Consider the following 57,671-nt stretch of genomic DNA (forward strand, 5'->3'; position numbering starts at 1 on the left):
GACCCGTCTCGTCGTCTATTGCGCCACCCTGATTGCCGCCGGAGCCTCGATCGCCGATGCCGTGCTGGCCGGCATGATCGAGCCGCTAACCGATGACGCCGACGTCAAGGCAGCCCTGCTCGACGTCGCGCGCGCCGTGATCTCCTGAGGGTGATGCGATGCTCGATTTCCTCGAGCTTGAAGAGACGGTCGGCCGCGCCTGGCATCGTCTGGTCGGCGGCACGGCGAGCTATCCGGTTCATGCCGAGCATGCGGTGACGCTGTCGGAAGTTCGCAGCCGGATCGCGATCATGTTCCGCGCGCTTGGCGGCGAGACGGGCGTGCAGATCGCGAGCGCGGGGGCCCGCCGGGCGGGGCACCGGCTTGGATGGCGGCAGCGCATCGGGCTCGGCGATGAGCGCCTGGAGCAACCGGGGCGCGATGCCGCGACGATCTTCCTGCCGGACAGCATCGCGATCTTTGCCGATCGCGGGCTGAATGCTGCGCTGTACCGCTGGCTGGCCGCGTGGTTTGCTTTTGCACCGGTCGACGCAATCGCGGAGGCCGATCCGTTGCGGCGCGATCTGTTGATGCTGCGGCGGGCCAGCGAGATCGCGGTGCTTGTGCTGACGGAATGTCCCGGCCTTGCCGAAGATTACGCACGGCTGGCGGCGGAAACGGCCATGGCGCGGCCGCGCCGCCCGTTGCCGCACATCGAGCAGGACATGGAGCAGATCGTGCTCGCTCTGCTCGGCGCCGATACGCCGCCGGTGGGAAAGCTGTGGCCGGCGATGATGGGGACAGGGCCGCTGCCGGACAAGGCGCCGCCGGGCTATCATTCGATCCTGCCATGCCCGCTCTGGGGTGACTGCTGGACGCGCGAGCTCTCGCCCGCGCATGCGGCTGAGGACGAATGCGCACCGGGCGCAGAGGCCGCCGCGAAGGATGATCGCAAGCGCTTCGCCGCGCGCGAGCCCGAAGACGGCGCCAACCGCCGCGATCCCTTCGTGCTCAATCGGTTCGAGAAGATCCTCGCGATGGCCGAGATGGTCAATGTCGACCGCCCGGATGACGACAGCGAGGACGAGGATGCGCAGAAGGCCGCCGATGATCTCGAGGAGATCACGCTCAGCCGCCGCAGCGGCAAGCCGGCGAGCCGGCTCAAATTCGATCTCGACCTGCCGCCGGAAGCCCTCGATGCCTCGCGATTGAACGCGGACCTGACTTATCCCGAATGGGATTACCGCGGCAGCTGCTATCTGCCTGATCATTGCCGCGTGCTCGCGGGCGCCGCGTCCGAGCTGGGCGAGACCTGGGCGCCCGACGAGACGATGCGTCGCCACATCCGCCAGGTACGCCGCCGCTTCGAGATATTGCGGCCGCGCCACGAATTGATGCCCGCGCAAGCCGATGGTCATGATCTCGACCTCGACGCGCTTGTGCGTGCGCGCTGCGATCTCCGCGCCGGAAGTGGCGGAGGCGGTCTCGATCGCGTCCATGTGGCAATGCGACCGCGAGGGGACGATCTTGCCGTCACGTTGCTCGTCGACGTCTCGCTCTCGACGGACGCCTGGGTCGACGGCTATCGGGTGCTCGACGTCGAGAAGGAAGCGCTGCTCGTGCTTGCCCATGGGCTGGCGGCCTGCGGCGATCACCACAGCATCCTCACCTTCACCTCGCGCCGGCGTTCCTGGGTGCGGCTCGAAACCGTCAAGGCTTTCGGCGAGCCGATGAGCGGTGCGGTGGAACGCCGCATCGGCGCACTGAAGCCTGGCTATTACACGCGGATCGGCGCGGCGGTGCGCCACGCCTCGGCCGAGCTCGCGCGCCAGCCGCAGCGCAAGAAGCTGCTGCTCGTCCTCACCGACGGCAAGCCGAACGATGTCGATCATTATGAGGGACGGTTTGCGGTCGAAGACACGCGGAAAGCCGTGCAGGAGGCGCGCCGGCTCGGCATCGCGGTCTTCGGCGTGACGGTCGATGCTGCCGCGCAATCCTATTTCCCGACGCTGTTCGGCCGCAGCGGCTACGCCATCGTCGGCAATATCCGTCGATTGCCCGCAGCGCTGCCGGCGATCTATCGGCAAGTCGCCCATTGAACTAGAGAGGACCCGCCGCGCGTCTTCGCCGGTGAACTATTGCTCAAACATTGGGTATATGATCGAATAGCCGGATGGACCAAAGCCGGCAAAGGCCCGATCTTGTTATCTTCGACTGCGACGGCGTGCTCGTCGACAGCGAGCTGCTGAGCTGCCAGTGCCTGTCGGACGAGCTGTCCGGATTTGGGATATCGCTGACACTTGTAGAGGCGCTGGAACTCTTTCTCGGACGCAGCACCAGCGCGATCACGCAGCATTATCGTGAGCTCGGCCAGGCAGTGCCGGTCGACTTTCCCGTCCGGCTGAAGTCGCGGGTGCTGGCCGCCTTCGAGAAGGCGCTCCACCCGATTCCAGATATCGATACCGTGTTGTCCGGCCTGCGTGTGCCCAATTGCGTGGCCTCGTCGAGTGATCTCGACCGCGTCGCGCTGTCGCTGAGGGTGACCGGTCTCATGCCGCATTTCGGCGACCGGATCTACACGGCGCAGATGGTCACGCACGGCAAGCCCGCGCCGGATCTCTTTCTCCACGCGGCGGAGAAAATGGGCGCGCAGCCCGCGCGCACGCTGGTGATCGAGGACAGCGTCAGTGGCGTGCTGGCCGCGAAGGCGGCCGGCATGACCGTCTGGGGATTTGTCGGTGGCAGCCATTATCGCGGGCGCAACGGGCGGGCTATATTGTCCGAAGCCGGGGCCGATCGGGTCTTTGCGCAGATGAGCGATTTCTGGAAGGAGGCGTGACGCCTGCCATGGCCGCCGAGAACGACAAATCGAGACTCGACGATGCCGCGCGGGCCGGCTGGCTCTATTTCATAGCCGGTCACACCCAGGACGAGATCGCAAAGATGCTCCAGGTCTCGCGTGCCTCTGCGCAGCGGCTGGTCTCGCTGTGCCTCGCCGAGCGTCTCATCACCTTCCGGCTCGAGCATCCCATCGCCGCCTGCATGGAACTTGCTGCGCGGTTGAAGGAGCGGTTCAATCTGGTCCATTGCGAGGTTGTGCCGGCCGATCCGGCGGCGCCGCAGGCCACAGCGGGCATCGCCGAACGCTGCGCCAACCTGCTGGATTCGACGCTGCGCTCGGAAACGCCGGTCATCGTCGCGCTCGGCACGGGACGGGCGGTGCGCGCCGCCGTCGAGCGCGTCACGCCGATCGACCGGCCCAACCACCAGATCGTTTCGCTGGTCGGCAACATCTCCGCCGACGGCTCGGCGAGCTTCTACGATACCGTCGGCCGGCTCGCCGACCGCACCGGCGCGCGGCACTACCCGATGCCGCTGCCGTTCCTGATGTCGTCGGAGGACGAGCGCAACAAGATGGTGCGCATCGAGCCGATCGCAAAGGTGAAGGCGGTCGCGGTGAAGGCGGACTTGCGCCTCGTCGGCATCGGCCAGATGGACCAGAAGGCGCAGATCCATGTCGACGGATTCGTCACCCGCGACGAATTGTTCGAGATGATGCGGCAGGGGGCGATCGGCGAGATCACCGGCTGGGCCTATGATTCCAAGGGCCGCCTGCTCAAGGCCGGCACCAACAAGCGCCTCACCAGCATCCCGCCGGAAGTACCGGCCAAGACCACGACGATCGGCGCCGCGGTCGGTGCGGCCAAGGTGTCGGCGATCGCGGCCGCACTGAACGGGCACCTGATCAATGGCCTGATCACGGACGAGGCGACGGCAAGGGCGATTCTGGAACGGTAGGGGCGAGCTCGCCACTTGCTCCGCTGTCATCGTCCGCCTTGTGCGCAATTGCGCACTGGGGCGGACGATCCAGTACGCCGCGGCTTCACTTGGGGCAAACCAATAGACGACACGGAGTACTGGATGCCCCGCCGGAGCCTGTCATCGGGCTCGCCGAAGGCGAAGACCCGGTGGCGGGGCATGACAGCTTGGGCGGGGCTGCGACCTCTCATCCACTCCCGCACCGCAGCACTCATAAGTTGCGGGAACGCGCTCGCGACTGCTTGACAATCCCAGGCCTTGAGTTGAACATACGCTCAACGCGTGGGCATATGCTCAAAAGCGCGAGCCTTAGGGAGGTCACCGTGAAACACGTCCTCGGCGCCGTCTGCGGCGCGTCTTGCCTGCTGCTGGCCGTCCCCGCGATGGCCGAAACGACCCTGACGATCGCCACCGTCAACAACGGTGACATGATCCGCATGCAGGGGCTCACCAGCGAATTCACCAAGAAGAATCCAGACATCACCGTGAAATGGGTGACTCTGGAGGAGAACGTGCTGCGCCAGCGCGTCACCACCGACATCGCCACCAAGGGTGGTCAGTTCGACGTTTTGACCATCGGCACCTATGAGGTGCCGATCTGGGCCAAGAAGGGCTGGCTGGTGCCGCTTGCCAATCTCGGCGCCGATTACGACGTCGCCGACCTGCTGCCGAAGATCAAGGACGCCGTCTCGGTCGACGGCAAGCTCTATGCCGCGCCTTTCTATGGCGAGAGCTCGATGGTGATGTACCGCACCGATCTGTTCGAGAAGGCCGGCCTGAAAATGCCGGAGAAGCCGACCTGGGAATTCATCATCGACGCGGCCAAGAAGCTCACCGACAAGAGCGCGGGCGTGTACGGCATCTGCCTGCGCGGCAAGGCCGGCTGGGGCGAGAACATGGCCTTCCTTTCGGCCATGGCCAATTCCTACGGCGCGCGCTGGTTCGACGAGAAGTGGGAGCCGCAGTTCAACACGCCGGAATGGAAGACGACGCTCACGACCTACGTCAATCTGATGAAGGATGCCGGCCCTCCCGGCGCGAGCTCCAACGGCTTCAACGAGAACCTCGCGCTATTCAACGCCGGCAAGTGCGGCATGTGGATCGATGCCACAGTCGCGGCGTCCTTCGTCACCAATCCCAAGGACTCCAAGGTCGCCGACAAGGTCGGTTTTGCGCTCGCGCCCAACACGGGGCTCGGCAAGAACGCCAACTGGCTGTGGGCCTGGAATTTGGCGATCCCCGCCGGCTCCAAGAAGACGGAAGCGGCGGAGAAGTTCATCGCCTGGGCGACGAGCAAGGACTACACAAAACTCGTGGCGTCGAAGGAAGGCTGGGCCAACGTGCCGCCGGGCACGCGCACCTCGCTCTACCAGAACGAGGACTATCTGAAGGTCGCGCCGTTCGCGAAGCTGACGCTGGCTTCGATCGATGCTGCCGATCCGAACAAGCCCACCGTGAAACCGGTGCCTTACGTCGGCGTGCAATACGCGGCGATCCCCGAATTCCAGGGCATCGGCACGCAGGTGGGCCAGCAATTCTCCGCGGCGCTCGCGGGATCGATGACGGTCGATGCCGCGCTCACTGCGGCGCAGTCCGCCACCGAGCGCGAGATGAAGCGCGCCGGCTACATCAAGTGAATCCGAGCTCTCCCTGAGCTCAAACTTGCGGCCATCCACCACCCCAGCCCCGGATGGATGGCCGCCTTCTTCCCGCAAGCGGAGAAGTTAGGGATGGCAACCCGGCAGACGCAGCTTCTTGCGCGCTCGCTCCTGACGCCTGCGGTCGGGCTGCTCTTCATCTGGATGATCGTCCCGCTGGCGCTGACGATCTATTTCTCGACCCTGCATTACAGCCTGCTCGATCCCGGCTCGGAATCGTTCGTGGGCCTTGAGAACTTCCGCTACTTCCTCACCGATCCCGCCTTCCTCGCCTCGCTCCAGAACACGCTGGTGCTGGTCGGCTCGGTGCTCGCGCTGACCATCCTGCTCGGCATTCCGCTGGCGCTGCTGATGGACCAGCCCGTGATCGGGCGCAATTTCGTCCGGCTGATGGTGATCGCGCCGTTCTTCGTGATGCCGACGGTGAGCGCGCTGGTCTGGAAGAACCTGCTGATGCACCCGGTCTCCGGCCTGTTCGCCTGGCTCGCCTCGTTGTTCCACCTGACGCCGATCGACTGGTTCAACGACGTGCCGCTGTTTGCGGTGATCCTGATCGTCGCCTGGCAATGGCTGCCGTTCGCGACGCTGATCCTGCTCACCGCGCTGCAATCGCTCGACGAGGAGCAGAAGGAAGCCGCCGAGATGGACGGCGCCAGTGCCGTCTCGACCTTCATCTACATCACGCTGCCGCACCTGGCGCGTCCGATCACGGTGGTGATCCTGATCGAGACCATCTTCCTGCTCACCGTGTTCGCCGAGATCTTCGTCACCACCGGCGGAGGGCCGGGCCTGCAGACCACCAACATCGCCTTCCTGATCTATTCGCAGGCGCTGATCCAGTTCGACGTCGGCAGCGCCTCGGCGGGCGGGCTCGTGGCGGTGGTGATCGCCAACATCGTTGCCTTCTTTCTCGTCCGCATCGTCGGCCGCAATCTGGAGGCTTGAAGCATGGCGCGGATGGCGACGACAAGGCGGGTGGTGGTCTCGACGATCGGGGCGTGGTTCTTCGGCTTCCTGATTTTCTTCCCGATCCTCTGGATGGTGCTGGCGAGCTTCAAGACCGAGCTTGAGGCCTTCGCCGTGCCGCCGTCCTTCCTGTTCTTCCACTGGACCACGGAAAACTACGCGACCGTGCAGGAGCGCAGCGATTACTTCCATCACGCGATGAACTCGATCATCATCGCCGGCGGCTCGACTCTCATTGCGCTGCTGATCGCCATTCCCGCGGCGTGGTCGATGGCGTTCTCGCCGACCAAGCGCACCAAGGACATCCTGCTCTGGATGCTCTCGACCAAGATGATGCCGCCGGTTGGCGTGCTGGTGCCGATCTACCTGATCTTCAAGACCTTCGGCCTGCTCGATTCCCGCGTCGGCCTCGTCTTCATCCTGTGCCTCGGCAATCTGCCGATCGTGATCTGGATGCTGTTCACCTATTTCAAGGAGATCCCGCGCGACATCCTCGAAGCCGCGCGCATGGACGGCGCCACCATCGGCCGCGAGCTCGTCTATGTGCTGACGCCGATGGCGATCCCGGGGCTGGCCTCGACCTTGCTGCTGAATCTCATCCTCGCCTGGAACGAGGCGTTCTGGACGCTCAATCTGTCGACCTCGAACGCCGCGCCGCTCACGACCTTCATCGCCTCCTATTCGAGCCCGGAAGGGCTGTTCTGGGCCAAGCTGTCGGCGGCCTCGACGCTGGCGATCGCGCCCATTCTCGTCCTCGGTTGGTTCAGCCAGAAGCAGCTCGTGCGCGGGCTCACCTTTGGCGCGGTGAAGTAGAGGGGCTGCCATGGGTCAGATCACACTTCAGGGCGTGCAGAAATCCTTCGGCCCCGTGCACATCATCAAGGGCGCCGACCTCGAGATCGCCGATGGCTCCTTCGTGGTGTTCGTCGGGCCCTCGGGCTGCGGCAAGACCACGCTGCTGCGGCTGATCGCCGGGCTCGAAGACGTCTCCGGCGGCAAGATCCTGATCGATGGCAAGAACGTCGTCGACACGCCGCCCGCCAAGCGCGGGCTCTCCATGGTGTTCCAGTCCTACGCGCTCTATCCGCACATGAGCGTGCGCGGCAATATCGGTTTTGGCCTGAAGATGGCGGGCCTTTCCAGGGACGAAACCAACCGGAAGGTCGAGGCTGCTGCCGCGACGCTCAATCTCACGCCCTATCTCGACCGCAAGCCGCGCGAGCTGTCCGGCGGCCAGCGCCAGCGCGTCGCGATCGGCCGCGCCATCGTCCGCGAGCCCAAGGCGTTCCTGTTCGACGAGCCGCTGTCCAACCTCGACGCGGCGCTGCGCGTGCAGATGCGCATCGAGGTGACGCGGCTCCAGAAGCAGCTCGGCACCACCGCGATCTACGTCACCCACGACCAGGTCGAGGCCATGACCATGGCCGACAAGATCGTCGTGCTCAATGGCGGCAAGATCGAGCAATATGGCTCGCCGCTGGAGCTCTATGAGCGGCCCGCCAATCTCTTCGTCGCCGGCTTCATCGGCTCGCCCAAGATGAACTTCGTCACCGGCGAGCCGGCATTGCAGAAGGGCGCGGCGACGATCGGCGTGCGGCCGGAGCATCTCAAGATCGAGCGCGACGGTGCCGGCGGCTGGCAGGGAACGATTTCGGTGGCCGAGCACCTCGGTAGCGACACCTTCCTTTATGTCGATGCCGGACCACTCGGCATGCTGACGGCGCGCTACATCGGCGAGTTGAGCCTGCATGCCGGCGATCGCGTATCGCTGGTGCCGGACCCCGCACGCATTCACCGCTTCGACCAGAGCGGCAACGCGCTTCGAGGCTGACAAGAAACGGCAAGAAAACGGAAAGACCACCATGTACCTGGAAAAATTCAAGCTGAACGGCAAGACCGCGTTCATCACCGGCGGCGGGCAGGGCATCGGCCTCGGCTGCGCCGAGGCGCTGGCCGAAGCCGGCGCAAAGGTCATCATCGGCGACCGCGACAGCAAGGTCGCCAATGACGCGAAAGCCGACTTGAAGGCGAAGGGTTATGACATCGAGACCGCAATCATGGACGTCACCGACACCAAGCGCGTGGCGGAGGTCGCCAACGACCTCGTCGCCCGCCACGGCAAGGTCGACATCCTCGTCAACAATGCCGGCATTGCCCGCAGCGAGACGCCGGCCGAGACCGTCACCGACGAGCACTGGCTCAACGTCATCGACGTCAACCTCAACGGTACCTTCTGGTGCTGCCGCGAGTTCGGCAAGCACATGTTGAAGGCGAAGAGCGGCGCCATCGTCAATGTCGGCTCGATGTCCGGCTTCATCGTCAACAAGCCGCAGGAACAGTGCTTCTACAACGCCTCGAAGGCCGGTGTGCACCATCTCACAAAATCGCTTGCCGCTGAATGGGGCGCGCGCGGCATCCGCGTCAATGCGGTGGCGCCGACCTATATCGAGACGCCGCTCAATGCGTTCGTGAAGAGCAACGCCAAGATGTACGACGCCTGGATCGGTGGAACCCCGATGGCGCGGATGGGGCAGGTGGAGGAGATCGCCTCGGTCGTGCTGTTCCTCTCTTCCGAGGCCGCGAGCCTGATGACCGGCAGCATCGTGCTGGTGGATGGCGGCTACACTTGCTGGTAGGCTTGCGTCAAAACTGACGGAAAGCGACCGGGAGCGACAATGCCGCGAGCGTATATCGGCGTCGATGTGGGGACCACGAGCACGCGGGCAGGGGTGTTTGACGAGGCCGGCACCCTCCTTGCCACCGCCAAGCATCCAATCCGGATCTGGCACGAGGCGGGCGACATCGTCGAACAGTCGTCCTCGGACATCTGGGAGGCCTGCGCCAAATCGGTGCGCGCGGCGATGGCGGAAGCTGCCATCGCGCCTGACGGTGTCGGCGGCATCGGTTTCGACGCCACCTGTTCGCTGGTCGTCCTCGACCGGCAAGGTGAACCGGTCACCGTCAGCGCCTCCGGCGACAAGCAGCGCAACGTCATCGTCTGGATGGACCACCGTGCCACGGCCGAGGCGCGGCTGATCAACGAGACCGGTGATGCTGTGCTGCGCTATGTCGGCGGCTCGATCTCGCCCGAGATGGAGATGCCGAAACTGCTGTGGCTGAAGCGGCACATGCGTGCGAGCTTCGATGACGCCGGTCATTTCTTCGATCTGGCAGATTATCTGACCTGGCGTGCGACCGGCTCGCTCCAGCGCTCCACCTGCACGGTCACCTGCAAATGGAACTACCTCGCGCATGACGGCGGCGGTTGGAGCGCGCCGTTCTTCCAGCGCATTGGCCTATCGGATTTCGTCGCCGAGAATTACGCCCGCATCGGAACCGAGATCGTCGCGCCGGGCACGCGGCTCAGTGCCGGCCTCACCCGCGCAGCGGCGGCCGAGCTCGGCCTGTCGCCGGGCACACCGGTGGGCGCGTCCCTGATCGATGCGCATGCCGGCGGCATCGGCGCGATCGGCGGTCGCGACGGATCGGACGGCGCAACCGATGTTTCCGATCGTCTCGCCTACATCATGGGAACGTCGGCCTGCATCATGGCCACGACGAAGGAGCCGTGCTTCGTGCCGGGCGTGTGGGGCCCATATTATTCCGGCATGGTGCCGGATGTCTGGCTCAACGAGGGTGGCCAGTCGGCCGCGGGGGCAGCGATCGATCATCTGCTCAAGTCACATGCGGGCCATGCCGAAGCGAACGCGGCGGCGCGCAGCGAGGGCGTCGACCTCATCGAGTACCTCGAGCGGCGCATTATCGCGCGCGCCGGTGACGCCAGCCGTGCCGCGCTGCTCGCCCGCGACGTCCATGTGCTTCCCGAATTCATCGGCAACCGCTCGCCTTACGCCGACCCCGACACCCGCGCGGTGATCGCGGGCCTCGATCTCGACACCGACGTCAGTTCGATGGAGCGGCTGTTCGTCGCCGGCCTCTGCGGTCTCGCCTATGGGCTCGCCGAGGTGATCGAGGCCTTTGCCGCGCATGGCGTCCATTCCAGCATCATGATCATGGGCGGCGGCGCCAGCCGAAGCCCGCTGGTGCGGCAGATCATGGCGGACACCACGGGTCTCACCGTCGCGCTGCCGCAAACGAAAGAACCCGTGTTGCTGGGCGCCGCGATGCTTGGCGCGGTGGCCGGCGGCGCCTATGCCTCGATCGGCGAGACCATGGCAAAGATGTCCGCGCTGGGACGGAAGAGCGAGCCGACCGCGCCGGACATGGCCGCGTTTCATGTTCGCAAGCGCGATGTGTACAGGCTGCTGCGCGAGGTCGATCGCGGCAGCCGGGCGGCGATGCGCGACGTCGCCGGAGGTTGAAACGAATGCTGATATCTTGCGGCGATGCGCTGATCGATTTCGTGCCGACGCGGAACGCCGACGGGCGCGAAGCGGTGATGCCGGCGGTCGGCGGCTCCTGCCTCAACGTCGCGATCGGCATGGCGCGGCTGGGCGCGCCGACCGGCTTTGTCGGCGGCATCTCGACCGACCTGTTCGGGCGCATGATCGCAGATCACGCTGCCGCATCGCATGTCGAGCTCGGCCTCGCCACCCGCAGCGATCACCAGACCACGCTTGCCTTCGTCCGCATCGTCGCGGGCGAGTCGCATTACGCGTTCTACGATGCGGAGACCGCGACACGAAACTGGACCTATCGGCGCGGCACCATTCCGTTCGCGAATGTCGAGGCCGTCCATGTCGGCTCGACCACCCTGGTCAACGACCAGGGCGCGGCCGAGACGAAGGCGTTGATCACGGACGCGCGGGCCGCATCGACGATCTCCTTCGATCCGAACTGCCGGCCTAATCTGGTCAAGGACAAGCCGGCTTATCTGGCGCGGATCGCCGGGTTCGCTGCCTGCGCCGATCTCGTCAAGATGTCGGATGTGGACTTCGCGTATCTCTTCGGCGATGAGCCTTATCAGCAACGCGCGAAAGCGCTGCTGGGGCAGGGCGCGAGTCTCGTCGTCATCACCCGCGGCAACCATGGCGCCGTCGCCTGGCATGCGGGTGCAGGGCAGATCGAAGTCACCGCGCCGAAGGTGGAAGTTGCCGATACCATCGGCGCCGGTGACAGCTTTCAGGCGGCGCTGCTGTTCGCCCTGCACAAGCAGGGCCGCCTCGCCCGGCAAGCACTGAAGGGTATCACGGCCGACGAGCTCCGCCGCGCGCTGTCCTTTGCCGCCAACTGCGCCGGCCTGACCTGCACCCGTCCGGGCGCCGATCCGCCCTGGAGCCACGAGATCAGTTCGAGCCTGTAGCGCCGCCTCACATCCGTGCAACGGCCTTCTCGGCGCATTTGATGAAGGTTCCGATCAGTGGGCTTTGGGAATCCCGCCGCCAGCAGACCGCGATGTCGAGCGAGTCGGTGGCGTCGCGCAGCGGCCTGAACACGATGCCGCGCGGCGCGCCGAGCTGTGCGCAGGCCGGCAGGATGGCGAGGCCTTCGCCGGCCAGAACCAGGCTCATCGCCGAATGCACCGTCTCCACCCGGCTCGCGATCGGCATCACCACCTGGTGCCGGCGCAGCAGGGGGACCACGGCGGACGATGCGGGGCCATGGTCCGGATGAGGGAGCGCGATCAGCGGACGGCCGTGCAACCGGGCCATCGGCACGGAGCTCAGGCGGGCGAGTGGCGAGCGGGTCGGCATGGCGAGCATGAAGCGCTGCGCACCGATCCGCGCCACCTGGATCTCGGGATGGTTGATGGCCGGCATGCACAGCGCGACCGTGACGCTGCGATCGAGCACCCGGGCCTCGCGTGTCGAGGCGCTGAGCTCGGCGAATTCGAGGTCGACGCCGGGAACCGAGCGGCGCAGCTCGGGGATCAGGCGCGGCAGCACCGCGTTCGCCAGCACGAACATGTAGCCGACCGAGATCCGCCCGCGGCTCCCGGCCGCAACCGCACGCGCGGCTTCGATGCCGTCGGCCGCCAGCGCCAGCGCCTCGCCCGCGCGCGCCAGCAGGGCCTGGCCCGCCTCGGTCAGGTCCATGCCGCGCGTGCCGCGGCGGAACAGCGGGGCGCCGACCTCGGCTTCGAGCTTGCGGATCTGCACCGAAAGCGGCGGTTGCGCCATGCGCAGGCGCTCGGCGGCCTTGCCGACGCTGCGCGCCTCGGCGACGGCGACGAAGTAGCGGAGCCGGTGAAGATCCATTGGCATACCGAAAACGTATGGGTTGCTCACGAAAATCGTATTGGACGGCGAGTTAACAAAACTGTCATTCTCGCTGTCAATGTCTTTGGGCCAACGGCGGCCCGCTTCGGAGCGTGATGTGACGATGAACGGCGACCCCTGCCTGCTGTCCGCAACCGAGCTGCGCGGCCTCGTCGCGCAGAAGCGGATTTCTCCCGTCGAGGTCGTCAGCGCCGTGCTCGCGCGCGCCGAGGCGCTCCAGGGCGAATTGAACTGCTTCATCACGCTGTGCGGCGACGAGGCGATGGCGCAGGCGCGCGAGGCCGAGCGCAAGGTGATGGCCGGCGAGCCGCTCGGTCTGCTGCACGGGCTTCCCGTCACGGTCAAGGATATCGTCAACACCAGGGGCGTGAAGACCACCTTCGGCGCCGTTCCCTACAAGGACAATGTCCCCACGGAAGATGCCGTCGCGGTCGCAAGGCTGCGCGCGGAAGGTGCGATCCTGATCGGAAAGACCACGACGCCCGAGTTCGGCAGCAAATGCCTGACCGACTCGCCGCTGTTCGGCCGTACCCGCAATGCGTGGAGCGCGGAGCGTTCCTCCGGCGGCTCCAGCGGCGGCGCTGCGGTGGCCGTTGCGAGCGGCATCGCGCCGCTCGCGATTGCAACCGATGGCGGCGGCTCGACGCGAATTCCCGCTGCCTGCAACGGCGTGGTCGGCTTGAAGCAGAGCAACGGCGTGATCGCGCACAGCCAGGCGCTCGATGCCTTCGGCAACCAGACCTATGTCACGCCGACGACGCGCACCGTCGCCGACACCGCGCTGATGATGCAGGCGATGGCCGGCGAGGATGCCTGCGATCCCTGGTCGATCGGCGTGCCCGTGCCTGATTTCATCGAGACGGCCACGCCGCGCGGCGATCTGCGCGGGCAGAAGATCCTGTATTGCCTGTCGCCGCCCGGACGCCCGGTGTCTTCAGATGTCGCAGCCAGCTTCAAGGCGAGCCTCGACCGGCTCGCGAGCCTCGGTGCCGAGCTCGAAGAGTTCTCCGGCGAGGGATTTGACATCGAGCCGATCTGGCGCGCCATCAACCACACTGTCTGGCGCACGCGCTTTGCAAAACTCGCGGCCGCGCACAAGGACGAGCTGAGCGAGGCCTTCCTCAAGCAGCTTGCGCTCGCCACCGAGGTCAGCGGCGTCGCCTATCAGGAGGCGATGTTCGCGCGCACCGCGCTGTTCCGCCGCGTGCAATCCCTGCTTGCGCGCGGGCACCTGTTGGCGATGCCGACCCTCACCCGCACCGCGCTGCCGATCGACCAGGACCTGTTCGGCACCATCGAGATCGACGGCAAGCACTTCGACAGCGTCCGGCCGCACTGGTTCCCCTGGACCATGCCGTTCAACATGACCGGACACCCCGCGATCAGTCTTCCCTGCGGCTTCGGCCGCGACGGCCTGCCGATCGGGCTTCAGCTCGTCGGCCGCTTCCGCACCGATGCGGACTTGCTGCGCGTCAGCGCGCTGTTCGAAGCCTCGCACGATCTCCTGTCCCGCCGGCCCGGCTGAGGTGAGGCACATGCCGCAAAGGACTTGCCTCCGGCGCCCGGACATGTTGATCGTGCCGCGGGTAGGCCGTGAATTCGAGCGCGCATGAGCGTATTTGTCCTCCGACGTCTGTTGACCTTGCTGGCGACGCTGGTCGGCGCATCCGTGATCATTTTCCTGGTGCTGGATGCCTTGCCCGGCAACGCCGCGCAGATGCTGATGGGCGCCGATGCGTCGGCGGATGCGGTGCGGGCGCTCACCGTCAAGCTCGGGCTCGACCAGCCGCTGGCGGTTCGCTATTTGCAATGGATCAAGGGCCTCCTCGTCGGCGACCTCGGCAACTCCTATGTCTACGGCACGCCGGTCGCCGGCCTGATCGCGGAGCGGCTGGTCCTGACCATTCCGCTCGCGATCATGTCGATGACGATCACGGTGACGCTGGCGCTCTCGGCCGGCATCTACACGGCCGCCAATCACAACAAGCTCGGCGATGTCGGCGTGATGTCGTTGACGCAAGTGGGTATCGCGCTGCCGAACTTCTGGTTCGCGATCCTCCTGGTACTGCTGTTCTCGGTGCGGCTGCAATGGCTCTCCGCCGGCGGGTTTCCCGGCTGGGAGGACGGCATCTGGCTCGGCATCAAGTCGCTGTTGCTGCCGGCGATCTCGCTCGCTGTGGTGCAGGCTGCGATCCTAGCGCGCGTCACGCGCTCGGCGGTTCTGGAAGTGCTGCGCGAGGACTTCGTCCGCACGGCGCGCGCGAAGGGGCTCGGCAAGCGCGAGGTGCTGTGGAGCCACGTGCTGCGCAACGCCATGATCCCCGTGATGACAGTGATGGGGCTGCAATTCGCCAATCTGCTCGCCGGCACCATCGTGATCGAGAACGTGTTCTACCTTCCCGGCCTCGGCCGGCTGATCTTCCAGTCGATAGCCAACCGCGACCTGATCGTAGTGCGCAACTGCGTGATGCTGCTGGCCACCATGGTCGTCATCGTCAATTTCGTGGTCGACGTGCTCTATGCCTTCATCGATCCCCGCATCAAGGTCCACGATTTGTGAGCGCGCCACTGACCACTTCGGTTGACGCCCCGGGTGCAGCGCGCCGCGTGCCGGCCCGCACCTTCTGGGGCCGCGCGCTGCGTCACCGCAGCTTTGTGCTCGGCGGGGCGTTGAGCCTGCTGGTGCTCGCCTCGGCGCTGCTCTCGCTGGTGTGGACGCCGTATTCGCCCTACGAGATCGACATCGCCTCGAAGCTCCGGCCGCCCTCGGCGGCGCACTGGCTCGGCACCGATTCCTTCGGACGCGACATCGTCTCGCTGCTGCTCGCGGGCGCGCGCTCGACCATTCTGGTCGGCATCATCGCCGTGAGCATCGGTCTCACCTTCGGTGTCTGCCTTGGCCTGGTCGCGTCGGCGAAACGCGGCTGGACCGAAGAGATCATCATGCGCTTCTCCGATTTCACCTTCGCCTTTCCGGCCGTGCTGTCCGCGATCATGCTCGCCGCGGTCGTGGGGCCGGGCATGGTGACCTCGATCGTCGCGATCGGCATCTTCCAGATCCCGACGCTGACACGGTTGACGCGCGGCTCGGCCAACGCGATCTGGGCGCGCGAATTCGTGCTGGCGGCGCGCGCCTCGGGGAAGGGCGCCTTCCGCATCACTATCGAGCATGTCCTGCCCAACATCCTGTCGATCCTGATCGTGCAGGTCACCATCCGGTTCGCGCTCGCCATTCTCGCCGAAGCCGCGCTGTCCTATCTCGGCCTCGGCACGCAGCCTCCGCAGCCGTCCTGGGGGCGCATGCTGAACGATGCGCAGACGCTGCTGTTCCAGTCGCCGATGCTCGCGGTCTATCCGGGCGCGGCGATCGCGATCGCGGTGCTCGGGCTCAATCTGCTTGGCGACGGATTGCGCGATCTGCTCGATCCGCGCCTGGCGCGGGAGCGGTGACGATGGGCAAGCACTCAACCATGCCGCTGATCGAGGTCGCCAATCTCGGCGTGCGTCTCAACACCAGCCGCGGGCCGGCGCAGGCGGTGCGCGGCGTCAGTTTTGCGCTGAAGCGCGGCGAGACGCTTGGGCTTGTCGGCGAATCCGGCTGCGGCAAGTCGGTGACGGCGCTGTCGCTGATGGGGCTGCTGCCGGACAGCGCGGTCGTCACCGGCAGCATCAAGCTGGACGGCAGCGAGCTCGCCGGGCTGTCCGATGCGGAATATTGCCGGCTGCGCGGCAACCGTATCAGCATGATCTTCCAGGAGCCGATGACCGCGCTCAACCCGATGCACACGATCGGCCACCAGGTCGCCGAGCCGCTGCGGCGTCACAAGAAATATTCCGCGGCGCAGGCGCGGCGCGAAGCGATCGCCTTGCTCGACCGCGTCGGACTGCCGGATCCGGCGAGGCGCATCGATGCCTATCCGCACCAGTTCTCCGGCGGTCAGCGCCAGCGCGTCACCATCGCCATGGCGCTCGCCTGCGAGCCCGACCTTCTGATCGCGGACGAGCCGACCACCGCGCTGGACGTCACCATCCAGGGCCAGATCCTCGACCTCATCGCCGATCTCGTCGAGGAGCGCGGCATGTCGATGATCCTGATCTCGCACGATCTCGGCGTCATCGCCGAGAACGTGCAGCGCATGATGGTGATGTATGGCGGCACGGTCGTCGAGAGCGGACCGACCGACGAGGTGTTCCGCCGCATGGGACATCCTTACACGCAGGGCCTGTTCCGCGCCCGGCCGAAGCTCGGCGCCCGCAAGGGGACCCGGTTGACGACGATCTCGGGCACAGTGCCCGAGCTCGCCGATTTGCCTTCCGGCTGCACCTTTGCCGATCGGTGTCCGCTCGTGATCGAGCCGTGTCGTGTCGCGCTTCCACCGATGGTTGACGTCGGCCCCGGCCATTTCGTTCGTTGCATCAGGACCGATGTCTCGATGGCCGAACGCGTCGGAGCGCTGCCCGCATGAGCACCGCGCCGCTTCTCGATGTGAGGGATCTCGAGCAGCGCTACACGCTGCCGCGCGAAAGCCTGTTCCGTCCGCCGGGGCAGGTGCGCGCGCTCAACGGCGTCAGCGTGCAGGTCCATGCCGGCAAGAGCCTCGGCGTCGTCGGCGAGTCCGGTTCGGGCAAGTCGACCTTCGCGCGGGTGGTGATGGCGCTGGAGCGGCCGACCTCGGGGCAGGTCGCGCTGCTCGGGCGCGACCTCAATCGCATCTCCGCCGACGAATTGCGCCGCGCTCGCCGCGATTTCCAGATGGTGTTCCAGGACCCTTACGGCTCGCTCGATCCGCGCCAGACCATCGCGCGCATCGTCGCCGAGCCGCTCACCGTGCTGGAAGACGCCGACCGCACCACGTTCCGCTCACGCGTCTCGGCGGTGCTGCGCCAGGTCGGCTTGCGCGAAGCGGACATGGACAAATATCCGCACGAGTTTTCCGGCGGCCAGCGCCAGCGTATCGCGATCGCGCGCGCGCTGATCACCCAGCCGAAGCTCATCGTCGCCGACGAGCCGGTCTCCGCGCTCGACGTCTCCGTGCAGGCGCAGGTGCTGAACCTGATGCAGGACCTCCAGGAGCAGTTCGGCCTCAGCTACATCCTGATCAGCCATGACCTCGCGGTGGTCGATTATCTCTGCGACGAGGTCGCCGTGATGTATCTCGGCCGGATCGTCGAGCAGGGGCGGCCGGAGGACCTGTTCGAGCACTGTGCCCATCCCTATACGCGGGCCCTGCTGGACGCGGTGCCGCGGGCGCGGGCCGGCGGCGGCCGGCGGCGGCGCGGGGCCCAGGCGATCGCCTCGCAATCGGCGGCGGCAAGCGGATGCCCCTATGTCGCACGCTGTCCGCTCGCCGACCAGCATTGCCGCGAGGTTCCGCCCTTGCTACGCAAGGTGGGTGAGAGCCATCTCGCCGCCTGCCACAAGGCGGAGGCCGTGATGGCGTTGCCGCAGGCGGCCATGGAAGGTTAGTGTCCGCAACAGAATTGGCGTAGGCTGGGACAAGAGAAGGCCGGGGAGTTACGCATGTTCAAAAAACTATCGATCGTCGCCTTTGCCGCAGCGCTTGCCGCGGCGCCTTTGCCGGTGCTGGCGCAGAGCAAGAAGGACAGCGTCGTCATGGCGATGGCGCTGGAGCCGCCGGGGCTCGATCCGACCAACGCCGCTGCCGCCGCGATCGCCGAGGTCACGCTCTACAACATCTATGAGACCCTGACCAAGATCAACGAGGACGGCTCCGTCTCGCCGCTGCTAGCCGAGAGCTGGACGGCCTCTCCGGACCTGAAGACCTATACGTTCAAGCTGCGCAAGGGCGTCAAATTCCAGAACGGCGAGCCGTTCGATTCCGCCGCGGTGAAGTTCTCGTTCGAGCGCAACGCGGCGCCCACCAGCACCAACAAGGACAAGAGCCTGTACCAGGCCTTCGAGAAGGTCGAGACGCCCGACGCCGACACCGTCGTGATCACGGTGAAATATTCCGAGCCGAACCTGCCGTTCCTCCTCGGACAGGCGGGCGGCTCGATCGTCGAGCCGAAGAGCGCAGCCACCAATGGCACGCAGCCGGTCGGCACCGGGCCCTATCAGTTGGGCGCCTGGGCCAAGGGCTCCTCGATCACGCTGAACAAGTGGGCCGACTATCGCAACGCTGCCGCGATCAAGCTGTCGAAGGTGACGATCCGCTTCATCTCCGATCCGGCGGCGCAGACCGCGGCGCTGCTCTCGGGTGACGTCGATGCGTTTCCGCGTGTTGCGGCAGCGCGGGCGATCGCACAGTTCAAGGCCGATCCGCGCTTCAACGTGATGATCGGGGGCTCCCGCGCCAAGACCATTGTCGCGATCAACGAGCGCAAGAAGCCGCTGGACGACGTCCGTGTCCGCCGTGCCATTCTCGCCGCGATCGACCGCAAGGCGATGATCGACGGCGCGGCTGACGGCTTCGGCACACCGATCGGCAGCTTCTACGTGCCGGGCGCGCTCGGCTATGTCGACACGACGGGGATCAACCCTTACGACCCCGAGAAGGCGAAGAAGCTGCTGGCGGAAGCCGGTGTCACCACGCCGCTCGAGCTGTCGCTCAAGCTGCCGCCGCCGTCCTATGCGCGGCAGGGCGGCGAGATCGTCGCGGCCCAGCTCGCCAAGGTCGGCATCGTCGCCAAGATCGAGAACGTCGAATGGGCGCAGTGGCTGTCGCAGGTGTTCGCCGGCAACGGTCCGCACAATTTTGACCTCACCATCGTGAGCCATGTCGAGCCGTTCGACCTCGTCAAGATCACCGAGCCGGACTACTATCTCGGCTACAACAACGAGGCCTTCAACGCGCTCTACAAGCAGATCGTCTCCACGCCGGACGAGGCCGCCCGCGCAAAACTGCTCGGCGATGCCCAGCGCATGCTGGCCACCGACGCCGTCTCCGCCTACCTCTACCAGCCGCAGCTGATCACCATCACAGCCAAGAAGCTGAAGGGCGTCTGGAAGGACGTGCCGCAATACGAGAACGATTTCTCGACGTGGTCCTGGGAGTAGGGATCGCGTCATCGCGGCGACCGTTGCTGTGCCCTCTCCCCTTGTGGGAGAGGGCAGCTCCGCTCATGGACACGACGCATGGGTGAGGGGTATGCCTCCGCGTATGACCTTCTCTGACGCTTGAGCAGCCTTATCCGCGGATAGAGACGCCTCATCCGGCGCTTCGCGCCACCTTCTCCCACAAGGGGAGAAGGAAGAGCGCTCCAGAACAAAAACCTGAAAAACAACCCCATGCACAGTAGATGGGGTTAGTCATTTCAATGGCTTGCGCGGGTCGTTCGATGGCCTGCAGCCAGCCGGCGGTGTCGTTGACCCGTCGGGCAAAACACTGGCAATATATCATCATCGCGGCCTCATGGTTCGGGACGCGCCGTCAGGCGAGGCACGCCATGAAGAAGCCATCCCGTCGCGATGCCGGCATCGCCGCGGCTGCCGCCAGCGCCGAGGCACCAACCAATCAGAAGCTCGACCATGCGCCGATGAGCGATATCGCTCATGCCCTGGCCAGTGGGCGGGTTACGGCCTCGGCGCTGACCAAAAATTATCTCGCGCGCATTGAGGCCTACGACCGTGACGGGCCCACGCTCAACTCCGTGCGCGCGCTCAATCCCGATGCGCTCGCGATCGCGGGCAAGCTTGACAGCACGAGGCCTTCAACCAGGCAGCCGCTGGCCGGCATACCGATCCTGGTGAAGGACAACATCGCGACGGGCGACAAGCAGCCGACAACGGCGGGCTCGCTGGCGCTGGAGGGCGCACGGGCCAGGGACGACTCCACCGTCGTCAAGCTGCTGCGCGAGGCGGGGGCGGTGATCCTGGGCAAGGCGAACCTGACGGAGTTCGCCAACATGCTCGCGATCGACATGCCCTCGGGCTACTCATCGCTCGGCGGTCAGGTGAAGAACCCTTACGCGCCGGCGTTGATGGACGATCATGGCCATCCGGCGGTGTCCCCGGGGGGCTCGAGCTCGGGGTCTGCGGTCGCTGTGGCCGCGGATCTGTGTGCGGCCTCGATCGGCACCGAGACCTCGGGCTCGCTGCTGTTCCCCGCCAGCCAGAACGGCCTCGTCACCGTCAAACCGACCGTCGGGCTGATCAGCCGCGCTGGCATTGTGCCGATCGCGCACAGCTTGGACACCGCAGGGCCGATGACGCGCACGGTACGTGATGCGGCGCTACTCCTCAACGTACTGGCGGCGAAGGACCCGCGCGATCCGGCGACAGAGCCGCTGCGGCGGCCAGCCGATTACACCGCCGACTTCACGTCCGATGCGATGAAGGGCGCGCGCATCGGTGTGCCGAGCGACGCCGCCGACCCGCTGAACGATCCCTACTTCGGCAAGCTGCCACCCAAATCGGCGAAGGTGATGGCGGAGGCGATCAAGGTGCTGGAGGATCTGGGCGCCGTGATCGTGCGCGCCAGCATGCCGACAGCCGGCTGGATGAGCGGACCAGGTACGATCATGGCGGTGCTCAACCGCAATCCGCTGAGCGGCAACAAAGGCAATCCGGTCGTGCAGCGGATCGTTTTCCTCTACGAGCTCAAGCGCGATCTCAACCTCTACCTGAAGGACTGGGCGACCAACACCGCCATCAAGACCATCGCCGACATCGTGGCCTTCAACGCGGCGAACGCGGAGAAGGCGCTGCGTTTCGGCCAGGACCTGTTCCTCGCCGCCGACCTCACCCGAGGCGACTTGCGCGAGCGCGAGTACAAGTCGGCGCTTGCCATGGACCTGCTCAGCGCCAGGACCCGCGGCATGGATGCGTACATGACCCAGCACAAGCTCGATGCCGTGCTATTCCCCGGCAGCGGAGGCGCCGCGATCGCCGCCAGGGCAGGCTATCCCAGCGTCATGGTGCCGGGCGGCTTCATCTCGGGAGCTGACGACAAGGACACGCCCGACTATCCGCTCGGCATCACCTTCGCGGGCCGTGCCTGGAGCGAGCACAACCTGCTGCGTCTGGCCTATGCCTACGAGCAGGCCTCCAATATGCGCAAGCCGCCGCCGGGTTTGCCTGGCCTGTAGCATTCACAGGTCTCCTCGCACGGTGAGTAACGCTTAGGGTCTCTACAATTGGTCCATTCAGGACTTGCATTGGGAGACCGCGTCTGGCTGGCTCCTGGTCACCCGCAGCCAAATCGGAACTTTCCATGATCCATTTCGACACCTTGCTGACCTACATTGCGGTGGTTCTCGGTCTCTTCCTCATTCCAGGTCCCGCCGTCCTCTTGGTGCTCGCGCGCTCGTCTGCAGGCGGACATCGCGTCGGAATAGCCACCGGTCTCGGCATCGCCACCGGTGACATGCTTCACACGGCGATGGCAACGCTCGGATTATCGGCGGTGCTGATGACGTCCGCTCTTGCCTTCAGCCTGGTGAAATATGCCGGTGCCGCCTACCTCATATATCTCGGCATCCGCACGTTGATGGAACGAGGCGAAGATCTCAAATTGGCGCGGTCGCGTCTGGTCGATGCGCCGCTCGCCTTCCGGCAGGCCGTTCTTGCCGAAGTGCTGAACCCGAAAACGGCGCTCTTCTTCCTGGCCTTCCTGCCCCAGTTCGTGCATCCCGAGCGAGGCTCCGTCGTCGCGCAGCTTGCGGTTCTCGGTCTCGTCTTCGTGATCATGAGCGCGATCTACACGGCGGTGATCGCTCTCGCCGCCGGACAGGTCGCGGGCTGGCTCGGCCGTCACCGCAGCATCGGTCGCTGGCAAGGCCGCGTCGTCGGAGCGATCTACCTGGGTCTCGGTGTTCGCATGGCCTTGCAGCAGAGGTAGTCCGATCGATGAATGGCCTCGCTGCATTCCACGCCCCGGCGTAACAGAGGACGCCATCAATCGAGCGGGCTTGGGCCGCACCGACATTGAACGTTTGGAACCCTCATGCGTTAGCTCGGCGCAGGATGGCCGCATGCCGTGCGATCCGGCGCGAAGCCATGCGGAGTTCGGTTCTTGCTCAAATTGTACAGGTGGCCGTCCGACGATTGGCAGGGCATCGGCGCGGAAATGCCCTCGGAGATCATCTGGGCTGACCTGCTGAACGCGACCGCTGAGGAAAAGCAGTTCGTCGAGCGATTGCTGAAGATACGCATCCCGTCCGAGGAGTCGCTCAGCGAGATCGAGGCATCGAGCCGACTGATCTTCGATCATGGCACGCTCTATCTCGGCTCGCCCGCGGTCCGGCTCAACGAGGACAACGAGGCCGAGATCACGCCGGTCGGCTTCGTCATCGGCCCGCATGTGCTGGTGACGGTGCGCTTTGCGGAGCTGCCGATCTTCGACCAGATCAGCAAGCGTGTCGGCTCCGATGACAGCCTCGAGAACGGCATGTGCGTGTTCACCAGCCTGCTCGAAGCGATGATCGACCGCGGCGCCGATACTCTGGAGCATCTCGCCGCGAGGGTCGACACGCTCTCGCGAGGTGTGTTCAAAGGCGGACTGGTTCGCTCGAGAAGGCCGGTCCGCTCCAGCCGCAGGATGCGCGAGGCGCTGGAGAATATCGGCGAACTGGCCGACCGGCTGGCCAAGGCGCGAGACGTCCTGCTCGGGGTCGGGCGAATTGCGTCATTTGCCGGCGATGTGGGCGGCGAGTGGATCACGGAGGCGTCGAAGAAGCGCCTCCATGCCGTGTCGAAGGATGTCGCCTCGCTCAGCGACTACGAGACGCGATTGACGGACAAGATCCAGCTTCTGCTCGACGCGGTGCTCGGCTTCATCAACATCCAGCAGAACGAGCTGTTCAAGATCCTGACCATCGTCTCCGTCGTCGGCGTGCCGCCGACGATCCTGGTCGGCGTCTGGGGCATGAACTTCAAGAACATGCCGGAGCTGAGCTGGACCTTCGGCTATCCATTGGCACTTCTCGCTATCATCGCCAGCGGCTTGCTGCCGCTGATCTGGTTCAGGCGGCGCGGCTGGTTCGAGTGATGGAAGCGGCGCACCGTTCGTGAACGATGCGCCGCCCGTCGGTTCATGCTGCCTTCGCGTCGACGTTGCCGATCCAGTTGCGGGCCAGCGTGACGTCGGCCTGCGACAATTGATGGCCTGCCGGCAGCACCTTGTGGTCGACACGCGCTCCCGATTCCGACAGCAGCGCCGCAAGCCGCGCCGAATTGCTCGCAGGCACGATCGGATCAGCCTGCCCGGACAGGAGCAGAACAGGCTTGCCGCCGAGTTCCGCCTTCGATGCGTCCGACAGCGGCACCATGGCGCGCAGCAGGATTGCGCCTGTAAGCGCCTCCGGCTTCAGCAGCAACAACGCGGCCGCGATGTTGGCGCCGTTGGAGAAGCCGACCGCGACCGGTGCGGCGATGCCGTATCGTTGCTGCGCCTCCGCGACGAAGTCGCCGAGCTCGAGCGCGCGCTTGCGTACGTCGTCCTCGTCGAACACGCCTTCCGCAAGACGGCGGAAGAAGCGCGGCATGCCGTGCTCGAGCACGCGGCCGCGCGGCGAGAGCAGGGCGGAGCCGGGCGAGATCATCTTGCCGAGCCCGAGCAGGTCGTTCTCGTCACCGCCGGTGCCGTGCAACAGCAGGAGCGGAGGGGAGCCCGCGTCGCGCGCGGGCTCGTAACGATGGATGAATGTGCTTTCGGTCATGACGCGCTCTCTTCGAGGCTCGGCAATACGCCCTCGATCTGCTTGCGCTGCGCTTCGAGGAAGCTCGGCAGCTTGAGGTCACGCCCCAGCGTCGCGACGGGCTCGTCGACGGCGAAGCCTGGAATGTCGGTCGCGATCTCGAACAGCACGCCGCCGGGCTCGCGGAAATAGATCGAGCGGAAGTAGTTGCGGTCCCTTTGCTCGGTCGGATGCAGGCCGTGATTGCTCACGAGCCTCTCGGCCATCTTGCCCTGCTCGGCATCGTCGGCCGCGCGGAAGGCGATGTGATGCACCGAGCCGCCGCCCTGATGCCCACGCAGAAAGCCCTTGGCCTCGTAGATATCGACGACGCTGCCTTCGACATCGCCCGGCGCTTTGAAGCGGATCACGGAGCCTTCGCGCCCGGTCTCCTTGAAGCCGAACACGTCGGTGAGGACGGCAGCCGTCTTCGCCGCGCTGTCGAGCAGCAAGGTCACGCCGTGGAAGCCGCGGATCGCGTGCTCGGCCGGGACGTCGCCATTGCTCCAGCCGGGCTCGTTCTCGGCGCCGGGGATGCCGACGAGGGCGAGCGCCATGCCATCAGGGTCGGTGAACGGCAGGACGGATTCGCCGAAGCGCTTCTCGAGCGCTTCATAGGCGATGCCCTTCTCGGTGAAGCGCTGCGTCCAGTAGCCGAGCGAGCGCTGCGGCACGCGGAAGGCGGTCTGATGGGTCTCGCCGACGCCGCGGCGCCCGGCCGGCACGCCGGCCCACGGGAAGAAGGTCAGGATGGTGCCGGGGCGGCCGGTCTCGTCGCCGTAATAGAAGTGATAGGTGCCGGGATCGTCGAAATTGACCGTCTTCTTGACGAAGCGCAGGCCGAGATCACGGGTGTAGAAGCCGAAATTGCGGATGGGGTCGCCGGCGATCGCGGTGACATGATGCAGTCCAGACATTGTCGTCCTCCAGAATTCGGGGAGCGGTCTTGCTCTGGCCGGAAATATCGTTCCGCTTTGGATTGGAGACAATCCATGCAAATATGACGTCTATGTCTACGATTTGGAAACAATCGCCGGGGCCGGCCCTTGGATAAGGTCGCCAGCCTCCGGGCCTTCGTGAAGGTGGTCGAAAGCGGCAGCTTTGCCGAAGCGGGCCGGCAGTTGCGGCTGTCGCGCTCGGCGATCAGCAAATACATCGCCGACCTCGAGGAGAGCCTCGGCGTCCAGCTGCTGAACCGGACCACCCGGCACGCCAGCCCGACCGAGAACGGCCAGCGCTATTTCGAGCGGGCGGTCGTGATCCTCTCGGAGATCGAGGCCGCCGACCAGGCGGTGACGCAGGCCCAGTCGGCGCCGCGCGGCCTGCTGCGCGTCAACGCGCCGATGTCGTTCGGCACGATGCGGTTGGGGCCGGTGCTCGCCGATTTCATGGCGCGCTATGGCGAGCTCCAGCTCCAGATCGTGCTCAGCGACGATCTGCTCGATCCCGTCCAGGACGGCTTCGACGTGACGCTGCGGATCGCGGAACTGGAATCCTCCAGCCTGATCGCGCGGAAAATCATGCCGGTGGCGCGCATGATCTGCGCCGCGCCGGATTATCTTTCGCGTCACGGCACGCCAAAACATCCGCAGGATCTGCGCGAGCATACCTCGCTGACCTACGGCTTCCTGCTCACCGGCAATCAGTGGAAGCTTACAGGCAGCGACGGCGATCACTGGATCCAGCCGGCCTGGTCGCTCTGCGTCAACAATGCCGAAGTGCTGCGCGACGCCGCGATCAAGGGCAGGGGGCTGGCGCTGCTGCCTGAGTTCATCGCTGCCGATGCTTTGCGGAAAGGTGAGCTGCAGACCGTGCTGGACGACTATTCCGCGCCGCCGCTCGCGCTCTATGCGGTCTATCCGCCGACGCGGCATCTGTCGGTGAAGGTGCGGCTGTTCATTGATTTTCTGGTGGAGCGGTTTGGCTAGGGTATGAAAGAGGCCCCAACTGAGGACGGCAGCAGGCTACATGGCAACGCTGATTCATGAGGTTTGGATGGGTGCAAACGGTTTGCCTTGTAGTTCCAGCGGGTTCGCGCGATCCGCCACGTCAAAGCTCGCGTCGCTAAGCGGATGTTATGCTCGGACGTTCCGCCGAGAAAGCCGAGCTGAGAACATCAGCCCGGCTCGTCGTCCTATTTCTTGCCATCGAGGAACTGGCGGACCGCCTTGATAGTTGGCACCGGTTGCTCTTCCATCAGCCAGTGACCCGCGTCCGGAATGACGACCTCGGTGACATCTGTCGCCGCATTCCGCATCACGACGGCCTCCATCTTGCCGAATGATTTCTCGCCACCAACGGCGAGCACGGGAATGCTCAACTTGGTTGCGATCGCCTTCTTGTTGTCCTCGGCGTCGGTGCGGATCGCCCTGAATTGCGCGAACGCTGCGTGCATGGCGCCTGGTCGCGCATAGAGCTCTGCGTAGTGGCGACGCATCCCTTCCGTGACCTTGGAGGGCGTGCCCGCGAATTCGTTCCAGAAGCGGTCGAGGTAGATGCGCTCGCGGCCCTTGACCAGCCGCTCCATGTCGGGGCCGCCGAAATCGAAGTGCCAGAGCTGCGGGCTGCGGACCACCTCGTCCCACGGCGGCACGCCGGGCACCGGGGCGTCCATGACGACCAGTTTTTCGGTGAGATCGCGATACCGCGCCGCATAGGCATAGGCCACCATGGTGCCGATGTCGTGTCCGACGACGGCTGCCTTCTCGATGTTGAGCGATTGCAGAACGGCGCGCATGTCGGCGGCCTGGGTCCATTTGTCGTAGCCATTATCGGGTTTGGCCGAGAGGCCCATGCCGCGCAGATCCGGCACGACTACCGTGTGATCGCGCACGAGGTCAGCGCCAAGCTTTGCCCACATGTCGCCGGTATCGCCAAAGCCGTGGATCAGGATGACGGCCGGCCCTTGACCGCCGACGCGCACGTGAATCTGCGTGCCGTTGGCCGCGATGGTTTTGGTTTTGAAGGTGGACGGGAATTGTTCGACCTCGGCGCGCGCGGCAGGAGCGAACAGCATGAGGAGAATTGCGAGGTATCTTGCGCGCACGGGCGACTCCATCTTGTATGTCAGTGGATGACCGTACGCTGCTCCTCCACCCGCAACAACTCGTCCAGCGCGCTCATCGACGCTTTTTGAAGCGCAGCGAGTTCGCGGGCAGCACTCTCGCTCTTGGCAGGGGACATCGAGGGCGCGGCCTCCTCGATCTCGCGGCAGCGCTCGAACAGGCGGACGAGGCCGAGCGCGCTTGCCGCACTGCCGAGCTGATGCGCGGATCGGGCGAGCTGCCTGTGATCGCCAATCTCCGCGGCCCTGGCGATGTCGTCGATCAGTCGTTCGCTCGTTTGCGCAAGAAGCTGGTGCAGCTTCGCGATTTGCGTCGCGCCCAGAAGCTCTTTCTGGTCGTCGAGGAAATGCAGGTCGATCAAGGCACCGGCCGCAAGCTGTGTCGTGGGCGTCTTCTGCGCTGGATCGTCCTCGATCGCCTCGCGTAGCGCATTGATCAGGATCGGCTTGCTGACGATCTTGGCGATGCCGGCGCCGGCGAGCCGCTCGCGGGCGCTGCTGGACACGTCGGCGGTCACGGCGATGATGCGCGGCATCCTGGGCAGTCCGAGCTTGCCGATCCGCGAGGCCGCTTCCACGCCGTCCATGTCGGGCATGTGCAGGTCCATCAGGATGACGTCGAAGGCCTGATCGCGGGCGTGCTCGATGGCTGAGGCGCCGTTTCTGGCGATCGTGGCGTGGTGGCCGAGCCTTGTCAGGATCGCTTCGCCGACCTCGCAATTGACAGGGTCGTCGTCGACCAGCAGCACGCGGAGCCGCCGCGATGGCGGCGGAAGCGCGCCTTGCGCGACACCGCTCGCGGCGCGGCCGAGCGGCACTTCGAGCGTGAACGTGCTGCCGGCGTCAGGCGTGCTCTCCACCGTCAGCTCGCCGCGCATCAGGCGCGTGAGGCGCCGCGCGATCGCAAGGCCCAGGCCCGTGCCGCCGAACCGCCGCGCGATGCTGTCATCCGCCTGGACGAAATCCTCAAAAATCCGCTCGTGCATGTCGGGCGCGATGCCGATGCCGGTATCGCGAACCGTGACGCGCAGCAGGACATGAGTGTCGAGCTGCTCCGCGGCCGCGCTCAAGCCGATCCCGCCGCGCGGCGTGAACTTAATGGCGTTGCCGATCAGATTGAGCAGGATGCGATTGAGCCTGACGGGATCGCCGTGCACGGATGTGCTGACGCTCGCATCGCAGGCGAGGTCGAAGGTCAGGCCCTTGCTGAAGGCCTGCGGACACATCAGGTCTGCGGCCGTCTCGATCAGCTGATCGAGGCGGAAGTCGCGCGTCTCCAGCGTTTCGGTGCTGGCCTCCAGGCGGGCATATTCCAGGATGGCATCGACCAGCGCGATCAGCGTTTCGCCCGATGCAGCCGCGGTCGCGAGATGGCGGCGCTGGGCGTCGCCGAGGCTGCTGTCGTCGAGCAGTTGCAGCACGCCCATGACGCCGTTCAGCGGCGTGCGCAGCTCGTGGCTGACGACGGCGAGGAAGCGCGATTTGGTCTCATTGGCGAGCACGGCGGCCCGCCGCGCGCGCTCGGCTGCGTCGTGCTCGGCCAGGGCGTGGTCGCGGGCCTTCTCGAGCTCGGAGGTGCGCTCGATCACCTTGCGCTCGAGCGTCGCGTAGGATTCGTGCAGATGAGCGGCCATCCGGTTGAACTGGTCGCCGAGCGCTTCCAGCTCGTCGCCGGTCTTGATCGCGAGCCGCAGGTCGAGATCGCCGCTGCCGATCCGCTTCGCGCCTTGCGTCAGCATCTGGATCGGCACGGTCATGCGCCGGCTGAGGAAGAGGGACACCAGCACCGCAATGGCCAGCAGGATGACCAGGAGAAACGTGGAGCGTCCGATCGATGCATAGATCGGGGCGTAGGCCTCGCTGAGCGGAAGCTCGACGAACACCAGCCAGCCGAGCGAGGGGACCGTCGCATAGGTCGAGAGCACGCGCTGGCCGGACAGATCCTCCTTGACGAGGCCGCCCGAGGGCGGCCCGACGCCATCGAGCGCGGCGCGCACGTCCGCATGCCCGGAGAGATCGCTCCGTTGCAGCGCCGGCCACAGATCGGGATGCGCGATCAGGACTCCCATGCGATCGACCACATAGGCCTTGCCGGTGTTGCCGACCCTGATCCCGGCGACGAGGTCCCAGATGAAGCGCAGATTGACGTCGGCGACGATCACATTGGGTTCGCGGCCAGTCCCGCGTGTGGCGATCGTCATGAATGGCTCGGTGTCGCCGAGGAAATAGACCGGCCCGTAATAGGCCCGGCTCTCATTGGCACCGCGGAAGGCCGGCGAGGCCGACAGATCGGACTTGCTGCCGACCTTGTCCGCGGCGCGGCGCGACACGCGCACCTGCTCGCGCCCCTGCGCATCGAGCTCGGCAATTTCCGCGATCGCGGGCGAGAGGCGCAGCAGGCGGATGGCGTTCAGGCGATCGTCTTCGTTGCTCGACAGCTCCGGCGGCAGGCGCGAGAGCCACCTGATCTGGCTTTCGATCTGGCCGATGAACTGGCCAATCTGGATGGCCGCGCTTGCCGCCTGCTCGCGCTGGGTTGCCGCGAGAAGCTGCTTCTGCTCGCGATAGGAGAACCAGACGTCGAAGCCGGTGTTGATGGCGAGCGCGGCAAAGGCGAGGGCGACGATCGAGTAGAGATATTTGCGGAACAACCGGCCCGGAGGCGTCCGCAAATGTCCCTGGTCGATCGTCTCGTTCACTCGCGGATCTCGTCGGCGCGCGCGAGCAGCGTGAATGGAATGGTCAACCCGAGCGAACGGGCGACCGTGCGGTTGATCAGGAGCTCGTATTTGCGCGGCGATTGCACCGGCAGATCGCCGGCCTTGGTGCCGCGCAGGATGAGATCGATATAGTCGGCCGAGCGCACCTCCAGCGTCGGCCCGTAGCTCATCAGCCCGCCGGCATCCATGAAATAGTGGAACGGATAGATCATGGGGACGCGATGCTTGGCGGCCGCCGTCACAACCGCCTGACGGTGGATCACGAGGAAGCTGTCGACCAGCGCCACCATCGCCGCCCTGGGCGGTTCGGAAAAACGCCTGATGGCTTCGTCAATGTCCGTTGGCGCGTTGACGGGCGCGGGGACCACGGACATTCCGGACGCCGCCGCCTCCTGGTCGATCGAATCGAGGAAGAACCGCCCGGCGCGGGGCGTGGTCGCCGGGTTGAACAGGACACCGACGCGCGCGAGATCCGGCACGGCCTCCCGGATCAGCTGAAGCCATTTGCCGCCCATCTCGGCCGAGCTGTTGGTGAAGCCGGTCACGTTGCCGCCGGGATGGGCGAGGCTCGCGACGAAGCCGTTGCCGACGGGATCGTTGGCGGTCGCGAAAACGATCGGGATGGTTTTCGTGGCGGCAAAGACGGCGGCGGTTTCGACGGTCGAGCCGGTCAGGATCACGTCCGGCTTGAGCTCGAGCAACTCCTGGACCGCGGTCTTCAGCTTGTCCGGCCCACCGAAGGTCGAACGCAGCTCGAAGCGGAAATTGACGCCTTCGACCCAGCCGCGCTGCCTCAAGCCGACGATGAGGCCACCGAGGCGCGAGGTCGGGCTGTCGGTCATGCTCCTTCTGGTCAGCTCGTCGTCGAGCGGCAATGCCGTCAGCGAGGCCACGACCCGCATGCGATCCGACGTTGCGCCGAGCGCAAGCCATCCCGCGGCGGTTGTGCCCGCAAGGCGAAGGAGGCCGCGGCGATCGACCGCGAATGCCGAAGGCCGTTCGGTCATGGAATTCTTTGCACGATGGTCCGTCCCAAGCCGGATGCTTAACGCGAAAGGGCGGTGTCCACAATTGATGAAAAAACGCGCTTATGAACGTTCATTCGCAGCATTCGGCAGTCCGATACCGTATTCCTACCCCCGTCAAAGAGTCGCTGTTTCGCGCTGTGTCTGCTCCGTGACGATCTGTAACGCATTGTGGCGTTGCAACATTTCCGTCCTGGTTGGGGCGACGGTTCGGAGAAGTCGATTTCGCAGCTGCTGATTTTTGAAGCTTGTTTTCTGTTTTGTTTCGAAGGTTTTCGATGCGCAAAATCTACCTCGTGCCGGCCCTCGTCGGTCTCCTCACATCTGTCGCAGCCGGGCCGCTCGCCGCTCAAGGCGCGGTACCGAAGCAGAAGACCGCACCCAGGGCCGCCGCCGCGGGAGCCGCCCCTGCCGCCGCCGTCGGCGCGACCCCGACGGCGGCGGCCGAGACGCCCGCCGTCCCCGGCGAGGAAAAGGCCATCAAGGCGATCGACGGCTTCCGCTCGGCCAAGTTCGGCATGAGCGAGACCGACGTGCGGGCGGCGATCACGAAGGACTTCAGCGCCAAGCCCGACGCCATCAAGATCCAAGACAATGCGTCCGAGCTGACGCGCAGCCTGCTGCTCTCCGCGCCGGAACTGCTGCCGAACGGCGGCACCGCCGAGCTCTCCTATGTGTTCGGCTACAAGTCGAAGTCGCTGATCCAGGTCGGCGCGGTGTGGTCGAAGGGGACCGATACGGCGATGACGGCCGAAAAGCTGTTCTCCAACGCCAACATCCTGCGCGCCCATTTCATGGGCGAAGGCTTCAAGCCCGATTCGGTCGCGGTGAACATGCCGGTCGCCGGCGGCATCGTGATGTTCCGCGGCAGCGACGCCAAGGATCGCTCGGTGATCCTGCTGCTCCAGGGCACGTTCGAGAACAAGGAGAACAACCAGCGTGTGCTGACGCCCACCAGCCTGCTGCTGTTCTACGTGGCCGACGCCAAGAGCCCCGACATCTTCAAGCTGCCGCCCGGGCAGTTCTGATGCCGGACGCTTCCAGGATCTCTTTCAAGACATCCTTCAAGACATTCTCCCACCCGGTTGTGGATCGGCGCCAATGCCGATGAAGAGGATCTGAAATGCGCGGACCGTCTGCGACGCGAGGCAATGACGAGCTGACGGCACTGCGGGGGCTTGCGCGCTTCCGTTCGATGTCGCTGCTCTGCGCGATGCAGATGGTCTTCCTGCCGGTGTACAGCGTCCGTGTTCAGGCGCAGACGGCCAACGTCATCGTTCCCGACGGACGCACCGGAACCAGCCTTCAGACCTCCGGCAGCGTCACCAACGTCACGACGTCGACGGTTTCGGGCAACAACGCCTTCAACTCGTTCTCGCAGTTCAGCGTCGGGCAGGGCAACACCGTCAATCTGCAGCTGCCGACCGGCACGCAAAACCTCGTCAACATCGTTCGCGACGCGCCGGTCTACGTCAACGGCACGCTCAATTCGTACATGAACGGTGCGATCGGCGGTAACGTCTATTTCGCCGATCCCAAGGGCTTCGTGGTCGGCCGTTCCGGCACCGTGAACGTCGGCAGCCTCAACGTCTCGACACCGACGCGCGAATTCACCGACAGCCTGATCGGTGCTGGCGGGCAGATCAACCAGTCCGCGGTCGGCAATCTGATGGCCGGCTCGTTCCCGGTCTCGCCCGACGGCAACATCCGCATCTACGGCCGCGTCAACGCCCAGGACGGCGTGCGCCTGACCGGGCAGAACGTCTATGTCGGCGGCGCCACCCAGCGCGACATCGCCAATCTCGATCACGCCGCGAAGTTCGCAGCCTCGGTCAACTCCAAGGGCCTGCGCAGCGCCAGCTCGATCACCGTGAGCAACGGCTCGATCCACATCGGCGCGGTCAACAACGCCAGGGTCAACGGCCGCCTGACCGCGCAGAGCAAGACCGCGACGCCGAGCAACATCACGGTGCAGGCCGGCAACAACATCGATGTCGGCAAGAGAGCCAATCTCAACATCGCAAGCGCAAACGGTAATGCCGGCGAGATCCGCCTGAAGGCGGCCCAGAACCTGACGGTCGCGGGCGGGGCCAAGTTCGACGCCAGCGCAAAGACCGGCAATGCGGGCCTGGTCGACTTCAGCGCGAACGGAATCATCGACATCGGCCAGGGCATCAAGGTCAATCTCAGCGCGCAAAACGGCAAGGCGGGCACGCTGCTGATCGATCCGACCGACTTGGTCGTGGGTGATGCCGCCCAGGGCGACACCGGCGTGACGCTGTCGAACAGCTCGGTCGCGGCGGCGCTCGCCGGGCTCAGCGCCGGTGCCACCTACCTGCTCCAGGCAGACAACTCGGTCACGCTGGCGGCCCACGCGGTGATCGATACCCGTCATCTCGATGCCAATGGTTATTCGACGGGCAATGCCAACCACATCCGGATAGAGGCGCGGATAATCGATATCCAGAACGGCGCGCAAATTCTCGCGCAGGCCGTCAACTCCACCAGCACGCATTACACCAGCGGCAATGTGACGCTCGCGGCGACGGCGAGCGACAGCAAGCTGTCGGGCCAAGCCACTGCGACCTCGGGAATTACGGTCGACGGCCGGATCACCGGCGGCGACATCACGATCGCATCGGTCTCGACGGCGTCGTCCAGCTTCACGAGCTCGGTCCCTGGCCTCTTTACGCTGGTGGGCACCACGCTCGCGGCCTCGATGCTCGGCATCAACGGCGGCTACGTGGCCGCGAGCGCCACTGCCACGGTCAATATCAACGGCAACGCCAACATCAACGGCACCGGCAACGTCTCCATCGCCTCGCATGGTTCGGAGACGGCGCAGGATCCGGCGATTGCGAGCACCTTGATCGGCGGCTCGCCGATCGGCGCCGCCGCTGTCGTCGGCAAGATCGACGGCAATGTCAGCACCAATGTTGCCTCCGGCGCCACGATCAGCGCAGGCGGCAACCTCGGCATCCACGCCATCAACGATGCGACGTTGGCCGTCACCGCGGTCGCAGCGACCTCCAGCGCGCAATTCGTCGAGACGGTGGCCTATTCCACCGGCTCGGTCTCGACCACGGCCAATGTCGCGACCGGCGCGAACCTTTCCGTCGGCACCGTGAATGCATCCGGCAACTCGCTGACAGTGCGGGCGATCAACAACAACTCGTTCTCGACCGGCGCCACGTCGATTGCGCTGAGCACGCCGACCGCCAGCGGTGGTGTTGGCGGGGCGCTCGCGATCAGCGACGTCACCACATCCGCAACCGCGAAGCTCGGCTCGTCGCTGGGCACCAGCGCGTCGTCGCGGATGAACGGCTCCGTTCTGGTCGAGGCGACCTCGAACACGACGAGCAACTCGACCATGGCGTCGACCATTGTCGGTACGCCGGCCTTGGTCGGCGCGATCCAGGAGTTCCTGGTCTCCAGCCCCAGCCTGACGGGGATGATGGCTCAGCAGATGGTCTCGCTGATGCCGGTGAACTTCAATTTCAAGGCCGCCGGTGCGCTGTCGCTGGCCAACAGCACTGAAAACGCGACGGCATCGATCGGCCAGAATCCGAGCGGCGGCGCGCCCAGCCTTTATGTCAGCGGCAACGTCGCGGTCGTCAGCACCCTCATCGATCGGGGCGTGCGCAGCAATGCGACGGCTTCCGCGATCACCAAGGACGTCACCAGCGGTGAGGGCGTCGCGATCAGCGCGGCGGTCGCCTGGGGCAATTTCAACCACAATTCCAACGCCTATATCGGCAGCGGCACCACCGTCAACGCGGCCAACATCGCCGTTGACGCCACCACCTCGATGCCGATCACCAATACCTGGCTGAAGTGGGACGGACTGACCGAGGTCCTCGGCCATCTCAACGGCAATCTCGGCGTTGGCGGCAATATCCTGACGAGCTATGCCAACGCTACGGCCGACGCTGGCGACGTGATCGGCCTCGCCGGCTCGATGAACCATTTCGTCGTCAACAACAACACGACGGCCTGGGTGGCCGGCAGCGCCAGCCTGACCGCGACTTGCACCACCGCGGCCTGCGGCAGCAGCTGGTCCGCGACGGTCAACAACGGTGACGTCCACACCTACGACACCAGCATCCAGATCGCGGCGACCACGACCATGGCGTCGATCGACGCGGCCGGCAATGTCGGCACGCTCGGCTTCCTGTTCGGCAATACCTCGGGCGGCTCGTCGGTGGGCGGCGCGCTCAATCTCGTCCAGTTCAACACCAACACCATCGCGGGCGTTTCGGACCGCGCGACGCTGCGCGCGGCGGACGACATCGCCGTCAACGCGATCACCTCTGACCAGTTCGTCGCCGTTGCGCCGTCGTCCGGCAAGGCGGCCGGCACGCTGGCGCTGAACGGCATCACCTCGCTCGGTTTCCTCAACAACACGACGCATGCGTCGATCTCGAGCCAGGCCACGGTCTACGCCCCGACCGTCGGCATCCTGGCGCAGCAGGACCTGTCGGTCGTGACCCTGTCCGGCGCGATGAGCTACAACGGCAGCGGCGGTTCGGCGGTCGGCCTGTCGGTCGCCTATCTCGGCGCAAATACCGACACCTCCGCCTATATCGGCGACAACCATTCCGATATCCGGCCCGGCGTGTTCAGCGCCAACGATCCGTTCGCCGGCACCAGCGGCGGAAGCGGGGCGGTGAACGTCGACAATCTCACGCTGAGCGCGACCACGTCGGGGCGCATCACCGCGGCTGCGGTCGCGGCCGCCGTCTCCGATCCGGCCTCGTCGAGTTTCTCCGACAAGGCCGGCGCTGCCGGCGCCGCCGCGACGGGAGGCACTGCCGGCGTGACGACGGCTGTGAGCAAGATCGGTTCGACCTCGGGATCGAGCACCAGCGGCTTCAGCCTCGATCTCGCCGGCAGCTCGTCGGTGAGCGACGTCTCGCTCGGCACCAGCGCCTATATCAAGAACACGACGGTCAACAAATACACCACGGCCAGCGCTGTCACGACCAATACGATCGTTCAGGCGCTCAACGACACCATGCTCAACAACGGGTCCGGCTCCGCGGCGCTCAATCTGGCCGGAGCGTCCGCCACCGGGGCTGCGATCGGCGGCGCGATCGCGTCGGCGATGTCGAACAACGCGACGCTCGCCTATATCTACGGCACCACCATGAACGACCAGAGTTCGGTGACGGTGCAGGCGCTCAATGGCGGCTCGGAAACCGTTGTCGCTCTCGGCGTGGCGGGATCGAGATCCAATTCGGCGTCGCTGTCGGCCTCGGTCGGCATCATCACCGACAGCGCCAACGCCTATATCGAGAGCTCGACGATCACGGGCCAGGCGACCGGCGTCAATCGCGCGCTCGAGGTCGACGCCTACCAGACCACGAACATCGCGATCGGCGGCGGCTCGCTCTATCTATCGGGTGGCCAGGTCGGCGTCGGCATCGGGCTGACCTATGCGTCGATCGCCGATCCCTCGGGCGGCAACGCCACCGACGCGCATATCCGTAGCACCGGAATCTCGAACTACGACACCCTGCTGGTGATGGCCGACAGCGCCAGCGTGATTGCGGCTGGTGCGGCCTCGGGCGGGGGAGGGGCCAGCGCCAACAGCCTTGCCGGCGCGATCGTCGTCAGCGAGATCACGCCCACCACGACGGCCTATATCAGCAGCGGCTCGACCGTGAACATCAACGTCGGGCGGGTGACGGTGCTGGCGGACAGCGGCGCGGTGTCGGCGCTGGATACGGCGCTCGGAAACCTCGTCAAGAAGTCGAACAACAATCATCTCGCCGCGGACACCTGCACGGTCGCCGGCGGCACCGGCGGGCAGAACTGCATCGACTTCGGCGCGGCTGCGCTCAACGGCGGCACGGCTAACGGTCCGGGCGCCAGCATCGTCGCCGTTGCGGGCCTCATCCAGGCCGGCAAGAACAATGTCGGAGCCTCGATCGTCTACAACACGATCGCAACCACGCATTCGGCCTATATCGCCAACGTCCTGATGACGGCCGGCGTCAACGGCAATGTCAGCGTGAGTGCGATCGATGCCTCGAAGATCCAGGCGGTCACGATCGGCTTCGGTCTGGCGACCGGCCAGTTCGCGGGTGTCGGCGGCACGACGATCAGCTCGATCGCCAATACCGTCTCGGCGGCGATCGGCAACAACCTGTCCAGCGCGACGCAATCGTCCGTCACGGCCAAAAGCATTTCCGTTACGGCGACGGACAATTCCAGCATCACCGGGACGGCCGCCGTCGCGGGTGCCTCGACGCAAGGCAGCGCGGCGGGCCTGGCGCTCGTCAACAGCAGCATCGCCAACAATGTCAGCGCCGGCGTCACCGGCTCCAAGCTGACCGCCTCGGGCAACGTCGCCGTCGGAGCGAGTTCGAATGCCAGCATCTCGACGGTCGCTGTCGGTATCGCGATGTCCTCGCAGGTCGGGCTTGCAGGCTCCGTCGCCACCAACCTGATGGGGACCAATGTCACCGCCAACGTCACGGCGGCCGGCACCAACGGGATCAACGGCGCCGACGTCACCGCCACAAACAATGTCGGCGTGATCGCCAACAACAATGACAAGGTGGCAGTGTTTGCCGGCGCCGTATCGATCAGCAAGGGCGCGGCCGGCGGCGCGGGCTCGCTGGTGACCAACCAGATCACCGGGACCACCGCAGCCTATATCAGCGGCGCGAACACCAAGGTCGATGCACTCGGAACCAGTTCGACCGATACGCTGTCCGTCAACAACGGCACGCTCGTCCATGCGTTCGACCTGGGCACCGCCCACGCGCCGAGCGACTCGACGCCGGATCTGTCCGAGAACCAGGACACCGTGCGCGGCCTTGCCGTGGCTGCGAGCTCGCATCAGGCGGTCACGACCAATGTCGCTTCGCTCGCCGCGAGCAGCGGCATCGCCATCATGATCAACCCGATCACCAATGTGATGAGCGGGGCGACCCGGGCCTATATCGACAGCGCGGCGATCGACACGCGGTTGACCTCCACGACGCTCGCGCCGCAGATCACGGTCGCAGCATCGAGCTTCTCCTATTCCGGTGCGTTCGGCTTCGGCATCGTGCCGCCCACCGGCCAGGGCGGCGGCGGCGCCACCATCATCTCCACGACGATGGCCCGCGACACCTTCGCCTACATCACCAACGCCACGGTCGGCGGCGTCCAGTCGTCGAGCCCGACGGTCGGCGCCGTTACCGTGAAGGCCAATGCCGAGCAGGATGCATCGTCGATCGCGACCGGGTTCAACACCGGCTCGGTCGGGCTGAACGTCTTCCAGGCCACGACCGAGGCCTATGTCGACGGCGGCGCCACGACAGCCGCCTCACTGACCGTGAACGCCAACAATTACACCGGTATCTTCTCCGCGAACGGCTCCGGCGCCTATGGCAGCCAGGCCGCGATCGGCGCGGCATTCCTGGTCCAGGTCTCGTCGAACCGGACCGAAGCCTATGTCGGCGACGAGTGGCACTACCAGGGCAATGGCGCCGCACACACGACCGCGCTCAATTTGAGTGGCGCGCTGAACGTCCAGGCGCTCACGAAGAACCGCTTCGAGGCCTATTCGGTCGGCGGCGCGCTCTCGACCGGAACGGCGGCGATTGCCGGCATGGCCAATATCGAGATCGCCAACAACACGACCATCGCGGGCGTCTACGACACCACGCTGCAGTCGGTGACGGGCGGGGCGGCCGGAGCCGTCACCATCAATGCGACCGAGGACGTCGCGATCAAGGAGATCGCGGGCGCGCTCGCGGTCGGCGCCAGCGGTGCCGGCGTCGGCATCGGCGCTGCGGCCAATGTCCTCGTCTTCAAGAGCCAGACCACCGCGGAAAGCCGCAACAGCGACCTGAACTCGTCCGGCGCGATCAATGTCGGCGCGATCAGCACCAAGGAAGTGCTGTCCTACGCGGTCACCGTGGGTGCCGGCGGCAGCGTCGGTATCGGCGCGACTGTTGGCGTCATCATCATTGGCACCAACACCGCCGATCCGGATACGCAGGGCGAGCAGACCGGCCAGCTCAATCAGGGCGGCAACGGCACGATCGCGGCTGTCAATGCCAGGACCAGCACCAGCCACGGCAGCGACGCGGTCGCGAGCGGGACGGCCGGCAATCCGAGCAATGCCAACGCCACCTCGACCTACGACGTCAGCACGGTGCTGACCGGCGGCAATGACGGCGTCACCGCGCAGATCGCAGGCGGCAACGTCACGGGCACCGAGGTCAATGTCGGCGCCACCAGCGCCAACGCGAACAAGATGTACCTGCTCGGCGCCGGCTTTGCGAAGAATGTCGGTATCGGCGCCGGCATCGGCTACACCAGCGTCAACAGCAGCGTGCTCGCAAACCTGAGCGCGATCGTCTCCGCGCCGACCGTGAACGTTGCCGCGGTCGTCAAGGACGCCACCACCGGACCTTATGGCGGCAAGACCATCGACACCGAGTCGATCGCCGGCGGTGCTGCGCTCTATTTCGGCGCGCAGGCGGCCGTTGCGGTCGGCAATGTCGCCAATACCGTGACGGCCCAGCTTGGCGGCCAGGTCACCGGCACTGGCGGTGATGGCGTTGCCGTCATGGCAATGGATTCCTCGACCCAGGTCGTCTTCACGGGCGGCGTCAGCGCCGGTGCCGCGGCTGTCGGCGCTTCCGTCGCAACGGCCGGACGATCGAGCTCGGTGGCCGCGAAGGTGTTGCCGAATGCCGTCGTCGATACGTCGACGCTCTCGGTCGGGGCAGCCGGCGCCGGCAAATTGTCGACCACAGCGACGGCGCTCGGCGGTGGTATCGTCTCGGGTGTTGGCGCCGATGCCGAGGCTCACGAGAATTCGACCGTGAAGGCCGAGATCGGCTCCGGCTCCATGATCACCACGTCCGCGACCGATGCCGGCACGATGGTGACGGCGTCGATCACGCCCAATCTGTCCAGCGAGGCGATTGGCGTCTCGGTTGGTGGTGGCGCGGTCGGCGTCGCCATCGCCCAGTCGACGGTCGGAGCCACTGTTACGGCCGATGTCGGCGACAACGCGATCTTCTCGGGCGGCGCGCTCGGCGTGACCGCCATGGCGCTCGTCCCGATCATCGGGACGCAGAACAATTCTGACGGAACCACGACAACGCTCTATGGCACCACGACTTACGCCTATGCGCTCGCCGGCGGTGGCGGCTCGCTGATCGGCGCGCAGGGCAGCTGGGCGAGGGCGTCGGAGAACGCGACGGTCAGCGCCTATGGCGGAGTCGGGATCCGGCTTCCCAATGCCGACGTGGTCATCGCGGCCGAGAATGACAGCGCCCAATATGCGAAGGCGACCGGCCTCTCGACCGGGTTCCTGGCGCTGGGGGCGACCGTCGCGCAGACGTCCTCGAGCGCGCGCACCTACGCCTATCTCGGCGCGCCCGCGGACATGGATACCCTGGGCCATGCCAACTACACCGGCATCCTTCAGATCACCGCCACCGGCAAGGACACCAACGTCTCCGAAGCGCTGGTCGGCGCGGGTGGCACCTATGCCGGCGCGGCGGCGGTCGCCACGACCAGCTCGACCGCGGTCACCAACGCGCGGTTCGACGGCGGCACGACCGATGATACGCTCTATTTCGGCGGTCTCAGCGTCAAGGCCACGCACACCACCAATTATTTGGCCAACGGCGACGCCTATCAGGCGTCCACGGCCGGCGTCTCCGCCGGCAAGGCGCAGAATGACGTCACCTCGACCACCACCGCCGAGATCGGAACGCATCTGATCATCAATACGGATGGCGGCGATATCGTCGTCATCTCCAACGACATCGTGAACCAAGCCGGCGGCGGCGCGCGTTCGGGCTCCGGCGGTTCGTTCTCGGGTGCGGCGGCGCTGAGCGACTCCCATGTCACTCAGAACGTCACCACCAATATCGGCGCCGGGACGATCCTGAGCCTCAACGGCGATCCGCGGGTTTCGACGGGCGTGATCGACATCGAGGCCTACAACACGCTGAACACCGTGGACACGGCGAGCCTGGCCACCGCCAGCTTCTTCGCCGGCGGCGGCGCCGAGTCCAATATGACGGCGAACGCCACGCTCCAGGTCAACATCCATGCCCGCGAGCTGTTCAGCGTCGGCAAGATCTTCATCGGCACGGCGGCGAAGATGTCGGCGTCCAATTATGCCAATGCCAGCCTCTACGGCGCAATCGCCGGCGTCGGCGCCAGCACGAATAGCTGGGTCCACGCGGACCAGGACGTCACGGTCGACAGCGGCACGACGATCCAGGCCTGGCGCGACATCAATATCTTCGCCGGCATGTCGGGCGACACCATCACCTTCAGCAGCATCCAGGCGACGGCGACGACGGTCGTCTACAACAACACGGCGATTCCGATCTCCGCCCTCTACCGCGGCACGGCCAATGCCGGCGGCGACAGCAGCCTGACGCTTGCCGACGGCTCGCGCGTACTCGGCGTGCGCGACATCTATCTGGGCGCCACGCAGGGGCAGGTCACTGCGTCCGGCAACGGCAGCAACTACAATCCGTATCTGGACATCTTCAGCGCCAAGAACAGCGACAACCACAGCCACACCAGTGGAACCGGCGACGTTGCACTCAATGGCGTCGTGGTGGCGGGCATCAACAGCGACCTGACCATCCTGATCGAGCTCGGTGCAAGCGCGCCGACCCTGAGCACGACGAGCCCGTACTCGTCGCTGTCATCGACGCTCGAATACGTCGCCGACGTCGATCATTTCAGCCCGGTGAAGAGCTGGAACCACCAGACGGTGCAATACACCATCGTCAGCAGCTTCAATCCCTACGATAACATCGTCAACCAGCTCATCACCTTGACCGGTCTGACCGACGCGCAGGTCCGGGCCCAGCTCGCGACATCGACGACCGCAAATCCCACCACGATGGCGCCGGCCGGCGCCGACGCGACCGGGGACATCCAGCGCCAGATCAACGCGTTGATCCAGCAGGTGCCGTATACCTCCAATGCCAGCGGCAACGCCTTTGCGTTCGGCGACATGCTGGTGTCCGCCGGCAACGTCTCGATCCTGGCGCAGAAGCTGACCGGAAACAGCCTCGCCGGTCACTCGGCGCCGGCGGTCATCGCGCGCGGTTCGCCGTTGATCAAGGTCGAGAACCGCGGCCTCGACTTCATGGATTTCGCGAACCTCACGGTCACCAACGTGACCGGCGGCAACATTACCTATCGCCAGATCGACCATGTCGATCCGGATTCGCATTCCAACGTGACCTTCACCGCCACGCCGAGCGCGACGCCGATCATCGACATTTCGGCAACCTACAATCGCGTCGATCCCGACAGCGGTCTCGGCGTCGACGGCAGCGGCAATCAGCTGACCCGCAAGCCCGACATCTACTTCGACGGCATCGTCACCAACGAGGGCGGTCTGCTCAAGATCACCAACAATCTCGGCAGCATCGTCGCCTCGCAGTCGCTCAATGCCGCGACCATCCAGATGGTGGCACCGAACGGCTCGTTCGTGTTCCTTGGCGGTATCGGCAGCTTCTACAACTCCAATCACGATGTCACCGCGCAATGGGCCGGTGTCCAGTACAAGCCGGCGAGCAACGATACGCTGACGGCGGTGATGGCGGCGGCGACCTTCCTCGGCGCCTATGGCGACTACGCGACCGCCCCGCATATCGGCGCAGGCGGCAACCACCCGTATTTCTATTACTGCTGCGTCGACGGGAATACCGGCGTCCAGCAGACGGCCGCCAACAGCACGGTCTTCACCGCGCGCATGTTGATGACCTATTACGACGGCCTGTCGCTCTATTCGGCGATCTTCCTGCCGACGGGCAACGGTACGCCCAACGGAGGCGGCGGCAGCGTGGGCAGCACCGCCACGCTCGCGGCGATGGAAGGGCCGACAGTCCAGCCGATCGTCACCGCGCCGTGGGAGCGGGATACCTATGCCGGCCAAGGCGTCTTCAGTAACTCGACCTATGACTACACAGTGACGTTCACGGATGCCCAAGGCCACACCGTCACCGAGAATCGCACGGCCACGTATTACTCGCCGTTCAACTGCTCGGGATGCGGAGCCTACTTCCAGGTCGTCAATATCCAGAACGACGTGATCACGCCGAGGACTGCGAACACCAACGCAAGCACGAACTGGGCCTCGACCACGCCGTCGGGATACCAGAACCCCGTGAACGAGCCCTTCATTCTCGGCAAGGCGATCATCATTTCGGCGGGGGTCATCAACGTCAACGGCCTCATCCAGAGCGGTACGAGCAGCAACTACTCGGTCGACATCGGCGGCTCTGCGTTGTCCGCCATCAACGACCTCAAGACCCGCAACAACGGAGCCGACTTCCTCCAGGCCCAGGCCAATGCGCGCAATGGCAGCTACTACGACATCACATCTGCCGTGACGAAGCAGGTCGACACCGACATCAAGATCGGCGTGCGGTACAACGCGCTGACCGATCAGGTCCTCGTCAACGGTGTGGTGCAGGGCTCGGGCGGCTATGTCTATCTGAATGGCAAGATCATCTCGACCTCGACCGACGGCACGCCTCAGGGCACGATCGCGGTCAAGGGTGGTGCCGGCTCGATCACAGTCAACAACTCGACCGGGCTCCAGCTCGTCACCAACACCATCAACACCGGCGTCAGCGCGCCCAGCGTGATCCAGATCGTCGATCAACTCCAGCAGCAGACGACGTGGTACGTCTACAATCCCTCCGCGGCGGGCGCTCAGCAGGTGTCGACGTACCGGACGGCCGGCGTCAATGCGAGCACTTACACCGCCGGGATGCTGGCCGGCATGAGCGGGACGGCGGGCATCCAGTACACCGTGAAGCCCAACATGTACTACCAGTGGGTCGACACGGCGACGCTCGATCGTCCGGCGACCAGCACGCAGTTCGACTATGGCTGGCATTACACGCCGAATGCGCAAGGGGAGAACTGGACCCGCACCGTCAGCCTGGTCGAGAACGTGATGCAGGCCACGGGCGGTGGCGGCAACACCGGCCAATTGCAGACCGCGAACTTCCAGGAAGTGATCACGGCGACCGGCGGCTATCATAACGGTGGCTACAACACGACGGTTGACAAGTGCTGCGGTGCGGACGGGCATTACAACTGGTATCAGCAGATCTACGATCACCTGACGCTGACGTTGACCAACACGGTCAAGGCGTCGAACCCGATCAACATCCAGTTCAGCGGAGGCGGCGCGAGCACGGTCAGCGTCAGCTCGAACTCCGGCATCGTCATCAACGGTCCTATCAACAACCTTTCGGGTAATACGACGGTCATCGCCACCGGCGCCAATTCGGCAATCACCTCCGGCGCGAACGCCAACAATCCGATGATCTCGGGCAAGAACGTGACCTTGCAGGCCGATGGCGGCATCGGCTCGCTCGGCGCGAACGGCGTTCCTGTCCAGGTCCAGGTCTACGGTGGCAGCCTGACCGCCACCTCGATCGACCGCGACATCGCGATCGCGGCCGTCGGCTCGCTCGCGATCAACCAGGTGGCAGTCAATTCGGGTGTGTCCGGCCGCGCGCCGCAGGGCAGCGTCTTCATCTCGGCGACCGGTGACATCAACTCGGCAGCCCCGTATAACGCCGCGAACCCCGTCGTGATCGGCAAGAACATCGAGATCAATTCCTCTGGCGGCGCGATCGGTGCGACGAGCAGCGTCGTCAACAATGCGACCACGCTGACCAACATCAATCCGCTGGTGATCCAGGCGACGGGCACGACGCAGTCCGACGGCACCGTCGATGGCGGCGTTCTCGAAAGCGCCTCGGCCACCGGCACCTACATCGTCCAGTCGAAGGGCGATTTGCGGATCGGCACGATCCAGTCGACCGGCGGGCCGGTCTTCCTGGCGGCAGCCGGTTCCGACGGCAACCAGGCCAGCATCCTGAACGGCCGGGCGGCAGTTGGTATCTCCGCCGCCGAAAGCGCGCATCTCCAGGAGGTATGGAACAACCTCAACCTGCTCAACGGCAACCCGGCCACAGCCGCGGTCAACAGCTACCAGTCCATGGTGACGGCGGCCTACAACGACTACTTCCAGCTCAAGAACATCGCCTTCGCCAACGGCACCTACAATCCGACCTCGGTGGGCCTGACGGTGCTGCGGGCGCAGGTGGCTGCCAAGCTCGGCATCGATCCGGCGAACGTCTCGACGACACAGATGAAGGTCGAGGCCACGACCAGGTTCCTGAAGGATCAATTCCTGCTCGGCAAGATCTCGACGGCTGAGCTCCAGAGCGGGTTGACGACATTGCTCGGAAGCGCACCCACGGATGCGCTGGGGACCGTGTTCGGCAGCACGCTCTCGTCGGGCCTGTTCACGAGCCTGTTCCAGGGCGTGGCGGCGGCCGATCAGCGCCTGCCCACCAACGCCGCGCTGCAGGCCGCGTTGAACACCTACAGCGCGACCTACAGCTACACGCTTGCGTCGACCGAGCGGGTCTACAGCATCATCACCGCGGGCTCGCAGTGGACGCATGACCAGCTCGCCTACACGGTCTCCTCGTCCGCCGTCGGCGCGACGCCGCCGCCGATCGACGACAACGTCATGGCCAATATCAGCGCGAACCAGATCATGCTCTATGCGCCGCGCGGCTCGGTCGGCAATTCGGCTGCGCCCCAGGTGTTCTCGTTCACCAGCGCCGATTCCTCGTCGCTGACACCGGAGCAGAAGGGATTGCTGGCATCCGCCGGTCCCGGTCAGCTCACGGTCAGCGCGGTCACGGACCCGACGACCCATGTCACGACCTATACGGTCAGCCTGTCGCAGCAGAACCTCGTCGTCCTCGACAACGCAACGGCGGTCTCGGCCAAGGCGCTGTCGAATATCTATCTCGGCAGCAAGAACAGCCTGACGCTCGGCGGCGTCACCGCAAACTACGGCCCGATGACGGCGGCGAGCGCCAACGGCATCGAGGTGACCGGCCGTGGCGACGTCAAGCTCCACGCCGTGAACAGCATCATCGCCGGCATGACTGGCCCCGCAATCTCGGGCGATATCGCCAACCTGACCCTGATCGCCGAGCACGGCAATATCGGCGCGCCCTCGGGAACGGCCGGAAGCAATCCGGCGAACAACGCGAACGCGCTCCAGATCGCCTTCGCCGACCCGGCCAACGATCAGCTCGACCAGGTCTCGTCGGGGCAGGGCATCTACATCAAGCAGACCACCGGCGATCTCATCCTCGGCAACATCGCCGCCGGCAACGATATCCAGCTCGCCGCGACCGGCAGCATCTATGCCGAAGCCGGCTTCACCGACCGTTCGGCGATCCACATCCTGGGCACCGACCTCGACCTGCGCGCCGGCGGCAGCATCGGCTTCAACGGCTCGACCTTCCAGCCGCTGCAGGTGAACATCTCGGGCGCGGTGACCGGTTCTGCCGTCGGCGATCTCAGCATCCTCGCGGTGACAGGCGATCTCGTGGTCGGCACCAGCGGCACCTTTGGGACGCTGACGGCCGGGGGCGCACTGACGGTCAATGTCGCGCGCGGCGCGCTTACCATCAATGCCGACATCACCAGCGGCGGCCTGATGCAGCTGCTCGCCAACCGCGGCATGACCTTCGCCGCCGGCACCAGCGCGGCGCCGGTGGTTGCGACCAGCAACACCGACGGCGTGACGCTGGTGGCCGCGACGCTGTCGATGGGCGCCTATTCGGCCATCAACGCGGCCGGCCCGATCTCGGTGACCACCACGGGCGATGCGACCATCGGCCAGTTGAACTCGTCGCTGTCCTATGCGGCGGCCGCGAACGCCCCGTCGATCGTCGTCACGGCCGGCGGCGTCGCTTCGCTGGGCGCGCTCATCGACAATGGCGACGGCCAGACCAAGTTCGTGGCCTCCGGTGCGGGCGCCGAAGTGTCGCTGAGCGCGTCGAACGGCATCGGCAGCACGGCAAACCGGTTTACCGTCAACGCCGCGCGGCTCTCGGCCAGCGCCAGCGGCGGCAGCATCTACCTGAAGGCACTGACCGAAGCCGAGGTGATCCTGCTGTCCGCCGTGACTGGCAACGTGGATATCATCGGCACCGGCGGGCTGACGCTCGACCAGGTGGCGGCGGGCACGGCGACCGGCGCAAGCGGCAGCTTCAGTGCCGTTGCGAACAACGGCAGCATCGTCATCGGCACCGCCGAGAGCAGCGGCTCGCAGACGATCCACGCGACCCAGAATGTGACGTTCAACTCGCTCACGACGACCGGCAACAGCGGCGACGCGGGCAATATCAACGTCACCGCCGACGCTGGCTTCATCCTGGCGCAGACGATGATTTCGGGCGGTGTGACCACACTTGGCTCGGTCTCGGCCCACGGCTCCGCGTCGCTGCTGGCTGCCACGACCATTACCGGCAACACGCTCGCCGCCACGACCGGCGCGGGCCTGCTGACCGCGACTGGCCCGATCAACTGGAACACGCTCAACGTCGGCACGACACTGGACGCGACCTCGGGTCAGGGCAGCATCACCTTCCAGACCGCGCAGAGCGGCGGCACGCAGACCATCCACGCCCACGACAATGTCACCTTCAACGCGCTGACGACGACGGGCATCAACGGCGATGCCGGCAGCATCAATGTCAACGCGGACAACGGTTTCATCCTCGCGCAGACGGTGATGTCAGGCGGCGTGCCGACGCTGGGCTCGGTCTCGGCCCATGGTTCGGCCAAGCTGATCGCGGCGGGCACCAACACCGGTCATAACCTCACGGCCTCGACCGGCAACGCAGTCCTGAGCGGAACGATTGTTCATTGGGATAATCTCAACGTGGGCGGCACGCTCGACGTCACCGCGACGGCTGGAGGGATCATCGTCGGCACCGCCATCAGCGGCGGCACGCAGACCCTGCATGCCCTAGACGACATCGTCTTCAGCCAGCTCACTACGACGGGGATTCCGGGCGATGCCGGCGACCTCAACGTCAAGTCCGACACGGGGTCGCTCCGCGGCGGATCGATCTCCGCTCACGGCGACACGCATTTCGATGTGGCCGGATCGGTCTCGCTCGACCGGATCAGCGGCGACACCGTCAGGATGACCTCGTCGGGTGACCTGACGATCAATTGGGTCAGCGTCGTGAGGGAGCTCGACCTCGCGGCCGACACGATCAACGTCAGGGGCGAGCAGGTCCGCTCGAACCCACAGGTCCCGCTGGTCATGAACATCACCGGCTACAATGGCGGCGTCGCGAAGTCTGCCAACATCTGGATCGATCCGGACAGCATCATCGTCAACCAGTTCAGGGTGGTGGACGCGAACTTCTGGACCGACGCGCACGCCGTCTCGATCCTGAACGGCTACGTTCCGGGCCAGCTGATGCTTACCACGGCGACCCAGCAGGTGCTGCTGAACAACCGCACGCTGGCGCCGTCCAACTGGCCGACGCTCCAGCTCTACCAGCCGGGCGGCGTGTTCACGATGAGCCAGGTCGGCAACGCCAATGTCAGCAACGCCTATGTCGTGTTCTATACCGGCGACGTCTCGGCGAGCGTCACCAATTACGGGCCGACCCACACCTGCTGCTACGGCTTCACCGGGGCCAGCATGGTTCGCAACATCCCCGTCGACGGCGAGGGCAGCGAGAGCATCGAGACCTGGCTCGCGAAGAAGGACGGCGGAATGTTCTACCTGCTCGGGCTTTCCGGTCAGGCGCGGCTCGATGCGCTGCTGACGCCGCGGCCGGTCGAGACCATCGGCTCCGGTCCCGCCGTCAACATCGAGGGACTGAGCGACCTGCGCAAGCTGCGCCGTAACGGGCAGCGTGCGGGTCGTCCGGGCTGGAAGGATGCGGCGGTTGAGACGGCGAAGCCGGCGGTTGGCCGTCTCGCACAGGCATGGTAACGGGAATTCGGGATGCGGATTTGGGGGGCAGCGTTGGGGGTCGGGCTTGCAGCTTGCTGCATGGCGTCGGCGCGCGCCCAGTCGATCAATCCCGGCGTGATCCAGAACGACATCGACCGGCAGCGCCGCCAGCTCGAACAACAGAGCGCGCCGCCAAAGCTCACCGGCCCGGCGGTGATCGGCGGCGAGCGGGAGAAATCCCAGCTGCTGAAGCCGGGCGGACCGAAATTCCGTTTGCGCAAGGTCGAATTCGACTCCTCCAAATTCATCACTCCGGCGGAGCTGGACGAGATCGCGAAGAAATATGTCGGCAAGAACGTCGACATCGCCGCGCTGTTGCAGCTCGTCGCCGACATCAACGCGATCTACACCGAGCGCGGCATCGTCACCGGCATCGCGACCCTGCCGGACCAGGATGCCAAGGATGGGGTCGTCCGCATCAAGCTGACCGAAGGCCGGCTCCAGAAGACGACCATCGAGGGCAACAAGCAGACCCGCACCGACTACATCCTTCAGCGCGTTAGGGAGCCCGAAGGCGAGGTCCTCGACGTTCCAAAACTCAATCGCGACGTGATCTGGTTCAACCGCACCAACGACGTGCAGATCAAGGCGCTGCTCCAGCCCGGTACGAGCTTCGGCCTCACCGACCTCCAGTTCGCGGTGATCGAGCCGCCGATCGACACCTTGCAGCTCTTCACCGACAACCAGGGCGTCGAGAACACCGGGCGCTGGGAGGGCGGGGCCTTCTACAAGCGCCACGGCCTGTTCGGCGTCGACGACCGCCTGACCTTCTACGGCGTCCGCTCCGACGGCAACCTCAACGGCAACGTTGCCTACAGCATCCCGGTCAATCCCTGGGGCGGCCGCGCCGGCGTCAGCTACACCGAGGGCAAGATCAAGATCATCCAGGGACCGTTCGTCGCGCTCGACGTCACCGGACGCTCGAGCCAGGCCGCGGTCAATTTCAGCCAGCCGGTCTGGGTGACGCAGGACTGGCTGGTGCTGCTCAACGCCGCCTTGACCGAGGGCAAGACGGTCAGCCGATTCGCCACGGTCGCCGTCACCGACGATCACTACGACAAGACGACCGCGGGTGTTTCAGTGACCAAGTCCGGCAACACCTATTCGATCACGGTGTCGCCGGCGGTGAACTACATCGCATGGCACGATTACGTGCTCGGCAACAACCGCGCGTTCAACACCTATACCGGTTCGCTGCTCGCGACCAGCGCCGCAGGGCCGGCGAATTTCAGCGCCAATGTGCTGGCGAGCTGGCAGTACACGCAGGAGAAGCTGCTGCCGGGCGACCAGATCTTCTCGATCGGCGGCCCCACCACCGTGCGCGGCTATCCCTCCAACTCGGCGTCCGGCGACAGCGGCTACTATTTCAACGCCGAGTTGCACTACAACTGGTCGCAATGGCTGAAAGGTTTCGACACCTACATCTTCACCGATTGGGGCGGAGTGTATTCGACCTTCCCCGGGGTCACCGAACTTGCCTCGGTCGGCATCGGCTTCTCCTGGACCTACGCCTCGTTCATGACGTTCGAGGCGAACTACGCGACGCCGCTGAAGATGGCGGTCTCGACCCAGAACCATTACGAGGCCTATGGCCGCGTCATCTTCCGGCCGCTGTTGATGTTCGAGAAGCCGCAAAGCCCCGCGCCAGTGGCGGCCGTTGCCGGCAGGAGCAGGTCGTAGCGGGAAGGGGTATCCGCTCGCTCCGTCGTAGCCGGGCAGAAGCCATCTTCAGACAGATGTCCCCCTCTCTCCGCGTCATTGCGAGGAGCTCTTGCGACGAAGCAATCCAGAATCTTTCTGCGGAAAGACTCTGGATTGCTTCGCTACGCTCGCAATGACGGAGGATGGACTAACCGCTGGCGTCTGACTGACGCGCTTGAGGTTCTGCCGGCTCAGCGCCGCAGCGTGAACTCCTCCGCGCCGCGTCGGTGTTCCCATTCTGCCTGCTCCAGCTCAGGCCGATCGCATTCAGTCTCGGGATAGCCGATGCAGAGATAGGCGATGAACTTCCAGGTATTGGGCACGTCGAGAATGGTGTGGATGCGCGCGGGATTCAGGATCGAGACCCAGCCGATGCCGATGCTATCGGCGCGCGCGGCGAGCCACATCGCGGTGATCGCGGCGACCACGGAATATTCCGTCGTCTCCGGCATGGTGGCGCGGCCGAGGCCGTGGCCGATATCGCTCGCCTTGTCCGCGAACACCGCGAGATGGCCGGGGGCCTGTTCGAGACCCGACAGTTTCAGCGTGGCATAGCGTGCCGCGCGTTCGCCGGCATACGCATTCAACGCATCGGCGTTGCACGCCTTGAAATCGTCGATCACGGCCGTGCGCCGCGCAGCATCATCGACGGTGACGAAGCGCCAGGGCTGGCTCAGGCCGACCGACGGGGAAAGACAGGCCGTCCCGATCAGCCGCGCGATGGCGCCCTCCGGCAACGGATCGGTGCGAAAGCGGCGCACGTCGCGGCGCCACACGAACAGCTCGCGTAAATGTTGGCGGAAGGTGTCGTCGAACTCGACCATGAGATCAGCCTCCCATCCGGAAGGACGCCGCCACCAGCAGAATGAGGATCTCGCCGATCTGCTCGAACGCACCCAGGATGTCGCCGGTCTGTCCGCCGATCTGGCGGATGGCAAGCCGCGCCAGCAGCAGGCCGGCGAGCGACAGCAGGATCAGCCCGACCAGCGCCTTGCCCGGCCCGAGCGCCAGTGCGAGGACGAGCGTTCCAACAGCGAAGGCAATGGCGACGCTGCGGCCCGGTGGCACTCCTGCGCTCGCCGAAAGCCCGTCCGGCCGCGCCGGCGGGACCAGCGACATGAAGGCCGGCACGCCCGCGCGCGCCGCGGCATGCGCCGCGCAGAGCGCCAGCCCGACGGCCCAGGGACTAGCGATCGCCGCGAGTGCGCTCCAGCGCAGGCCGAACGACAGGATCAGCGCGCAGACGCCGTAAGTGCCGATCCGGCTGTCGCGCATGATCTCGAGCTTGCGCTCGCGCGTGCGGCCGCCGCCGAGCCCGTCGGCGGTGTCGGCAAGGCCGTCCTCGTGCAATGCACCGGTGATGAGGGCGGTCGTCGCCAGCGCGAGCAGGGCGGCAAGGTTCGGTGTCAGCCCGAACCGGCTGGTGATCTTGTAGACGAGGGCGCCGGCAAGGCCGACCAGCAGTCCAGCAAGGGGAAGCGCCCAGGTCGCGCGGGCGACGGCGCCGTCGCCCGCGGGCTTCGAGGATGCCACAGGCAAGATCGTGACGAACGACGCCGCCATCCTGAGATCGGCGATGACGTCCCGCAAAAGTTCGGCGCGCGGGATCATTTCAATTTCATCGGTAGGCCGGCGACGACGAACTCGACCTCGTCGGCAACGGCCGCGATGATCTGGTTCATGATTCCGGCGGCGTCGCGATAGCTGCGCGCCAATGCATTGTCGGGCACGATGCCGAGGCCGACCTCGTTGGTGACGAAGACGACGGGGCTTTTCAGGCGGGGCAGGGCGCCGGAGAGCTCGGTCACCTCGTGTTCCCAGTCGCGCTCTGCATGCATCAGGTTGGAGAGCCAGAGCGTCAGGCAGTCCACCAGCCTTGCGCCGCCGCCATCGCTTGCTACCAGTGCGGGCACGAGATCGAGCGGCACTTCGCGTTCGATCCAGTCGGTTCCGCGGCGTGCGCGATGCTTCGCGATGCGCGCCTCCATTTCGGCATCGAGCGCTTCGGCCGTCGCGACATAGACAGGCTGCCCGGGAAAGGCGCGCGTGCGCATTTCCGCACGCTTGCTCTTGCCGGATCGCGCTCCGCCCGTGATCAAGATGACGGCCATCAAAGTCTCCTATCAGCCTGACTAATCACCAATCGTGGTCAAAGACAAAGCCGAAATCAGGCCGCCGGGGGCTTGCGCTCGCCCCTCGCTTTGCGCAACAGGGGCGGGACAGGAGACAAATGTGGGCTTTGCGGGCGCGATGGTGGTGGCGATGGCGGTGGATGCCCTCCTGGGCTGGCCGTCATGGCTGTTCGCGCGGATCGGCCATCCCGTGACCTGGCTCGGCCGGCTGATCGGCGTCGTCGATACCGCCTGGAATCGCGCGTCCGATCCGCCGGCGCTTCGCCGCGCCGCTGGCATCGCCGGGGCGCTCGTGGTGATTGCGCTCGCGGTCGCGCTTGGCTGGGTGCTTCAGTCCTTGCTTCCCTCTGGCTGGATTCAGATCGTGCTGGTGGGCGTCCTGGCGTGGCCGCTGGTCGCTTTGCGCTCGCTGCATGATCATGTGGCTGCCGTGGCGGCACCCTTGCAGGCCGGTGACATCGCCGCTGCGCGCGAAGCGGTCTCGCGCATCGTCGGCCGTGATCCTGCTGCGCTCGATGAAGCCGGCGTCGCGCGCGCGGCGATCGAGAGCCTCGCCGAGAACGCTTCCGACGGCATCGTGGCGCCGGTGTTCTGGGGCGCATTGTTCGGCCTGCCCGGTATTTTGGGCTACAAGGCCATCAATACGCTGGACTCCATGATCGGCCATCGCAGCGAACGGCATGAAGCCTTTGGCTGGGCCGCCGCTCGCATCGACGATGTCGCCAACTTCATTCCGGCGCGGCTGACCGGGTTTCTGTTTGTGCTGCTGGCGCCGCGGCGATCGGAGGCGCTGTCGTGCATGATGCGGGACGCCCGCCGCCATCGCTCGCCCAACGCCGGCTGGCCGGAAGCGGCGATGGCCGGTGCGCTTGGTGTGCGCCTCAGCGGTCCCCGCATCTATCACGGCAGCGCCACCGACGAGCCCTGGCTCAATGAAGGCGCGCGCGATCCGCGCGCCGCCGACATCAGCGAGGGATTGACGGTCTACCGCCGCGCCATGCTGCTGCTCGCCGGTGTGCTTGCGGTCCTTGCCTTCACGTGAAAGAACGGGGCATGCGCGAGCACGGTGGAAATCTCGATCTGGCCCAGCAGCGTTTTGGCGGACGCGCGGAGGACTGGATCGACCTGTCGACCGGGATCAACCGGCTGCCTTATCCCGTGGGCGAGGTGAGCGCACGCGCGTGGAGCGCGCTGCCGTCGCGCGCGGAGATCGACGCATTGCATCAGGCCGCGCGGCATGCCTATCGCACGAGCGCGCCGATCGTCGCGCTTGGCGGCGCGCAGGCCGCCATTCAATTGTTGCCGCAATTGGCGCCGCGTGGCCGCGCGTGCATCTTGGCTCCGACCTACAATGAATATGCCGGGGTGTTGTCGGCCGCGGGCTGGGATGTCCATGAGGTCAGCGAGCGCGACGCGCTGGCCGGCGCGGACCTCGCCATCGTCGTCAATCCCAACAATCCCGATGGCCGGTGTCTTGCGCCGAGCGATTTGCTCGCATTGCTTCCGCGCGTCGGCCGTCTCGTCGTCGACGAGAGCTTTGCCGATGCGGTGCCGCAGCTTTCGCTTGCATCGCAGGCGGATCGGCAGGGGTTGCTGATCCTGCGTTCGTTTGGAAAGTTCTTTGGTCTTGCCGGCCTGCGGCTGGGCTTTGCACTTGGCAATGCGGCCGACGTCGCGAAGCTCGCGGTGGCCTCGGGGCCATGGCCGGTCTCGGGTGCGGCGATCGCGATCGGCAGCCGCGCGTTGCGCGACGATGCCTGGGCGGAGGCCACGTCAGCGCGGCTTGCGCGTGACTGTGTTCGCCTCGACGAGATGGCACGAGAACAAGGCTGGGCGCTGGTTGGCGGCACGTCGCTGTTTCGTCTCTATGAGACGCGTGACGCGCTTGCCGCGCAGGAGAAACTCGCGCGCGGCCAGATCTGGTCGCGCGTCTTCGCGCGGAACCCGACATGGCTGCGCCTCGGACTTCCCGGCAGCGAGGCCGAATGGTCGCGCCTTGCCGAGGTCCTAGCGCGCTAGCGCGAGCAGGCCTTCGACATCAAGATGCTTTTCGATGTGGTCGGCGAGGGCGTCGAGCGCGCTTTCGACCCTCGCATGATACGGCTCGTTGCCCGCGGGAATATCGAGCCTGGCTAAAAACGCCCTGCGGAAGTCATCCGATGTGAAGAGGCCGTGCAGATAGCTGCCCTGCACGCGGCCATCATTCGATATCGCGCCTTCCGGCTCGCCATCCAGCGTCGCGAACGGGCGAGCGCGATCCGGCCCGTCAGTGCGGCCGATGTGGATTTCATAGGCTTCGATCGGCTGATCCGTCGCGGCATGCACGGCCGCGACACGCGTCAGCGTCTTCTGCGGGCTCATCACCGTTTCCACGTCCAGAAGTCCGAGGCCCGGTGTGTCGCCTGCGGGGCCTTCGATCCCTTCGGGGTCGGCGACGCTGCGTCCGAGTATCTGATAGCCGCCGCAGAGGCCGAGCACATGGCCGCCCCTGCGGTGATGCGCGAGCAGATCGATGTCCCAGCCCTGAGCGCGCAAGAAGGCCAGATCGCCGCGGGTGGATTTCGAGCCGGGGATGATGACGAGGCGGACGTCGCCGGGAATCGCTTGGCCCGGGCGGACCATCACGAGATCGACGTTCGCCTCGAGCTTGAGCGGATCGAGGTCGTCGAAATTGGCGATCCGCGACAGTGCGAGACAGGCGATCTTGCACTGCCCGGGCTTGCGCGCATCGCTGAGGCCCAGCGCATCCTCGGCCGGCAGCTCGCCGGCACGCGCGAACCAGGGCAGCACGCCAAGGCCGCGCCATGCGGTCTTCTGCTCGATCAGCCTGTAGCCGTCGTCGAACAGGGTGGGATCGCCACGGAACTTGTTGATGACAAAACCCTGGATCATCGCGGCATCATCGGGGTCGATCACCGTCTTGATGCCGACGAGCTGGGCGATGACGCCGCCGCGATCGATGTCGCCGACCAGCACCACCGGCACGTCGGCCTTGCGCGCAAAGCCCATATTGGCGATGTCGGCCTTGCGCAGATTCACCTCGGCCGGACTGCCGGCGCCTTCGACCAGCACCAGATCTGCGCGCGTCTTCAGCCGCTCGAAGCTTTCCAGCACGGCGCCCATCAGCGACGGCTTCATCGCCGCGTAGTCGCGCGCCCGCGCGGTCGCGATGCGCTTTCCGTGAACGATCACCTGTGCGCCGACATCGGTCTCGGGCTTGAGCAGCACCGGGTTCATGTCGGTGTGCGGCTCGACGCCGGCGGCGAGGGCCTGCAACGCCTGGGCGCGGCCGATCTCGCCGCCGTCGACGGTGACGGCCGCATTGTTCGACATGTTCTGCGGCTTGAACGGCAGCACGCGCAGGCCGCGCCGCGTGAAGGCGCGCGCGAGACCGGCGACGATGAGCGACTTGCCCACGTCCGAGCCGGCTCCCTGGATCATCAGCGCACGCGCCATCGGGAGGATCTTCAGAACTCGACGCCGGCTTGCGCCTTGATGCCGGAGCGGAACGGATGCTTGACCAGCGTCATCTCGGTGACGAGATCGGCGATCTCGATCAGCTCGTCCTTGGCGTTGCGCCCGGTGAGGACGACATGGGTCATCGGCGGCTTCTGCGTCGTCAGGAACTCGACCACTTCGGCGATGTCGAGATAGTCATAGCGCAGCGCGATGTTGATCTCGTCGAGCACGACCATGCGCAGGCTGGAATCGAGGATCAGCTCCTTGGCCTTCTCCCAGCCGGCACGCGCGGCGGCGATGTCGCGGGTGCGGTCCTGCGTCTCCCAGGTGAAGCCTTCGCCCATGGCGTGGAACTGGCAGAGGTCGCCGAAATGGCCGGTGAGCAGGCGCCGCTCGCCGGTATCCCAGGCGCCCTTGATGAACTGCACGACGGCGCAGGGGAAGCCATGGGCGACGCAGCGGACGATCATGCCGAAGGCGGAGGAGGACTTGCCCTTGCCGGCGCCGGTATGGACGATGATGAGGCCCTTTTCGCCGCTCTTGGTCGCCATGATCTTGTCGCGGGCGGCCTTCTTCTTCGCCATTTTCGCGGCGTGGCGGGCGTCGGTTTCCTCAGCTGTTTGGGTATCCGGTTCAGGCGTCATCGGTCCCGGTCCTTCGGCTTGACAAGAGGCGGCCGGGGGCAAATGGTGGCCCGGCGTTGGTTCCTGTCCTATGACAGGCGAAGAGGGAATGCGATAGGGTCCGAATCGGCAAGATTTAGGTCCAAAATGCAGCCGCCCCCGCGACCGTGACCGGAGAGATGCCCGAAGCCACTGATCCCCAGGGATCGGGAAGGCGGGGATCGAAGGGGAAAACCCTGCTCCGCAAGCCGGGAGACCTGCCAGCGCGGACGAGTTTTGGACCGGCGGACGGGGTGTTCCGCGACGGGGAAACGGGCCTTCAAAAGAACGGTCCGTGTGCCTCATCGCCTCCCGATGTTTATCCTGGAAGAGGCGATGACCGTCACACTTCACGTCTGTATCACCTGCCGTGCCGGCGAGACGCCTGGCGAGGGCGAGGCGACGCCCGGCAAGCGCCTGCATGGTGCGATCCTCGACGCCGGCGTGCCCGACGGCGTCAATGTGGTTCCCGTTGAATGCTTGTCGGCATGCAGCCAGGGGTGCTCGGTCGCGCTCAGCGCGCCCGGCCGCTGGTCCTATGTCTATGGCCGCCTGTCGGACGCGAACGCGCGCGACGTGGTCGCCGGCGCCGCGGCCTATGCGGCCGCGCCTGACGGTCTCGTGCCCTGGCGCAGCCGCCCGGAAATATTCCGCAAGCAATCGCTTGCCCGCATTCCCCCCATTGCCGTCGTGCCGGAGGCCGCTGAATGAACTCGCTCGCAAAAGTCCCGGTGACGGTGGTCACGGGTTTTCTCGGCTCCGGCAAGACGACGCTGATCCAGCATCTGCTCGCAAACCCTGACGGCA

39 protein-coding genes and 1 riboswitch (2 of these 40 cut by a window edge) are annotated in these 57,671 nt (G+C 65.7%); of the genes, 28 read left to right on the top strand and 11 right to left on the bottom strand.

The genetic code is table 11. The features are described 5' to 3' along the window. The 11 genes from NLM15_RS14990 to NLM15_RS15040 all read left to right on the top strand — a co-directional run. A protein-coding gene (locus NLM15_RS14990; protein WP_254117835.1) for a CbbQ/NirQ/NorQ/GpvN family protein crosses the window boundary here: on the top strand, positions 1-148 show its 3' end. Its footprint begins 665 nt before the window's first position; the window shows 148 of its 813 coding nt (coding positions 666-813); the start codon falls outside the window, past its left edge; the stop codon is at positions 146-148. A gap of 10 nt (positions 149-158) precedes the next feature. Continuing rightward, on the top strand, positions 159-2,078 hold the full coding sequence (locus tag NLM15_RS14995; RefSeq protein ID WP_254117836.1) for a nitric oxide reductase activation protein NorD: 1,920 nt from the start codon (positions 159-161) through the stop codon (positions 2,076-2,078). Between the two features lie 74 nt (positions 2,079-2,152). Continuing rightward, positions 2,153-2,818, top strand: coding sequence for an HAD family hydrolase (locus NLM15_RS15000; RefSeq protein ID WP_254117837.1), 666 nt, complete (start codon positions 2,153-2,155; stop codon positions 2,816-2,818). Between the two features lie 8 nt (positions 2,819-2,826). Then, the gene (locus NLM15_RS15005) at positions 2,827-3,777 is read left to right on the top strand and encodes a sugar-binding transcriptional regulator (RefSeq protein WP_254124244.1); all 951 of its coding nucleotides are present in this window, start codon (positions 2,827-2,829) and stop codon (positions 3,775-3,777) included. Between the two features lie 344 nt (positions 3,778-4,121). Further along, positions 4,122-5,435, top strand: coding sequence for an extracellular solute-binding protein (locus tag NLM15_RS15010; protein ID WP_254117838.1), 1,314 nt, complete (start codon positions 4,122-4,124; stop codon positions 5,433-5,435). A 93-nt stretch (positions 5,436-5,528) separates the two neighbouring features. Further along, entirely contained in the window at positions 5,529-6,401 is an 873-nt protein-coding gene (locus NLM15_RS15015) for a carbohydrate ABC transporter permease (RefSeq protein WP_254117839.1), read from the top strand. Between the two features lie 3 nt (positions 6,402-6,404). After that, positions 6,405-7,235, top strand: coding sequence for a carbohydrate ABC transporter permease (locus NLM15_RS15020; protein ID WP_254117840.1), 831 nt, complete (start codon positions 6,405-6,407; stop codon positions 7,233-7,235). Positions 7,236-7,245: 10 nt separating this feature from the next. Beyond that, positions 7,246-8,253 carry an ABC transporter ATP-binding protein gene (locus NLM15_RS15025; protein WP_254117841.1) on the top strand — a complete coding sequence of 336 codons (1,008 nt, stop codon included), beginning with the start codon at positions 7,246-7,248 and terminating at the stop codon, positions 8,251-8,253. A 31-nt stretch (positions 8,254-8,284) separates the two neighbouring features. Next, positions 8,285-9,058, top strand: coding sequence for an SDR family NAD(P)-dependent oxidoreductase (locus tag NLM15_RS15030; protein WP_254117842.1), 774 nt, complete (start codon positions 8,285-8,287; stop codon positions 9,056-9,058). 39 nt (positions 9,059-9,097) lie between these two features. Further along, on the top strand, positions 9,098-10,744 hold the full coding sequence (locus NLM15_RS15035) for an FGGY-family carbohydrate kinase (protein WP_254117843.1): 1,647 nt from the start codon (positions 9,098-9,100) through the stop codon (positions 10,742-10,744). A 5-nt stretch (positions 10,745-10,749) separates the two neighbouring features. After that, a complete protein-coding gene (locus NLM15_RS15040) occupies positions 10,750-11,685 on the top strand; it encodes a carbohydrate kinase (protein ID WP_254117844.1) in 936 nt (311 codons plus the stop codon). Between the two features lie 7 nt (positions 11,686-11,692). On the opposite strand, the gene NLM15_RS15045 is transcribed toward NLM15_RS15040, so the two are convergent. Continuing rightward, positions 11,693-12,580 (bottom strand): LysR family transcriptional regulator, encoded by an 888-nt coding sequence (locus NLM15_RS15045; RefSeq protein ID WP_254117845.1) that lies wholly within the window; start codon positions 12,578-12,580, stop codon positions 11,693-11,695. Between the two features lie 124 nt (positions 12,581-12,704). Here NLM15_RS15045 and NLM15_RS15050 point away from each other — a divergent pair, with 124 nt between their 5' ends. The 9 genes from NLM15_RS15050 to NLM15_RS15090 all read left to right on the top strand — a co-directional run bounded on the left by NLM15_RS15050 (position 12,705) and on the right by NLM15_RS15090 (position 23,550). Next, positions 12,705-14,126 (top strand): amidase, encoded by a 1,422-nt coding sequence (locus tag NLM15_RS15050; RefSeq protein ID WP_254124245.1) that lies wholly within the window; start codon positions 12,705-12,707, stop codon positions 14,124-14,126. An 84-nt stretch (positions 14,127-14,210) separates the two neighbouring features. Then, a complete protein-coding gene (locus NLM15_RS15055; protein WP_254117846.1) occupies positions 14,211-15,161 on the top strand; it encodes an ABC transporter permease in 951 nt (316 codons plus the stop codon). Then, the gene (locus NLM15_RS15060) at positions 15,158-16,051 is read left to right on the top strand and encodes an ABC transporter permease (protein WP_254117847.1); all 894 of its coding nucleotides are present in this window, start codon (positions 15,158-15,160) and stop codon (positions 16,049-16,051) included. The genes NLM15_RS15055 and NLM15_RS15060 overlap by 4 nt, the downstream gene beginning before the upstream one ends. Positions 16,052-16,053: 2 nt before the next feature. Then, the gene (locus tag NLM15_RS15065) at positions 16,054-17,067 is read left to right on the top strand and encodes an ABC transporter ATP-binding protein (protein ID WP_254117848.1); all 1,014 of its coding nucleotides are present in this window, start codon (positions 16,054-16,056) and stop codon (positions 17,065-17,067) included. Continuing rightward, complete coding sequence (locus NLM15_RS15070; protein WP_254117849.1) at positions 17,064-18,068, top strand: ABC transporter ATP-binding protein; 1,005 nt, start codon at positions 17,064-17,066, stop codon at positions 18,066-18,068. Before NLM15_RS15065 ends, NLM15_RS15070 begins: the two co-directional genes overlap by 4 nt. 54 nt (positions 18,069-18,122) lie before the next feature. Beyond that, positions 18,123-19,619: an ABC transporter substrate-binding protein gene (locus tag NLM15_RS15075; protein ID WP_254117850.1), complete on the top strand. Its 1,497-nt coding sequence runs from the start codon at positions 18,123-18,125 to the stop codon at positions 19,617-19,619. A 389-nt stretch (positions 19,620-20,008) separates the two neighbouring features. Beyond that, positions 20,009-21,649: an amidase family protein gene (locus NLM15_RS15080; RefSeq protein WP_254117851.1), complete on the top strand. Its 1,641-nt coding sequence runs from the start codon at positions 20,009-20,011 to the stop codon at positions 21,647-21,649. A gap of 125 nt (positions 21,650-21,774) precedes the next feature. Then, positions 21,775-22,401, top strand: a complete 627-nt coding sequence (locus NLM15_RS15085; protein ID WP_254117852.1) for a LysE family translocator — start codon at positions 21,775-21,777, stop codon at positions 22,399-22,401. A gap of 174 nt (positions 22,402-22,575) precedes the next feature. Further along, positions 22,576-23,550, top strand: a complete 975-nt coding sequence (locus NLM15_RS15090; protein WP_254117853.1) for a magnesium transporter CorA family protein — start codon at positions 22,576-22,578, stop codon at positions 23,548-23,550. Between the two features lie 43 nt (positions 23,551-23,593). Here NLM15_RS15090 and NLM15_RS15095 read toward each other — a convergent pair whose 3' ends face one another. Together NLM15_RS15095 and NLM15_RS15100 are read right to left on the bottom strand one after the other, a co-directional pair. Continuing rightward, positions 23,594-24,220: an alpha/beta hydrolase gene (locus NLM15_RS15095; protein ID WP_254117854.1), complete on the bottom strand. Its 627-nt coding sequence runs from the start codon at positions 24,218-24,220 to the stop codon at positions 23,594-23,596. Then, positions 24,217-25,155: a ring-cleaving dioxygenase gene (locus NLM15_RS15100; protein WP_254117855.1), complete on the bottom strand. Its 939-nt coding sequence runs from the start codon at positions 25,153-25,155 to the stop codon at positions 24,217-24,219. Before NLM15_RS15100 ends, NLM15_RS15095 begins: the two co-directional genes overlap by 4 nt. A gap of 129 nt (positions 25,156-25,284) precedes the next feature. Here NLM15_RS15100 and NLM15_RS15105 point away from each other — a divergent pair, with 129 nt between their 5' ends. Next, on the top strand, positions 25,285-26,166 hold the full coding sequence (locus NLM15_RS15105) for a LysR family transcriptional regulator (RefSeq protein ID WP_254117856.1): 882 nt from the start codon (positions 25,285-25,287) through the stop codon (positions 26,164-26,166). A 206-nt stretch (positions 26,167-26,372) separates the two neighbouring features. Here the strand turns inward: NLM15_RS15105 and NLM15_RS15110 are convergent, their stop codons facing one another. From NLM15_RS15110 to NLM15_RS15120, 3 genes are read right to left on the bottom strand one after another with little or no spacing between them, the layout of a single operon-like run. Further along, complete coding sequence (locus NLM15_RS15110) at positions 26,373-27,254, bottom strand: alpha/beta fold hydrolase (protein WP_254124246.1); 882 nt, start codon at positions 27,252-27,254, stop codon at positions 26,373-26,375. 50 nt (positions 27,255-27,304) lie between these two features. Then, positions 27,305-30,001: a hybrid sensor histidine kinase/response regulator gene (locus tag NLM15_RS15115; protein WP_254117857.1), complete on the bottom strand. Its 2,697-nt coding sequence runs from the start codon at positions 29,999-30,001 to the stop codon at positions 27,305-27,307. Continuing rightward, the gene (locus tag NLM15_RS15120; RefSeq protein WP_254117858.1) at positions 29,998-31,029 is read right to left on the bottom strand and encodes an ABC transporter substrate-binding protein; all 1,032 of its coding nucleotides are present in this window, start codon (positions 31,027-31,029) and stop codon (positions 29,998-30,000) included. Before NLM15_RS15120 ends, NLM15_RS15115 begins: the two co-directional genes overlap by 4 nt. Positions 31,030-31,325: 296 nt before the next feature. Between NLM15_RS15120 and NLM15_RS15125 the strand changes: the two genes are divergently transcribed. The 3 genes from NLM15_RS15125 to NLM15_RS15135 all read left to right on the top strand — a co-directional run bounded on the left by NLM15_RS15125 (position 31,326) and on the right by NLM15_RS15135 (position 50,590). Next, a complete protein-coding gene (locus NLM15_RS15125; protein ID WP_254117859.1) occupies positions 31,326-32,075 on the top strand; it encodes a hypothetical protein in 750 nt (249 codons plus the stop codon). A gap of 95 nt (positions 32,076-32,170) precedes the next feature. Then, positions 32,171-48,889, top strand: a complete 16,719-nt coding sequence (locus NLM15_RS15130; RefSeq protein WP_254117860.1) for a leukotoxin LktA family filamentous adhesin — start codon at positions 32,171-32,173, stop codon at positions 48,887-48,889. A 12-nt stretch (positions 48,890-48,901) separates the two neighbouring features. Beyond that, positions 48,902-50,590 (top strand): ShlB/FhaC/HecB family hemolysin secretion/activation protein, encoded by a 1,689-nt coding sequence (locus NLM15_RS15135; protein WP_254117861.1) that lies wholly within the window; start codon positions 48,902-48,904, stop codon positions 50,588-50,590. 212 nt (positions 50,591-50,802) lie between these two features. On the opposite strand, the gene bluB is transcribed toward NLM15_RS15135, so the two are convergent. The 3 genes from bluB to cobU are packed head-to-tail and all read right to left on the bottom strand — an operon-like array spanning position 50,803 to position 52,722. Continuing rightward, entirely contained in the window at positions 50,803-51,435 is a 633-nt protein-coding gene (gene bluB / locus NLM15_RS15140) for a 5,6-dimethylbenzimidazole synthase (protein ID WP_254117862.1), read from the bottom strand. Between the two features lie 4 nt (positions 51,436-51,439). Then, a complete protein-coding gene (gene cobS / locus NLM15_RS15145; RefSeq protein WP_254117863.1) occupies positions 51,440-52,222 on the bottom strand; it encodes an adenosylcobinamide-GDP ribazoletransferase in 783 nt (260 codons plus the stop codon). Continuing rightward, positions 52,219-52,722 (bottom strand): bifunctional adenosylcobinamide kinase/adenosylcobinamide-phosphate guanylyltransferase, encoded by a 504-nt coding sequence (gene cobU, locus NLM15_RS15150; protein WP_254117864.1) that lies wholly within the window; start codon positions 52,720-52,722, stop codon positions 52,219-52,221. The genes cobS and cobU overlap by 4 nt, the downstream gene beginning before the upstream one ends. Before the next feature lie 121 nt (positions 52,723-52,843). Between cobU and cbiB the strand changes: the two genes are divergently transcribed. After that, complete coding sequence (cbiB, locus tag NLM15_RS15155; protein ID WP_254117865.1) at positions 52,844-53,785, top strand: adenosylcobinamide-phosphate synthase CbiB; 942 nt, start codon at positions 52,844-52,846, stop codon at positions 53,783-53,785. An 11-nt stretch (positions 53,786-53,796) separates the two neighbouring features. Then, a complete protein-coding gene (cobD, locus tag NLM15_RS15160) occupies positions 53,797-54,762 on the top strand; it encodes a threonine-phosphate decarboxylase CobD (RefSeq protein WP_254117866.1) in 966 nt (321 codons plus the stop codon). Here the strand turns inward: cobD and NLM15_RS15165 are convergent. Then, a complete protein-coding gene (locus NLM15_RS15165) occupies positions 54,751-56,199 on the bottom strand; it encodes a cobyric acid synthase (RefSeq protein ID WP_254117867.1) in 1,449 nt (482 codons plus the stop codon). The genes cobD and NLM15_RS15165 overlap by 12 nt on opposite strands. 11 nt (positions 56,200-56,210) lie before the next feature. Further along, positions 56,211-56,846: a cob(I)yrinic acid a,c-diamide adenosyltransferase gene (cobO, locus tag NLM15_RS15170; RefSeq protein ID WP_254117868.1), complete on the bottom strand. Its 636-nt coding sequence runs from the start codon at positions 56,844-56,846 to the stop codon at positions 56,211-56,213. A 40-nt stretch (positions 56,847-56,886) separates the two neighbouring features. Continuing rightward, a riboswitch (cobalamin riboswitch) is annotated at positions 56,887-57,105 on the top strand. A gap of 95 nt (positions 57,106-57,200) precedes the next feature. On the opposite strand from cobO, the gene NLM15_RS15175 reads away from it, so the two are divergent. Both NLM15_RS15175 and cobW read left to right on the top strand, forming a co-directional pair. Continuing rightward, a complete protein-coding gene (locus NLM15_RS15175) occupies positions 57,201-57,575 on the top strand; it encodes a DUF1636 domain-containing protein (protein ID WP_254117869.1) in 375 nt (124 codons plus the stop codon). After that, a protein-coding gene (gene cobW / locus NLM15_RS15180) for a cobalamin biosynthesis protein CobW (RefSeq protein ID WP_254117870.1) crosses the window boundary here: on the top strand, positions 57,572-57,671 show its beginning. Its footprint extends 950 nt past the window's final position; the window shows 100 of its 1,050 coding nt (coding positions 1-100); its start codon is at positions 57,572-57,574; the stop codon falls past the right edge of the window. The genes NLM15_RS15175 and cobW overlap by 4 nt, the downstream gene beginning before the upstream one ends.

This window comes from Bradyrhizobium sp. CCGB20 (assembly GCF_024199855.1).
Lineage (GTDB): Bacteria > Pseudomonadota > Alphaproteobacteria > Rhizobiales > Xanthobacteraceae > Bradyrhizobium.

Bases quoted from the DNA above. Each gene is read 5' to 3' on its own strand.
- NLM15_RS14995 (WP_254117836.1), top strand. From the start codon at position 159: ATGCTCGATTTCCTCGAGCTTGAAGAGACGGTCGGCCGCGCCTGGCAT.
- NLM15_RS15000 (WP_254117837.1), top strand. From the start codon at position 2,153: ATGGACCAAAGCCGGCAAAGGCCCGATCTTGTTATCTTCGACTGCGAC.
- NLM15_RS15005 (WP_254124244.1), top strand. From the start codon at position 2,827: ATGGCCGCCGAGAACGACAAATCGAGACTCGACGATGCCGCGCGGGCC.
- NLM15_RS15015 (WP_254117839.1), top strand. From the start codon at position 5,529: ATGGCAACCCGGCAGACGCAGCTTCTTGCGCGCTCGCTCCTGACGCCT.
- NLM15_RS15020 (WP_254117840.1), top strand. From the start codon at position 6,405: ATGGCGCGGATGGCGACGACAAGGCGGGTGGTGGTCTCGACGATCGGG.
- NLM15_RS15025 (WP_254117841.1), top strand. From the start codon at position 7,246: ATGGGTCAGATCACACTTCAGGGCGTGCAGAAATCCTTCGGCCCCGTG.
- NLM15_RS15030 (WP_254117842.1), top strand. From the start codon at position 8,285: ATGTACCTGGAAAAATTCAAGCTGAACGGCAAGACCGCGTTCATCACC.
- NLM15_RS15035 (WP_254117843.1), top strand. From the start codon at position 9,098: ATGCCGCGAGCGTATATCGGCGTCGATGTGGGGACCACGAGCACGCGG.
- NLM15_RS15040 (WP_254117844.1), top strand. From the start codon at position 10,750: ATGCTGATATCTTGCGGCGATGCGCTGATCGATTTCGTGCCGACGCGG.
- NLM15_RS15045 (WP_254117845.1), bottom strand. From the start codon at position 12,580: ATGGATCTTCACCGGCTCCGCTACTTCGTCGCCGTCGCCGAGGCGCGC.
- NLM15_RS15050 (WP_254124245.1), top strand. From the start codon at position 12,705: ATGAACGGCGACCCCTGCCTGCTGTCCGCAACCGAGCTGCGCGGCCTC.
- NLM15_RS15055 (WP_254117846.1), top strand. From the start codon at position 14,211: ATGAGCGTATTTGTCCTCCGACGTCTGTTGACCTTGCTGGCGACGCTG.
- NLM15_RS15065 (WP_254117848.1), top strand. From the start codon at position 16,054: ATGGGCAAGCACTCAACCATGCCGCTGATCGAGGTCGCCAATCTCGGC.
- NLM15_RS15070 (WP_254117849.1), top strand. From the start codon at position 17,064: ATGAGCACCGCGCCGCTTCTCGATGTGAGGGATCTCGAGCAGCGCTAC.
- NLM15_RS15075 (WP_254117850.1), top strand. From the start codon at position 18,123: ATGTTCAAAAAACTATCGATCGTCGCCTTTGCCGCAGCGCTTGCCGCG.
- NLM15_RS15080 (WP_254117851.1), top strand. From the start codon at position 20,009: ATGAAGAAGCCATCCCGTCGCGATGCCGGCATCGCCGCGGCTGCCGCC.
- NLM15_RS15085 (WP_254117852.1), top strand. From the start codon at position 21,775: ATGATCCATTTCGACACCTTGCTGACCTACATTGCGGTGGTTCTCGGT.
- NLM15_RS15095 (WP_254117854.1), bottom strand. From the start codon at position 24,220: ATGACCGAAAGCACATTCATCCATCGTTACGAGCCCGCGCGCGACGCG.
- NLM15_RS15100 (WP_254117855.1), bottom strand. From the start codon at position 25,155: ATGTCTGGACTGCATCATGTCACCGCGATCGCCGGCGACCCCATCCGC.
- NLM15_RS15110 (WP_254124246.1), bottom strand. From the start codon at position 27,254: ATGCTGTTCGCTCCTGCCGCGCGCGCCGAGGTCGAACAATTCCCGTCC.
- NLM15_RS15120 (WP_254117858.1), bottom strand. From the start codon at position 31,029: ATGACCGAACGGCCTTCGGCATTCGCGGTCGATCGCCGCGGCCTCCTT.
- NLM15_RS15125 (WP_254117859.1), top strand. From the start codon at position 31,326: ATGCGCAAAATCTACCTCGTGCCGGCCCTCGTCGGTCTCCTCACATCT.
- NLM15_RS15130 (WP_254117860.1), top strand. From the start codon at position 32,171: ATGCGCGGACCGTCTGCGACGCGAGGCAATGACGAGCTGACGGCACTG.
- NLM15_RS15135 (WP_254117861.1), top strand. From the start codon at position 48,902: ATGCGGATTTGGGGGGCAGCGTTGGGGGTCGGGCTTGCAGCTTGCTGC.
- bluB (WP_254117862.1), bottom strand. From the start codon at position 51,435: ATGGTCGAGTTCGACGACACCTTCCGCCAACATTTACGCGAGCTGTTC.
- cobS (WP_254117863.1), bottom strand. From the start codon at position 52,222: ATGATCCCGCGCGCCGAACTTTTGCGGGACGTCATCGCCGATCTCAGG.
- cobU (WP_254117864.1), bottom strand. From the start codon at position 52,722: ATGGCCGTCATCTTGATCACGGGCGGAGCGCGATCCGGCAAGAGCAAG.
- cobD (WP_254117866.1), top strand. From the start codon at position 53,797: ATGCGCGAGCACGGTGGAAATCTCGATCTGGCCCAGCAGCGTTTTGGC.
- NLM15_RS15165 (WP_254117867.1), bottom strand. From the start codon at position 56,199: ATGGCGCGTGCGCTGATGATCCAGGGAGCCGGCTCGGACGTGGGCAAG.
- cobO (WP_254117868.1), bottom strand. From the start codon at position 56,846: ATGACGCCTGAACCGGATACCCAAACAGCTGAGGAAACCGACGCCCGC.
- NLM15_RS15175 (WP_254117869.1), top strand. From the start codon at position 57,201: ATGACCGTCACACTTCACGTCTGTATCACCTGCCGTGCCGGCGAGACG.